Below are 54,552 nucleotides of genomic sequence, written 5' to 3' on the forward strand. Positions count from 1 at the left end.
CGACCGATTGTGCCCTCAGCGTGGCTCACGCTTCCTGCTCACCATTCGCATCGTCGAATCCGAGAAGGTTCCAGCTCTGGCGCATATGCGGCGGCATCGGCGCGGTGACGTCGATGACACCCTTGTCGGGATGCGGAATGCGGAGGCGGCGGGCGTGAAGATGCAGGCGGTTCTGCATGCCGCCCGGGAAATCCCAATTGGTGTCGGCCTCGAAATATTTGGGATCGCCGATGATCGGGCAACCGATATGGGCGGCGTGCACGCGCAATTGGTGCGTGCGGCCGGTATGCGGCTCCATCTCGAGCCAGGCCAGGCTTTGCGCCGCCTGTTCCAGCACGCGGTAATAGGAGACGGCGTGATCGGCACCCCGCTCGCCGTGCTGGGCGACGCGCACGCGGTCACCGTCCGGCGTCGGCTCCTTGATCAGCCAGGTGGAGATCTTGTCCTCGCGCTTTTTCGGAACGCCCTTGACCAGCGCCCAATAGGTCTTCTTGGCGTCACGCCCGCGAAATGCCTCAGCAAGTTTCATTGCCGCAAGCCGCGTGCGCGCGACGACCAGCACGCCGGACGTGTCGCGGTCGAGCCGGTGGACGAGACGCGGCTTCTCGCCCTTGGGACTGCGCCATGCCTCCAGCATGTCATCGACATGCCGTACCACGCCTGAACCACCCTGCACGGCAAGACCGGCCGGCTTGTTGAAGACAAACACTTTCGGGTCTTCATAGAGGAGCATCTGCGACAGCACATCGCCGTCTTCCTGGCTACGCATGGTGCGCGCGGTCAGTATGCCATCGCCCTTCTTGTCGACATCGAGCGGCGGGATGCGGATCATCTGGCCCGGCTCGACGCGCGTATCGGCCTTCGCCCGCCCGCCATCGATACGAACCTGGCCCGAGCGCAACAGTTTCTGAAGGTGCCCGAAGCCAAGCCCGGGGAAATGGTTCTTGAACCAGCGATCGAGCCTCATGCCCGTTTCGCCGTCCTCGACCTTGATCTGCTCTACGCCTGCCATTGTGCCATGTCCGTTTCAATCCGGCGCAATAGCATCAGCCGACGCTTCTTACGAGCCACAATCCCAGAAACAGGGCAAGAATAGCGCCGATAACGCTCACAAGCACGTATGCAAGCGCCGGAAGTGCCGCTCCGCGCTCCCAAAGCACGGCAAAATCGAGCGAAAATGCCGAGAACGTCGTGAAGCCACCGAGAATGCCGGTCGCCACGAACAGCCTGATCTCGTTCGACGCACCGAAGCGCCGCGCCAGAAGCTCCACGAACACCCCCATGGCAAAAGAGCCAGCGATGTTTATGGCCATGGTGCCCCATGGAAACGTCATCCCCACCAGCCTCAGCGCTGCGAGATTGACGAGATGGCGAAGCGACGTGCCGATGGCGCCGCCAATGGCGACGAGGACCAGATGATACATAACAGGTTTGATAGCGGATCGAGTTCGGCGGCGAAAGATACCGCTACTTCACCGGCATCGCCACCTTTGGCTTGCGCGAGCCGATCATCTTCCAGTTCTTGTAGAACATCGCCTTCATGCGATCGACGCTGATCGAGATCACCGACAGCATTGCCGACAGGAAGCCCGGAACCGGAGACGGACGGATGATGTCCATGAACACGCAATAGCGGCGGCCGTCATGCTCGTTGACCGAGCGGTGCAGCAACGTGTCGTCGAAGATGAACAGCGGGTTCTGGTACCAGAGCTGCTTGGCGTTGCCGCATTCGATGAAAATCTGGTCGGTCTTTGCCGGAACCAGATTGTAGAGCACGCGCAAGGTCAGTCGCAGCGGGCCGAAATGGTACGATGTCGATTCACGTCCCGAGAAAACGGACACCGCTATCGTCCTGATATATTTGAATTTCTGGGTAAATTCCGGAACATTGTCGATGTGCTGCTTGCCATACCATTGGTAGACATACATGCCGCGACGGCCGCTCTCGAAATTCGCGTCAATATCGGCAATGATCTCGGCCTGCCGGCTCTTGAAGACGTCCAGAACCTGATCCACCTCGCGGCGATAATCGCCCGGAAACTGCTCCAGCTTCCACACGCCCCAATTCTTGTAGGACAACAGGTCGACGAAGAGATTGAAAGGCGAAAGCAGCCAGGTGAACATGCCGTTGCCGAGGAAATAGAGGCTGAACAGTTTTCGGTTCTTGCGGTCGTTGCGCAGCACGTCGATCAAGCCGCAAAGAAGGAACAGGGCCGTTATGATGGGAATGAAATAGAAGGCCACGGCAAGAATGAGCACGGCTATGCCGATCTTGCGAACGGTCTTGAGAGACTTCTTGTCCATGAGTCTTACCGAAAAAGCAGAATTTGCGGGCAGTACAAAGCACATGTCGATGACAAGTCGTTGAAACGCCTGCCGATCGACCGGCGCAATCGCAGCGCCGAATCTTTGGCAAAATTACGATCAATCGCCGCGACCCGATTTTTCCCGCCGAAGTTTCGCCCAGTAGTCGAGCCGCTTCCTTATATCGCGCTCGAAGCCGCGCTCAGGCGGATCGTAAAACGTCTGACGGCCCATCTTTTCCGGAAAGTAATCCTGGCCGGAAAAGGCCTCGGGCTCGTCGTGATCGTAACGGTAGCCCGCGCCGTAATCCTCGCTCTTCATCAGCTTGGTCGGCGCATTCAGAATGTGCTTGGGCGGCAGGAGCGAACCATGTTCCTTGGCCGCACGCGTTGCCGCCTTGAAGGCCGTATAGACGGCGTTGGATTTCGGCGCGGTGGCGAGATAGACGCAGGCCTGCGCGAAGGCCAGTTCGCCTTCCGGCGAGCCGAGATAATCGTAGGCGTCCTTGGCGGCATTGGCGATGACCAGCGCCTGCGGGTCGGCAAGGCCGATATCCTCGACAGCCATGCGTACCAGGCGCCGACCGAGATAGAGCGGGTCCTCGCCGGCATCGAACATGCGTGCGAGATAATAGAGCGCCGCATCGGGATCGGAACCGCGCACCGATTTGTGCAGGGCGGAGATCAGATTGTAATGGCCGTCCTGGCCCTTGTCGTAGATCGGCGCGCGGCGCTGAACGATGCGCTGCAGGCCCTCGGCGTCGAAAACCTCGCTCGGCCTCGCAGCACGCCAGACTTCCTCGGCAAGCGTAAGTGCCGCACGGCCGTCGCCATCGGCCATGCGCATCAGGACCGCCCTCGCCTCGTCGTCGAGCGGCAACGCCTTGCCTTCGGCTTCCTCTGCCCGCAAAAGCAGCTTTGCTATGCTCTCCTCACTGAGCGACTGGAAGACAAGCACCCGCGCGCGCGACAGGAGAGCCGCATTCAACTCGAAGGACGGATTTTCCGTCGTCGCGCCGACCAGGATAACCGTGCCGTCTTCCATGACGGGAAGAAAAGAATCCTGCTGGGCGCGGTTGAAACGATGGATCTCGTCGACAAAGAGCAAGGTCTGACGGCCATTGGTGCGGCGCAACCTTGCCGTCTCGAACACCTTTTTCAGATCGGCAACGCCCGAAAAAATCGCGGAAATCTGCTCGAAGGCCAGACCGGTTTCGCCGGCAAGCAATCGGGCAACCGTCGTCTTGCCTGTTCCGGGCGGTCCCCAGAAGATCATCGAGCCGAGCGAGCCGGATCGGATCATGCGCGTCAGCGCGCCGTCCTCTCCGGTCAGATGTTCCTGGCCGACGACTTCGCCGAGGCTAGCCGGGCGCAACCGGTCGGCAAGCGGCCGGCCGGGCGGGGCTTTGTCGGGTTCGTCGGCCTTGAACAGGTCGGCCATGGGGTGCTCGTCAGTAACGCAGAATCTGGCGCAGCAACTGTCCGTCGCGTTCAACCGTGAAGCGCCACGCGCGCGTATTCTGGTCCGCAATCTGCTTCAGTTTCTGCGGCGTATCGATCACCTCGCCATTGACCTCGCGAACGATATCGCGTGGCTGCAGGCCGAAACGCGCAGCCGGTGAGTTGCGGTCGATATCGACCACCGACACCCCGGTCGTCTCCGCCGGCAGACCGAGCTGCTGCGCCAGCCGCGGCGACAGCGAAGCGACCTTGGTGCCTGCGAATGGGCTGCGGCCGCCAATGGCGACCTGCGCCGGTGCTGCGTCCGCCGGTGGCCGCACGGGCGTGATGTCCGCCGTCTTTTCGGCACCCTGGCTCAAAACGTTGAGCTTGGCGGGAGCGTCGATGGCGATCGTCGCGAGACGATAGCCCAGCGCATCGACATGCTCGATGGCAACGCCGTTGAGCGACAGAACCACGTCACCCGGCTTCAGGCCGGCCTTGGCGGCAGGCCCATCGGGGATAACCGAAGAGACGAGCGCGCCGGTCGGCTTAGGCATGCCGAGCGACTCGGCAATCGCTGCCGTGACAGGCTCGAAGGCAGCGCCGATGAACGGTCGCTCGAAATAGTCCCTGCCCTGCTTGGCCGATTCGACGACCGCCCGCACCATGTTGGAGGGAATGGCGAAGCCAATGCCGATCGAGCCGCCGCTGCGGCTGTAGATGGCGGTGTTGATGCCGACGAGCTGGCCGGTCATGTTGATGAGGCCGCCGCCGGAATTGCCGGGATTGATCGCGGCATCGGTCTGGATGAAGAAGCCGAAATCCGACACGCCGATATGCGAGCGCGCCAGCGCCGAAACAATGCCGCTGGTCGTGGTCTGGCCCACGCCGAAGGGGTTGCCGATGGCAAGCACCAGATCGCCGATTTCCAGTGCGTCGGAATCACCGATAGCGATGGATGGGAACGGCTTGCTGTCATCGATCTTCAGCACGGCAAGATCGAGCGACTCGTCCTTGAGCAGCACCTTGCTGGTGAATTCGCGGCCGTCGGAAGTCGCGACCTTGACCTCGTCGGCATTGTTGATGACGTGGTTGTTGGTGACGACGATGCCGCTCGGATCGACCAGCACGCCCGAGCCCAGCGACGACTGCATGCGCTGCGGCGCCTGGCCGCCAAACTGACCGCCGAAGAACTGTTCGAAGAACGGGTCGCCTGCGAAGGGCGAGCGCACGCGCACCTGTTGCGAGGCGTAGACGTTGACGACTGCCGGCGCGGTGTCCTTGACCAGCGGCGCGAAGGAAAGCTGGATTTCGGGGCGGCCGAACGGCAGGCGACGTCCTTGCGGCGCAGGCGGCGGTGCCGGCTCCTCGACGCTCTTCAGAAGCTCATTCAGCACTTCCTTCAGGCCCGGCTGATCCGGCTGCTTGGCCTCCGGTGCCTGTGCGGCCGGCGGTTGCGCCGGCGCAGGTGCCGCCTGCGGCGCAGGAGCAGCCTCAGGGGCCGGTGTTTCCTGCGCCATGACAGGTCCGGCTGCAAACGTGGCAGCGACAGATAGCCAGGCGGCAATCAGGACAAACGGCAATCTTTTGGCGACCATACGAATCCTCCAGGGCAAGCGCGCGCCATTGTCACGATGAATGTGCAAAATGAAAGGCTTGACGGGCCCTTGAGAAGCTAAGCTCGAAATAATCTCCATTCTTACCACTGGTTCCCCGGGAAGAATGTCCGGACATTGAGGACTGTGCCCTGGCCATGGAGGTACAAAACCGCGGGTGAAGTACCGCCCTCCTTGGGCGGAAGTCTCACTTCCAGCGAGCGACTGCCATCGTTGTGGACAGAAACATGCAGGCTTCGTTGCCAATCGCCCAAATCGAAATCGGAAAGACCCTTCAGCGAACCGAATTGCCCCAGCATCGACTCCTCGTTTGAAAAAGGCTCGTCCGAAAGCGATTTGAAGGTAGTCCAATCTTTGGCAGCCGTAGCAGCCAGCACTTGCTCAATTCGCTGTAGCTCCTCCTTCGTGGCAAGTTCCGCTCCTCCACGAGTGGCCACGCCGGTAGCGATCTTGACAGCCATCTCCGAGAAACCGCGTTCACGCGCATGGTCCAACGGTGTCTTGCCATCGCGATCGGAAATATTCTTGGCGCCCGCAAACACAAGCAGTTCGACGATTTCCTCGTAAATCTCGCCACCATCGCCAAGGATCACGGCCTCCAGCAGCGCGGTCCAGCCGAGATTGTTGACGTGGTCGATGTCAATGTCGGTTTCGAGCAGAATACGCACCGTATCCGGGTAGCCATGGTGCGATGCCGGAATGAGGGCGACACCGCCATAGCGGTTGGTGTCCTTCAGATTGGCCTTTCCGCTCGCCAGTATCGCCTTCAGGATTTCATTGCGCCCTTCAGCACCCGCATAGAGGAACGGCGTATCCTTGATAACGTCCTTGGCATTGACGTCCGCACCCGCTTCGATGAGCGCCTTGGCAACCTCGACGTGGTTCGCTCGGGTAGCCAACAAAAGAGGCGTTCGCGCCGCGCGATCACGAACGTCGATCTTCACGGCCTCCGCCAGCAGCGTTCGCACTTCGTCAATCCTGCCGGCAGCGGCTGCTTCCAGAAGCATATTGTCCCTCTCCCCCGCAAAACTTCCCGAAGCCATCAGGACCATGACGATGACCGTCATGGTCGCAACGACGGATTTCAGGAGGGCCTGCCACGTTCCAGTTTTCATATCGCGGAAGATAGCGCGTCGGTCGCCAAAAAAGCAAAAGGGGCCGCAAGGCCCCTTCGCAAAATTCGGTGATATGAACAGCCGATTAAGCGGCTTCGGATTCCGAATTGGCTTCTTCAGCCTCGACGCGAACGCGGTCGCCGGCACCCTTGGCCGAAGTGTCGCGATCGACGAACTCGATCACGGCCATCGCGGCGTTGTCGCCGTGACGGAAGCCGGCCTTCATGATGCGCAGATAGCCGCCGTTGCGGGTGGCGTAGCGCGGCGCAAGCGTGTCGAAGAGACGCTTGACGACGGCTTCGTTGCCGATCTGTGCGATAACCTGACGGCGAGCGTGCAGGTCGCCGCGCTTGCCCAAAGTCACCAGCTTCTCGACGATAGGACGCAGGTCCTTCGCCTTGGGAAGCGTCGTTGTAATCTGCTCATGCTCGATCAGCGAAACTGCCAGATTGGCAAACATCGCTTGGCGGTGGCTTGAGCTGCGGCCCAGCCGGCGTCCGGCGAATCCATGGCGCATGGCCCTACTCCTTCAAATCCTGGTTCACGAGGCCTTAGCCTCAATACTGATCTTCGTAACGCTTGGCGAGATCTTCGATGTTTTCCGGCGGCCAGTCGGCCACTTCCATACCGAGATGGAGACCCATCGCGGCCAGAACTTCCTTGATCTCGTTCAGCGACTTGCGGCCGAAGTTCGGGGTGCGCAGCATCTCGGCTTCGGTCTTCTGGATCAGGTCGCCGATATAGACGATGTTGTCGTTCTTCAGGCAGTTGGCCGAACGCACCGAAAGCTCTAGTTCGTCGACCTTCTTGAGCAGAGCCGGGTTGAACGCCAGTTCGGTAACCTGCTCGGCGGCAACTTCCTTCTGCGGCTCGTCGAAGTTGACGAACAGGCCGAGCTGGTCCTGCAGGATGCGCGCAGCGAAAGCCACGGCATCTTCACCGGTAACCGAGCCGTTGGTCTCGATCGTCATGGTCAGCTTGTCGTAATCGAGAACCTGGCCCTCGCGGGTGTTCTCGACCTTGTAGGAGACCTTCTTGACCGGCGAGTAGAGGCTGTCGACCGGGATAAGGCCGATCGGCGCGTCTTCAGCGCGGTTGCGGTCTGCCGGCACGTAGCCCTTGCCGGTGTCGACAGTGAATTCCATGCGGATTTCAGCGCCTTCGTCCAGCGTGCAGATGACGTGGTCGGGATTGAGGATTTCGACGTCGCCCACGGTCTGGATGTCGCCAGCCAGAACAGCGCCCGGGCCCTGCTTGCGCACAACCATGCGCTTGGGGCCGTCGCCTTCCATGCGGATGGCGATTTCCTTGATGTTGAGCACGATGTCGGTCACGTCCTCGCGCACACCGGCGATCGAGGAGAACTCATGCAGGACGCCGTCGATCTGCACTGCGGTGACGGCAGCGCCACGCAGCGACGACAGAAGTACGCGACGCAGCGCGTTGCCGAGCGTCAGGCCAAAGCCCCGCTCGAGCGGCTCTGCGACCAGAGTGGTCAAAGTCTTTTTCTTCGACGAGAACTCGATCTTGTTCGGCTTGATCAGTTCCTGCCAATTTTTCTGGATCATTTTGTCTTCCTTCCGGTTCCCCGCCACCATCCAATCGTGGCGGGCGATCTGGAAAAACCGCACAAGCGCCCAATGCGCTTATGCGGCGATGAAATCACAAACTAGACGCGACGCTTCTTGCGCGGGCGGCAGCCATTGTGCGGGATCGGCGTCACATCACGGATCGAGGTGATGGTGAAGCCGCCGGCCTGCAACGCGCGAAGAGCCGATTCACGACCCGAACCCGGACCGCAGACTTCAACTTCCAGCATGCGCATGCCATGTTCCTGCGCCTTCTTGGCGACGTCTTCAGCAGCCATCTGGGCGGCGAACGGCGTCGACTTGCGCGAGCCCTTGAAGCCCTGAGCACCGGCCGACGACCAGGCAATGGTGTTGCCCTGTGCGTCGGTGATGGTGATCATCGTGTTGTTGAAGGTCGAGTTGACGTGAGCGACACCCGACGAAATATTCTTACGTTCGCGGCGGCGAACTCGTGCGGCTTCCTTGGCCATAGTGGTCCTTTCAGTTGATCTCGTCACCGCCGTAATACCAGCGGCTACACCAGGAGAGAGCGGGAGTAAGGGAATAAGGCAGTAGGGGAATAGCGAAAAACCCAGACCTACTGCCTTACTCCCCTATTCCCTTAATCCCCTAAATTACTTCTTCTTGCCGGCGATTGCCTTGGCGGGACCCTTGCGGGTGCGCGCATTGGTATGCGTGCGCTGGCCACGAACCGGAAGCGAACGGCGATGACGCAGGCCGCGGTAGCAGCCGAGGTCCATCAGGCGCTTGATGTTCATCGAAACTTCGCGGCGCAGATCGCCCTCGACCTGATAGTCGCGGTCGATGGTTTCGCGGATTGCAAGAACTTCAGCGTCGGTAAGCTGATTGACGCGGCGCTCGGCCGGGATGCCGACCTTCTCGACGATCTCGGCGGCAAACTTCTTGCCGATACCGTGGATGTACTGCAGCGCGATGACTACGCGCTTGTTGGTCGGAATATTGACGCCAGCTATACGGGCCATTTTCTTCTCCATGTGAGCCGGTCAAGCCGGCGTTATTGTTGACCCGCGTCCGGTGGAGACCGGCCCTTGCGGGTGTTCCTGGTTCAATGCGAGCGCCTCATCCTAACGGACAAGCCAACCTGACGCCTGAATGGGAGACGGGCCGCTATAGTCCAGAAGCGTCAATCAGTCAACAGGTTGGCTGACTTTATTTCTCTTCACCGTTTCGGAAAGGATAGATTCGATCTGCGAAGTGACGGTTTCGATCTCCGCCATGCCGTCAACCGACTTCAGCATGCCCTTGGCATAGTAGTAGCCAATCAGCGGGGCTGTCTTCTTGTAATACTCCCGCAGGCGTTCCTCGAACACTTCCGGAATGTCGTCCTTGCGCACCGGCCGACCGGCAGCCTTGGCTTCTTCAGCGCGCTTGACGATGCGGCCAACCAAAGCCCTGTCATCGACAACGAGCTCGATAACGGCGTTCAATGCCAGGGAGCGATCTGCCAGCATAGACTGGACCGCGTCTGCCTGAGCCAGAGTGCGCGGATATCCATCGAGGATGAACCCCCGCGCGCAATCGGCCTGATCGATGCGCTCGGCAACGATGGCATTGACTATGGCATCTGAAACCAGCTCGCCGGCGTCCATCACAGCCTTGGCGCGCTTGCCGACCTCGGTTCCGGCATCAACTGCCGCGCGCAGCATGTCGCCGGTGGAAAGCTGCGGTATGCCGTGCTTTTCGACGAGCCTCTGTGCCTGCGTCCCCTTGCCCGCCCCCGGCGGTCCAAGCAATATCAGCCTCATTTAGTTCTCTTCCCTCCCCGAAGCTTGGATTTCTTGATCAGCCCTTCGTACTGATGGGCGATCAGATGACCCTGGATCTGCGCAACCGTGTCGAGCGTGACGCTGACGACGATGAGCAGCGATGTTCCACCAAGATAGAATGGAACGCCAGTGGCCGAAATCAGGAATTCGGGCAATAGGCAGACAAGCACGAGGTAGATGGCGCCGATGACCGTGATGCGGGTCAGCACGTAGTCGATATATTCAGCCGTACGCTCGCCGGGGCGATAGCCCGGAATGAAGCCTGAATGCTTCTTGAGCTGGTCGGCCGTATCCTTCGGATTGAAGACGATCGCGGTGTAGAAAAACGCGAAAAACACAATCATCGCGGCATAGAACGCCATGTAAAGCGGCTGTCCGTGACCAAGAGCGGCCAGGATCGTGCTTGCCCAGGCAGGCATGTTGGTCGTAGCCGAGAAGCCTGCAACGGTCGCCGGTAGGAGCAGCAGCGACGAGGCGAAGATCGGCGGAATGACGCCGGCCGTGTTGAGCTTCAGCGGCAGGTGCGACGTATCGCCCTGGAACATACGATTCCCGACCTGGCGCTTCGGATATTGGATCAGCAGGCGGCGCTGGGCACGCTCGAAGAAGACGATCAGCGCGATGACGACGATCGCCAGAATGATGATCGCGAGAATCAGCGCGGTCGACAGAGCGCCGGTGCGGCCGAGTTCCAGCGTGCCGCTAATGGCATGCGGAAGGCCTGCAACGATGCCGGCGAAGATGATGAGCGAAATGCCGTTGCCGATGCCGCGCGCGGTGATCTGCTCGCCGAGCCACATCAGGAACATGGTGCCGCCGACCAGCGTGATGACGGTCGAGGCGCGGAAGAACAGGCCCGGATCGGCGACGATGCCGTTGCCGCCCTCGAGTCCGACCGAAATACCATAGGCCTGGACGAGAGCGAGAAGCACGGTGCCGTAGCGGGTGTACTGGTTAATGACCTTGCGGCCCTGCTCGCCTTCCTTCTTCAGCGCTTCGAGCGACGGGATGACCGACGTCATGAGCTGCATGATGATGGAGGCGGAAATATACGGCATGATGCCGAGCGCAAAGATCGCCATACGGCTGACCGCGCCACCGGCAAACATGTTGAACATGCCAAGAACGCCGCCGGACTGCGAATTGAAGGCCTGGGCGAATGCGTCGGGATTGATCCCGGGAAGCGGAATGTAGGTGCCGAGACGGTAGACCAGCAACGCCCCAAGGGTAAACCAGATGCGTTTCTTGAGATCCTCGGCCTTGGCGAAGGCTGCGAAATTCAGATTCGATGCAAGTTGTTCAGCAGCCGATGCCATGCAAAAGTCTCCGCTTGGTCACGCTCGAAAGCCCGCGCCGGGCGGCACGTGTCGACGAAGCCACGAGATAGGCTCCGGACGGCAAAGATGCAAGCGGCCACCGATGATGGCAGCCGCTTGATCCCATATTGTTACTCAGCCTCAGCTGCCTTAACAGGCACCTTCACCGAGCCACCGGCCTTTTCGACCTTCTCGATGGCTGCCTTGGAGGCGCCGGCGATGTCGAAGGAGACCTTGCTCTTCAGTTCACCATCGCTGAGCAGACGCACGCCGTCCTTGACGCGGCGGATGACGCCGGCCTTGACCAGCACTTCAGCCGTAATGGTTTCCTTGGCGTCGAGCTTCTTGGCATCGATCGCGGTCTGGATGCGGGCCAGCGACACCGTCGCAAAGCTCTTTGCGAAGATGTTGTTGAAGCCGCGCTTCGGCAGACGCCGGTAAAGCGGCATCTGACCACCCTCGAAGCCGTTGATGGCGACGCCCGAACGAGCCTTCTGGCCCTTGACGCCGCGACCGCCGGTCTTGCCCGAACCCGAGCCGATGCCGCGTCCGAGACGCTTCTTCGAATGGGTTGCGCCGTCCTTGTCACGCAGTTCGTTGAGTTTCATGATCTTTCTCCTGCGCCCGGCTTATTTCTCGTCCACAACGCGGACGAGATGCTGCACTGCGGCGATCATGCCACGCACCGAGGGGGTATCCTCGAGGGTACGCTGGCGATGCATCTTGTTGAGGCCGAGGCCGACCAGCGTTGCGCGCTGTTCCTTCGGGCGGCGGATCGGGCTGCCGATCTGCTCGACCGTGATCGTCTTGGTAGCTTTCTTAGCCATGGTCGTAATCCTTGCCCGTCCGACTATTCTTCGGCGGCGACGGCAGAGCCGCGACGCGCCTGAAGGGTCGAATACTTGATGCCGCGCTGAGCAGCCACATCCTTGGGATGCATCTGGTTCTTCAGCGCATCGAACGTCGCGCGCACCATGTTGTACGGGTTCGACGAACCCATCGACTTGGCGACGACGTCATGCATGCCGAGCGTCTCGAAAACAGCGCGCATCGGACCACCGGCGATGATACCGGTACCAGCCTTGGCGGAGCGCAGCAGGACGCGGCCAGCACCATGGCGGCCTTCGACATCGTGGTGAAGCGTGCGGCCCGAACGCAGCGGCACGAAAATCAGATCGCGCTTTGCCGATTCGGTTGCCTTGCGGATAGCCTCAGGCACTTCGCGCGCCTTGCCGTGACCAAAGCCGACGCGGCCCTTCTGGTCGCCGACGACGACGAGTGCCGCAAAACCGAAGCGCCGGCCGCCCTTGACGACCTTGGCGACGCGGTTGATGTGGACGAGCTTGTCGACAAATTCGCTGTCGCGCTCTTCACGGTCACGACCGCCGCGGTTGCGGTCATCCCTACGTTCTTGTGCCATATCCTGTTCCTTGTTTTTTTCCGGAAGCACGGGGGTTAAAAACTGAAGTCCGGCGTCTATAACAGAGCCGGACTTATTTCAACTGTCGATCATGCGACGAGGCGCCACGCGCCTCGCAACAAATCGGATCAGAAGCTCAGGCCGGCCTCGCGGGCGGCTTCGGCAAGCGCCTTGACGCGGCCGTGATAGATGTACGGGCCACGATCGAAGACGACTTCCGTGACGCCGGCCTTGGAGGCGCGTTCGGCAAGCAGCTTGCCGACAGCGGCAGCAGCCGCGACATCGGCGCCGGTCTTCAGCGAACCCTTGATGTCCTTTTCGAGGGTCGAAGCGGCAGCAACGGTGTGGCCCTTCGAGTCGTCGATGATCTGCGCGTGGATATTCTTCGACGAGCGGTAGACCGACAGACGCAGGCGGTCGCCGGAGACCTTCTTGAGCTGACGGCGAACACGCGCGGCGCGGCGCTGGGTGGTTTCCTTGGAAGCCATAATGTCTGTTCCTTGCCTTCTTGGACGGGTGCGGCCATGTGCGGTAGGCGAATGCGCCTCCCGCGACCGCGCACCGCGGCTTTGTAATTACTTCTTCTTGCCTTCTTTGCGGACGATCTTCTCGCCAGCATACTTTACGCCCTTGCCCTTGTAGGGCTCAGGTTCGCGATACTTGCGGATCTCGGCCGCAACCTGGCCAACCGCCTGCTTGTCGATACCAGTGACGACGATTTCGGTCGGCTTCGGCACGGTGATCGTGATGCCTTCCGGCGTCTGGTAGACCACGTCATGGCTGAAGCCAAGTGCGAGCTGCAGGTTCTTGCCCTGCAGAGCCGCACGATAGCCGACGCCGCTGATCTCAAGCTTCTTCTCGAAGCCATCCTTGACACCGTTGAGGATGTTGACGATCTGCGTGCGCGACATGCCCCACTTGGAGCGTGCGACCTTCGACTGGTCGCGCGGCTGAACGGCGATCTGGCCGTCCTCGAACTTGACCAGCACTTCGTCGTTGACCACGAACTTCAGTTCGCCCTTGGGGCCCTTTGCCGTGACGGTCTGGCCGTCGACGGAAGCGGTCACGCCCTGAGGCAACGGAACGGGTTTCTTGCCAATACGAGACATGTTGTTGTCCTCGTTCTTTCTGTCTTATGCTCGCCCGATCAGAATATCTGGCAGAGGATTTCCCCGCCGACATTCTGTTCGCGCGCTTCATGGTCCGCCATAACGCCCTTCGGCGTCGACAGAATCGAAATGCCGAGGCCGTTGGCCACCTGCGGGATCGACTTGACCGACACGTAAACGCGGCGGCCAGGCTTCGAAACGCGGGCGATCTCGCGGATCACCGGTGCGCCGTCGAAATACTTCAGTTCGATCTCGATTTCCGACTTACCGTTGTCATAGTCGACCTGACTGTAGTCGCGGATGTAGCCTTCCGCCTTCAGAACGTCGAGAACGCGGGCACGCAGACGCGAGGCCGGCGTCGAAACCTTCGACTTCTTGCGGCCATAGGCGTTGCGGATGCGGGTCAGCATATCGCCGAGAGGATCACTTAGTGACATGTCGTGTGCTCCTTACCAGCTCGACTTGACCAGGCCCGGGACAGCGCCCAGCGAGCCAAGTTCGCGCAATGCAATACGCGACATCTTCAGTTTGCGATAATAGGCGCGCGGACGGCCCGTGATCTCGCAACGGTTGCGAATGCGGGTCTTGGACGTATTGCGCGGCATCGCCGCGAGCTTCAGCTGCGCCCGGAAACGCTCTTCGATCGGAAGGCTCTTGTCCATGATCGTCGCCTTGAGAGCCTTACGCTTTGCAGCGCTCTGCTCGACAAGCTTACGACGCCTGTTGTTTTTCTCGACTGAGCTGGTCTTTGCCATTTCAGATTTTTCCTTTTCTCGCTGCCGTTACTGGCGGAAGGGGAAGTTGAAAGCCTTGAGCAGTGCCCGAGCTTCGTCGTCCGTCTTCGCAGTCGTACAAACGATGATGTCCATACCCCAGATCTGGTCGACCTTGTCATAGGCGATCTCTGGGAAAATGATGTGTTCCTTGATGCCCATGGCATAGTTGCCACGGCCATCGAAGCTCTTCGGGTTCAGGCCGCGGAAGTCGCGGACGCGCGGCAGCGCGATCGTGACCAGACGGTCCAGGAACTCGTACATGCGGTCCTTGCGCAGGGTAACCTTGGCGCCGAGCGGCATCTTCTCGCGGACCTTGAAGCCGGCGATCGAATTGCGCGCATAGGTGATGACCGGCTTCTGGCCGGCGATCAGCGCCAGGTCAGCGGCGGCAACCGAAGGCTTCTTCGAGTCCGACGTCGCTTCACCGACACCCATGTTCAGGACGATCTTGTCGAGACGGGGTACTTCCATCTCGTTGTCGTATTTGAATTCTTCGAGCAGCGCCTTGCGGATGGTCTCGTCATAGACCGAGCGCAAGCGGGCCTGATATTCTGCCTTAGCCATTGATCACTTCTCCCGAGCGCTTTGCCACGCGCACCTTGGTCCCGTCCTTCTGGACCTGGAAACCGACACGGGTCGGCTTTCCGTCCTTGGGGTCGACCAGCGCGATGTTCGACAAATGGATCGGCGCTTCCTTGGTAATGATCCCGCCCTCTTGGGACTGGGACTGCTTCTGATGACGGCGGATCATGTTCACGCCGCGAACGACTGCCTTGTCGTCCTTGGGCATGACCCGGACGACTTCACCCGAACGGCCCTTGTCCTTGCCGGCCAGAACGACGACCTTGTCGCCTTTGCGAATCTTTTGCATTTTTCCGGCTCCTTACAGCACTTCAGGCGCGAGCGAGATGATCTTCATGTGGTTCTTGGCGCGGAGTTCGCGCGGAACCGGTCCAAAGATACGCGTGCCGATCGGCTCTTTCTTGTTATCGACGAGAACAGCTGCGTTCTTGTCGAAACGGATCACGCTGCCGTCCGGACGGCGGATGTCCTTGGCCGTGCGAACCACGACCGCCTTCATCACATCGCCCTTCTTGACGCGGCCGCGCGGAATGGCTTCCTTGATCGACACCACGATGATGTCACCAACGGAAGCGTATTTCCGCTTCGAGCCGCCCAGCACCTTGATGCACATGACACGACGAGCGCCGGAATTGTCCGCGACGTCGAGGTTTGTTTGCATCTGAATCATGACTGACCGCCTTCTTCATTCCTGGGTAGAGCCCTCGCCCTACCCGGTCTGTCCAAAAATTTAGTTACTGCGACGCCTGGGCGTCGGTGATGACGACCCAGCGCTTATCCTTGGAGATCGGCGCCGACTCCTGGATGAAGACCTGATCGCCGACCTTGCACGCGTTGTTTTCGTCGTGCGCCTTGTACTTCTTCGACATACGCACGGTCTTCTTCATGACCGGATGCGTGAAGCGCCGTTCGACCTTGACGACGACCGTCTTCTCGTTCTTGTCGCTGACGACGGTGCCCTGCAGAATGCGCTTTGGCATGATTTTCGTCCTTATGCCTTCTTGGCCGAAGATTTTTCGGCGGCGATGGTCTTGATGCGCGCGATGTCCCTGCGGACTTCCTTCACGCGGGCTGTCTTCTCGAGCTGGCCTGTCGCCTTCTGGAAGCGCAGGTTGAACTGCTCCTTCTTCAGCGAGGCCAGATCGTCATTCAACTGGTCGGCGGTCTTGGACCGTGCTTCTGCGGCTTTCATGACTCGTGACCTTTCTATTCAGCTATACGCTGTACGAAACGCGTTCTGACGGAGAGTTTGGCTGCGCCGAGACGCAGCGCTTCACGCGCCACTTCTTCCGACACGCCGTCGATCTCGAACATCACACGGCCCGGCTTGATACGGCACGCCCAGTAGTCGACCGCGCCCTTGCCCTTGCCCATGCGGACTTCGGTAGGCTTCGAGGTCACCGGAACGTCCGGGAAAATACGGATCCACACACGGCCCTGGCGCTTCATTTCACGCGTGATCGCGCGGCGTGCCGCCTCGATCTCGCGTGCGGTGACGCGGTTAGGCTCCAGCGCCTTCAGTCCGAAGCCACCAAAATCCAGGTCGGTGCCGCCCTTGGCGGCGCCGTGGATGCGGCCCTTGAACTGCTTGCGGAACTTTGTGCGCTTTGGCTGCAGCATCGTTCTTACTCCAAATTCCTATGCTTCTCAGGCGTTCTCGCGGCGGCGGCCGCCACGGTCGTTACGCTCGCCTGCATGTGCGTGCTCGCCTTCCGTCGCGCGGCGCTCCGAAGCCATCGGGTCGTGCTCGAGGATCTCGCCCTTGAACACCCAGACCTTGACGCCGCAGATGCCGTAAGCCGTCTTGGCTTCAGCCGTGCCGTAGTCAACATCGGCACGCAACGTGTGCAGCGGCACGCGACCTTCGCGATACCATTCCATACGTGCGATTTCAGCGCCGCCGAGACGGCCCGAGCAGTTGATGCGGATGCCTTCGGCGCCGAGACGCATGGCCGACTGGACAGCGCGCTTCATCGCACGGCGGAACGCGATACGGCGCTCAAGCTGCTGTGCGATCGACTGCGCGACCAGCGTCGCGTCGATCTCGGGCTTGCGAACCTCGACGATGTTGAGGTGCGTTTCCGACTTGGTCATCTCCATCAGCTTCTTACGAAGCTTCTCGATGTCCGCGCCCTTCTTGCCGATGATCAGGCCAGGACGGGCAGCGTGGATCGTGACGCGGCACTTCTTGTGCGGACGCTCGATGACGACTTTCGAGATCGCAGCCTGCTTGAGCTCTTCCTTAAGATACTCGCGGATCTTGATGTCTTCATGCAACAGCTGGCCGTACTCGCCGGTGTTTGCATACCAGCGGGAATCCCAAGTGCGGTTAATGCCGAGGCGGAAACCGATCGGATTGATTTTCTGACCCATCAGGCGGCCTCCCCTTTCTCTTCGACTTCACGAACAACGATCGTGAGGTGCGAAAATGGCTTCTCGATGCGGCTTGCACGGCCGCGGCCACGGGCGTGGAAGCGCTTCATGACGATCGACTTGCCGACATAGGCTTCGGCAACGATCAGCGCATCGACGTCGAGGTCGTGATTGTTTTCCGCGTTGGCGATCGCCGACTCCAGCGTCTTCTTGACGGTGTCGGAGATGCGCTTGCGCGAGAATTCCAGATCCGAAAGCGCGGTCGCGACCTTCTTGCCGCGGATGAGCGCGGCAACCAGGTTCAGCTTCTGCGGGCTGACGCGGATGGTGCGGAGGACCGCACGCGCCTCGTTGTCAGCAAGCCTGCGCGGAGCTTTGGCCTTGCCCATGTTACTTCCTCTTCGCTTTCTTGTCCGCGCCGTGACCGTAATAGGTCCGCGTCGGGGCGAATTCGCCCAACTTGTGGCCAACCATGTCTTCAGACACGGAGACCGGGATATGCTTCTGGCCGTTGTAGACGCCGAAGGTCAGGCCGACGAACTGCGGCAGAACCGTGGAACGACGGCTCCAGGTCTTGATCACTTCGCTACGGCCGCCTTCGCGCACCTTCTCGGCTTTCTTGAGAAGAAAGCCGTCGATGAACGGGCCTTTCCAAACTGAACGGGTCACGTCAGACTACCTCTCTTTAGCTCTTGCGCTGATGGCGCGAGCGCAGGATGAACTTGTCGGTCGCCTTGTTGGACCGCGTCTTCTTGCCCTTGGTCGGCTTGCCCCACGGAGTAACCGGGTTACGACCACCAGAGGTGCGGCCTTCACCACCGCCGTGCGGATGGTCGACCGGGTTCATGGTGACGCCGCGGTTATGCGGGCGCTTACCGCGCCAGACCGTGCGACCTGCCTTGCCATCGTTGATGTTGGAGTGGTCCGGGTTGGAGACCGCTCCGACAGTCGCGATGCACGAGCCGAGCACGACGCGCTGTTCACCCGAGTTCAGGCGAAGGATCGCCATGCCCTGGTCACGGCCGACGAGCTGTGCATAAGCACCTGCCGAACGTGCGATCTGGCCGCCCTTGCCGGGCTTCAGCTCGACATTGTGGACGATCGTGCCGACCGGCATACCACCCAGCGGCATCGCATTGCCCGGCTTCACGTCGACGCTCTCGCCGGCGATGACCTTGTCGCCAACGGCGAGGCGCTGCGGCGCCAGGATGTAGTTCAGCTCGCCGTCTTCATACTTGATCAGCGCGATGAAAGCCGTGCGGTTCGGGTCATACTCGAGCCGCTCGACGGTCGCCGACACGTCGAACTTGCGACGCTTGAAGTCGATGATGCGATACGAACGCTTGTGACCGCCGCCGATGAAGCGAGCCGTGATGCGACCGTAGTTGTTGCGGCCGCCCGACTTGGTCAGGCCTTCGGTCAGACCCTTGACCGGCTTGCCCTTGTACAGCGCCGAGCGATCGACGATGACCAGCTGGCGAAGGCTTGGCGTTACCGGTTTGAATTTCTTGAGTGCCATTGTTCTGTCCTCGCGCCTGTCAGAGACCCGTCGCGACGTCGATCGACTGGCCGTCGGCCAGCGTCACAATCGCCTTCTTCACGTCGCTCTGACGGCCAATCGTGCCGCGGAAACGCTTCACCTTGCCCTTGCGGACCAGCGTGTTGACCGCCGTGACCTTGACGCTGAACAGCGCTTCGATCGCAGCCTTGATTTCCGGCTTCGTCGCCTTCTTGGCGACATTGAAGACGACCTGGTTCTGTTCGGAAGCCATGGTCGACTTTTCGGTGATCGCCGGCGAAACGATCACGTCGTAGTGGCGGAGATCCGTCATTTGAAGCGCTCCTCGAGAGCCTCGACGGCGGCCTTCGAAAGGACCAGCGTGCCGCGGCGCAGAATGTCGTAGACGTTGATGCCCTGAATGGGCAGCACGTCGATGTTCGGGATGTTCGACGCAGCGCGCTTGAAGTTCACGTCAAGCTCGGCACCGCCGATCACCAGTGCGTTGGTCAGGCCGAGCTTGGCGAAGTTCGTCACCAGGGCCTTCGTCTTGGCTTCGGTCATCGCCAGATCATCAACGATGATCAGGCTGGACGCCTTCAGCTTGGCCGAAAGAGCATGCTTCAGGCCGAGAGCGCGAACCTTCTTGGGAAGGTCGTGCTCGTGGCTGCGGACAACCGGGCCGTGAGCCTTGCCGCCGCCGCGGAACTGCGGAGCGCGAGCCGAATGGTGACGAGCGCGGCCCGTACCCTTCTGCTTGTACATCTTGGCACCGGTACGCGCGATTTCGGCGCGGCCCTTGGCCTTGTGCGTGCCCTGCTGCTTCTTGGCAAGCTGCCAGCGCACGACGCGCTGCAGAATGTCCTCGCGCGGATCAAGGCCGAAAATCTCCTCGGAGAGTTTCACCTTGCCGGCATCTTCGCCGCCAAGCGTTGAAATCTTGAGATCCATTATTCAGCTCCTTCTTTGGCGGAAGCTTCAGTCTTCTGCCCGGCACGAATGCCAGCCGGCTTCGGAGCGTTTTCCGGCAGTGCTTCCTTGGCGGCGTCGCGGACCAGGATCCAGGCGCCCTTGGTGCCGGGAACGGCGCCGCGGATCAGGATCAGGCCGCGATCCGTGTCGGTCGAAACGACCTCGACGTTCTGCGTGGTCACGCGGGTAGCACCCATGTGGCCGGCCATCTTCTTGCCCTTGAACACCTTGCCCGGGTCCTGACGCTGACCGGTCGAACCGTGTGCACGGTGCGAAACCGAGTTACCGTGGGTCGCGCGGCCACCACCGAAGTTGTGGCGCTTCATGACACCCTGGAAACCCTTACCCGTCGAGGTGCCCGTCACGTCGACCTTCTGGCCGGGGACGTAATGCTCAACGGTGATTTCGACGCCGACGTCGAGCATGTTGTCGTCCGACACGCGGAATTCGGCAACCTTCGACTTCGGCTCGACGGAGGCGGCAGCGAAATGACCGCGCATCGCCTTCGACGTGTTCTTGACCTTGGCCAGGCCAACGCCGAGCTGAACGGCCGTGTAGCCATTCTTCTCTTTCGTGCGCTGAGCCACGACCTGGCAGTTCTCCATGCGGAGAACCGTAACGGGCACATGCTCGCCAGCATCATTATAGATGCGGGTCATGCCCAACTTCTGTGCGATAACACCTGAACGCATCGGTTCGTTTTCCTTCAGAGGAGCCGTTTGGGTCTTCTCGCCCGGCTCATGTTAGCTCTTAGAGCTTGATTTCGACGTCGACACCTGCGGCGAGGTCGAGCTTCATCAGAGCATCGACGGTCTGCGGGGTCGGATCGACGATGTCCAGCAGACGCTTGTGCGTGCGCATCTCGAACTGCTCGCGGCTCTTCTTGTCGACGTGGGGCGAGCGGTTCACAGTGAACTTCTCGATCCGGGTCGGCAGCGGAATGGGCCCGCGAACATTGGCGCCGGTGCGCTTTGCCGTCGACACGATTTCGCGTGTGGAGGCGTCGAGCACCCGATGATCAAACGCCTTCAGGCGGATGCGGATATTCTGTCCGTTCATGCGTCACTTCCTTGTTCTGGCGCGGCGCGGGCTTTTACCGCGCCCGCGACAGATCGGTTAATTACTTATTCGACGATGGTGACGACGACGCCGGCACCGACGGTGCGGCCGCCTTCACGGATGGCGAAGCGCAGCTTCTCTTCCATCGCGATCGGCACGATCAGTTCGACATCGACCGTCACATTGTCGCCCGGCATCACCATTTCGGTGCCTTCGGCCAACTGCACGATGCCCGTCACGTCCGTCGTGCGGAAATAGAACTGCGGACGGTAGTTGGTGAAGAACGGCGTATGACGGCCACCCTCTTCCTTGGTCAGGATGTAGGCTTCAGCCTTGAACTTCTTGTGCGGCTTGACCGAACCCGGCTTGGCCAGAACCTGGCCGCGCTCCACACCTTCACGGTCGACGCCACGCAGCAGCGCGCCGATGTTGTCGCCGGCCTGACCCTGGTCGAGCAGCTTGCGGAACATCTCGACGCCCGTGCAGGTCGTCTTCGACGTCGCGCGAATGCCGACGATCTCGAGTTCTTCGCCAACCTTGACGATGCCGCGCTCGACGCGGCCGGTCACGACCGTGCCACGGCCCGAGATCGAGAACACGTCTTCGATCGGCATCAGGAACGGCTGGTCGATCGGACGCTCAGGCGTCGGGATGTAGGCGTCAACCGCTGCCATCAGCTCACGGATCGCGTCTTCACCGATCTTCTTGTCCGAATCTTCCAGAGCAGCCAGAGCCGAACCCTTGACGATCGGAATGTCGTCGCCCGGGAATTCGTTCTTCGACAGAAGCTCGCGAACTTCCAGCTCGACCAGTTCGAGCAACTCGGCGTCATCGACCTGGTCGACCTTGTTCAGGAACACCACGATCGAAGGCACGCCGACCTGACGGGCGAGCAGGATGTGCTCGCGGGTCTGCGGCATCGGGCCGTCAGCTGCCGAAACAACCAGGATCGCGCCGTCCATCTGGGCAGCACCGGTGATCATGTTCTTCACATAGTCGGCGTGGCCGGGGCAGTCGACGTGAGCATAGTGACGGTTCGGCGTCTCGTACTCAACGTGCGCCGTCGAGATCGTGATGCCGCGCGCCTTCTCCTCGGGAGCAGCGTCGATCTGGTCATACGCCTTGTATTCGCCAAAATACTTCGTGATCGCAGCCGTCAATGACGTCTTGCCATGGTCAACGTGACCAATCGTGCCAATGTTCACATGCGGCTTGTTGCGCTCAAATTTACTCTTAGCCATGTGAAGTCTCCATTCCTTGCAGCCCGTTAGGGCGTTGAATTAACTTAACGACGTAATTCCTCAGAATTACGCGTATTTCTTCTGAACTTCCTGGGCCACTGCAGTCGGAACCGCTTCGTAGTGGTCGAAGGTCATCGAGTACTGGGCGCGGCCCTGCGACATCGAGCGCAGGCTGTCCACATATTTGAACATGTTGGCCAGCGGGACCATCGCATTGACGACCACGGCAACACCGCGGCTTTCCTGACCCTGGATCTGGCCACGACGGCTGTTCAGATCGCCGATGACGCTGCCGACATAGTCTTCCGGCGTCACGACCTCGACCTTCATGACCGGCTCGAGCAGCTGAACACCAAGCTTCGGTGCAGCTTCGCGAAGACAGGCGCGGCCGGCGATTTCGAAGGCCAGAACCGAGGAGTCGACATCGTGGAAGGCACCGTCGATGAGGGTCGCCTTGACGGCGATCATCGGGAAGCCTGCGAAAGGACCGGACGACAGAACGCTGCGAATGCCCTTTTCGACACCCGGTACGTATTCCTTGGGAACCGCACCGCCGACGATCTTGGACTCGAACACGAAATCTTCGCCTTCGGGGTTAGGCTCGAACACGATCTTGACGCGGGCAAACTGACCCGTACCACCCGACTGCTTCTTGTGGGTGTAGTCCTGCTCGTGAGTACGCGTGATGGTTTCGCGATACGCAACCTGCGGGGCGCCGACATTGGCCTCGACCTTGTATTCGCGCTTCATGCGATCGACGATGATGTCGAGGTGAAGCTCGCCCATGCCGGCGATGATGGTCTGGCCCGACTCTTCGTCGGTCTTGACGCGGAAGGACGGATCCTCAGCAGCCAGGCGATGCAGCGCGAGGCCCATCTTTTCCTGGTCGCCCTTGGTCTTCGGCTCGATCGCGATCTGGATGACCGGCTCGGGGAATTCCATGCGCTCAAGGATAACCGGCTTCAGCGGATCGCAAAGCGTATCGCCAGTGGTCGTTTCCTTGAGGCCGGCCAGAGCGACGATGTCGCCGGCGTAGGCCTCTTCGATGTCGGAGCGCGAGTTGGAGTGCATCTGCAGCATGCGGCCGATGCGCTCTTTCTTGCCCTTGACGGTGTTCTCGAGCGAAGCGCCCTTGGCGACCTTTCCGGAATAGATGCGGCAGAACGTGAGCGAACCGACGAACGGATCATTCATGACCTTGAAGGCCAGCATCGACATAGGCTCTTCATCATTCGGCAGGCGAATGAGGTCGGCTTCGGTCTTGGGGTCGATACCCTTGATTGCCGGAACGTCGATCGGCGAAGGCAGGAACTCGACAACGGCGTCGAGCAGTGGCTGAACGCCCTTGTTCTTGAAGGCCGAGCCGCAGAACATCGGGAAGAACTTGACGGCAATCGTGCCCTTGCGGATCAGAGCGCGCAGTTCATCGTTCGTCGGCATCTTGCCTTCGAGGTAGTTCTCAAGCGCGGTCTCGTCCATTTCGACGGCCGTCTCGATCATACGCTCACGGTACTCTTCAGCCCGATCCTTGAGATCGGCCGGAATTTCCACGACATCCCAGGCAGCGCCGAGGCTCTCGTCGCGCCAAACCAGCGCGTTCATCTCGATCAGATCGACGACGCCCTTGAATTCGGTCTCGGCACCGATCGGCAGCTGCATGACAACGGCGGTGGCACCAAGGCGGCTCTTGATCATCTCGGCCGAGCGATAGAAATCGGCACCGATCTTGTCCATCTTGTTGCAGAAAATCATGCGCGGGACATGGTACTTGTCGGCCTGGCGCCAGACGGTCTCGGTCTGCGGCTCAACACCGGCGTTCGCGTCAAGAAGAGCGATCGCGCCGTCGAGAACGCGCAGCGAACGCTCGACTTCAATGGTGAAGTCGACGTGGCCGGGCGTGTCGATGATGTTGAAGCGGCGCATCTTGCCATCGCGACCCTTCCAGTAAGTCGTCGTCGCAGCCGACGTGATGGTGATGCCGCGTTCCTGCTCCTGCTCCATCCAGTCCATGGTAGCAGCGCCGTCATGGACTTCGCCGATCTTGTGCGACTTGCCCGTGTAATAGAGGACGCGCTCGGTCGTCGTCGTCTTGCCGGCGTCGATATGCGCCATGATGCCGAAATTGCGGTAGTCTTCGATTTTATATTCGCGGGCCATGATGGATGCCTTCCTGTCCGTTCGCGCCGTTACCAGCGGTAGTGCGCGAAGGCGCGGTTGGCTTCCGCCATCTTGTGGGTGTCTTCACGCTTCTTGACGGCGGTGCCACGGTTGTTGGCAGCGTCCATCAATTCGCCCGACAGACGGTCGACCATGGTCGTCTCGTTACGGTTGCGTGCAGCAGTGATAAGCCAGCGAATGGCCAGGGCCTGACGGCGCTCCGGACGGACGTCGACGGGAACCTGGTAGGTTGCACCACCGACGCGGCGCGAACGAACCTCAACATGCGGCGCGACATTGTCGAGCGCCTGATGGAAAACCGTCACCGGCTCCTGCTTGGTCTTGGCCTGAACCTGATCAAGGGCACCGTAGACGATCGTCTCGGCGATCGACTTCTTGCCATCATACATGACGGCGTTCATGAATTTCGTAACGATCAGATCGCCGAACTTGGGGTCCGGGTTGATCTCACGCTTTTCTGCACTATGGCGTCGGGACATGGTTCTCGTCTCTCAACTTCAAGGCCGGCGATCAAACGCTCAAGCCGGTAAACCTTACTTCGGACGCTTGGCGCCGTACTTCGAGCGGCGCTGCTTGCGGTTCTTCACGCCCTGCGTGTCGAGCACGCCGCGGATGATGTGGTAACGCACACCCGGAAGATCCTTCACGCGGCCGCCGCGGATCATGACCACGGAGTGCTCCTGAAGGTTGTGACCTTCGCCGGGGATGTAGCCAATCACTTCGAAGCCATTGGTCAGGCGGATTTTCGCGACCTTACGGAGCGCGGAGTTCGGCTTCTTCGGCGTCGTCGTATAGACGCGCGTGCAGACGCCCCGCTTCTGCGGATTGGCCTGCATGGCCGGAACCTTATTGCGCTTTACCGGCGCAATGCGCGGCTTGCGGATCAGCTGGTTGACGGTAGGCATTAAACCCTCTTGTCTCTCAAATTCCGTGTCTCGGGCCCATTCACGGGCGGCTTCAAGCGGTATTTCCATACGCAAATTCGGGCCACAAACCGCGAATTCGCGGTGCGCCCGAACAAAAGCAGAGGAAGCGGAACCCGCCTCATGCACGCCGGAAATGTGTAGTCGCTCGTAAAACGAACCTTGTTTGAGGCAAACTCCAGAGCGTGTCGCGCCGGAAAGCCAGACCTCACATGGGTTCAGACGAGGCGGCTAATACGCGCTACCCCGCCCATCGTCAAGCCCGACCGCCCAAATATCTTAACAAAACCGCGACTTGAACGGCTCTGGCGCGGTCGGCGACATTTTCTTTCGCGATTTCGCAATTGCGAAAAAGAAAGTGACACGCTTTTGTCTGTCCCCTGCCCGATCTTCATGCGAAAAACCGCTCAAGGACGACAATAGCTGACTGATTAATGGAATCACCTATGAATGACAACGAAGAACGCCCCGTAACCATCATCACAGGCCGAGTCTGGCGCAGAAAAGGCGGAAAATCAGAGGGAGTCCACGTGATGCTGGTCGCGCCGGACGATGATTCGGCGGTTCGCCGCGCTTTGGAGGCACTGGCGAAGGAAGGTTATGCCGAAGCCGAGCTCGACCAGATCGGCGATATGGAGGGCGAGCCCGACGACGAGCCGCATCTGTCGGCATTTCAGGGCGCGCTGGAAGGTGACGTGTCCATCGTTACCTTCAACGAAGCGACCTGAGCGCCAATTGATTCGAGAATCAAAAAGGCCGTCCGGATGGGGCACAGCCGGACGGCCAAAGCGCGGAGATGGAGGTCAGACCTCCAATCGAAACCGCGTAGACTGAAACTGATACGTCAACCGTTCCCCTTCGAGCTTGCGCGCCAAAACCATGTAGCGCAAGAAACCGCCATAAGCAGAACGCCTGCCATCTCTTCTGTTGTCGGCTATGCCCCCTGGACAGAGATCGGCGGTGTCGCGAGGCAGGTGATTAAACCGCCTCTGTTGCATCGATATCCCGCGAACGGAACCAAGATCATCTAGGTCGCAGGATCCCCGCCCGAATCTGACACCGTAGGCAATCGTCCGGGCTAGTATCGGCTTCTGGCAGATGCGCTGTCACCCCCCATATGGGAGTGTCGGGCAATTCGCCGGCATTCGGGCTCAAACAAATAATGCCGCCGGGTCGCCCCGACGGCATTTTTCATTTCAAAAGCCCAAAGCTCACTGAGCTGCGTTGACCATGTCGGTCAGCATCGGCTCGGCGACTTCCACGCCGGACGTCTTGCGACGCTCGTCGAGGATGAGTTCGTCGCGATGCGTCGCGATGCGACGGATCTGGCTCATCTGGCCACCTGTGCCGGCCGGGATGAGACGGCCGACGATGACGTTTTCCTTCAGGCCCTGCAGCATGTCGGTCTTGCCGGCAACGGCTGCTTCGGTGAGCACGCGGGTCGTCTCCTGGAAGGAGGCGGCCGAGATGAAGGACGGCGTCTGCAGCGAAGCCTTGGTGATGCCGAGCAGCACCGGCTGGCCTTCTGCAGGCTTCTTGCCTTCCTCGATCAGGCGGTCGTTGACCTCGTCGAACTCGATCACGTCGACATGGTCGCCCGGGATGTAGATCGAGTCGCCCTGTGCCGTGATCTCGACCTTCTGCAGCATCTGGCGAACGATCACCTCGATGTGCTTGTCGTTGATCAACACGCCCTGCAACCGGTAGACTTCCTGGATCTCGTTGACGAGATACGAGGCCAGAGCCTCCACGCCCTTGATCGCCAGGATGTCGTGCGGCGCCGGATTGCCGTCGAGGATGTAGTCGCCCTTCTCGATCGCGTCGCCGTCCTGAAGATGGAACGGCTTGCCCTTCGGAATCAGGTATTCGACCGGCTCCAGCGTCGAGTCATGCGGCTCGATGATGATGCGGCGCTTGTTCTTGTAGTCGCGCCCGAAGCGGATCGTACCGTCGATCTCGGCGATGATGGCGTGATCCTTCGGACGGCGAGCCTCGAAGAGTTCGGCAACACGCGGCAGACCGCCGGTGATGTCCTTGGTCTTCGCGCTTTCCATCGGAATACGCGCAATCACGTCGCCCGGACGAACCATAGAACCCGGTTCGACCGAAAGGATCGCCTCGACCGAGAGCAGGAAGCGTGCATCACCGCCCTTGGCGAGCTTGCCGACCTTGCCCTTCGCATCATGGATCGCGAGCGCCGGCTTGAGGTCCGAGCCACGCGGGGTCGAACGCCAGTCGATGACTTCACGCTTGGTGATGCCGGTCGATTCGTCGGCCGTTTCCTGAACGGAGATGCCGTCGACCAGATCCTCGAACACTACCCTGCCCTCGATTTCGGTGAGGATCGGGCGGGTGTACGGGTCCCACTCGGCGATACGCTGGCCGCGCTTCACCTTGTCGCCATCGTCCACGAAGATACGCGAACCATAGGTGACGCGGTGCGTGGCGCGTTCCTTGCCGGCTTCGTCCAGGATCAGAACCGCCATGTTGCGGCCCATGACCATGAGCTGGCCGTCGGAGTTGCGAACCACGTTGCGGTTGCGGATTTCGACCTTGCCCTCATACGAGGCTTCAAGGAACGAGCTGTCCACCACCTGCGCCGTACCGCCCATGTGGAAGGTACGCATGGTGAGCTGGGTGCCCGGCTCACCGATCGACTGCGCGGCGATGACGCCGACCGCTTCACCCTGGTTGACCGGGGTACCGCGGGCAAGGTCACGTCCGTAGCAGACGGCGCAGACGCCGGTCTTGACTTCGCAGGTCAGCGCCGAGCGGATGCGGATCGACTGGATCGCAGCCTTTTCGATCTGCTCTACGTCGCGCTCGTCCATCAGCGTGCCGGCCTTGACGATCAGGTCACCCGTAAGCGGGTGATTGATGTCGTCGAGCGCCGTGCGTCCGAGAACGCGCTGTCCAAGCGAGGCAACGACCTGGCCGGCATCGACGATCGGCTGCATGGTGAGGCCCTTGTCGGTGCCGCAGTCGACGGAGTTGACGATGCAATCCTGCGCCACGTCGACGAGACGACGGGTCAGGTAGCCGGAGTTTGCCGTCTTCAACGCGGTGTCGGCCAGACCCTTGCGGGCGCCGTGGGTCGAGTTGAAGTATTCAAGAACGGTCAGACCTTCCTTGAAGTTCGAGATGATCGGTGTTTCGATGATCTCGCCCGAAGGCTTGGCCATCAGGCCGCGCATGCCGGCGAGCTGACGCATCTGGGTGGGCGAACCACGCGCACCCGAATGCGACATCATGTAGATCGAGTTCATCGGCTTCTGACGGCCATTGTCCTCGAACTCGACGGCCTTGATGCGGGCCATCATCTCGTCGGCGACCTTTTCCGAGCACTTGGCCCAGGCGTCGACGACCTTGTTGTACTTTTCGCCCTGAGTGATCAGGCCGTCATTGTACTGCTGCTCGTATTCCTTCGCGAGCGCCTCGGTGTCGGCAACCAGCTTCTCCTTGGCATCCGGGATCAGCATGTCGTCCTTGCCGAACGAAATGCCGGCGCGGCAGGCATGGGCAAAGCCGAGAGCCATGATGCGATCGCAGAAAATGACCGTCTCCTTCTGACCGCAGTGGCGGTAGACGGTGTCGATCATCTTGGAGATGTTCTTCTTGGTCATCTCCTGGTTTGCGGTCTCGTATGGCACGTTGACGTTCTTCGGCAGAAGCTCGCCGATGATCATGCGGCCCGGCGTCGTGTCATGGATCTTCGACACGACGTTGCCTTCCGCATCGACCGTGCGGAAACGGCCACGGATCTTGGCGTGCAGCGTCACAGCCTTGGTTTCGAGCGCGTGCTGGAGTTCGCCCATATCGGCAAACACCATGCCCTCGCCCGGCTCGTTCTGGTTGACGATCGACAGGTAGTACAGGCCCAGCACCATGTCCTGCGACGGCACGATGATCGGTGCGCCGGAGGCCGGGTGCAGGATGTTGTTGGTCGACATCATCAGGACGCGGGCTTCAAGCTGAGCTTCAAGCGACAGCGGCACGTGAACGGCCATCTGGTCACCGTCGAAGTCGGCGTTGAAGGCCGTGCAGACCAGCGGGTGAAGCTGGATCGCCTTGCCTTCGATCAGGATCGGCTCGAACGCCTGGATGCCAAGACGGTGCAGCGTCGGAGCACGGTTGAGCAGAACCGGATGTTCGCGGATGACCTCGTCGAGGATATCCCAGACTTCCGGCTTTTCCTTTTCGACCAGCTTCTTGGCCTGCTTGACGGTCGAGGAGTAACCCTTGGCGTCGAGGCGGGCGTAGATGAACGGCTTGAACAGCTCGAGCGCCATCTTCTTCGGCAGGCCGCACTGGTGCAGCTTGAGCTCCGGACCGGTCACGATGACCGAACGGCCGGAATAGTCGACGCGCTTGCCGAGCAGGTTCTGGCGGAACCGGCCCTGCTTGCCCTTGAGCATGTCGGACAGCGACTTCAGCGGACGCTTGTTGGCGCCTGTGATGACGCGGCCGCGGCGGCCGTTGTCGAACAGTGCATCGACCGCTTCCTGAAGCATGCGCTTCTCGTTGCGGATGATGATGCCCGGCGCACGAAGCTCGATCAGGCGCTTCAGGCGGTTGTTACGGTTGATGACGCGGCGATAGAGATCGTTCAGATCGGACGTCGCAAAGCGGCCGCCATCCAGCGGCACCAGCGGACGCAGGTCCGGCGGGATCACCGGCACGACCTTCATGATCATCCATTCCGGACGGTTGCCGGATTCCATGAAGTTCTCGACCACCTTGAGGCGCTTGAGATACTTCTTCTGCTTCAGTTCCGACGTGGTCGAGGCAAGCTCGGAGCGCAGGTCGCCCGCGATCTTCTCCAGGTCCATACCGGCCAGAAGGTCATGGATGGCCTCAGCGCCGATCATGGCGGTGAACTGGTCCTCGCCATACTCGTCGACGGCGATCATGTATTCTTCTTCGGAAAGAAGCTGGTTTTCCTTAAGCGCCGTCAGGCCCGGCTCGGTGACGATGTAGTTCTCGAAATAGAGAACGCGCTCGATATCCTTGAGCGTCATGTCGAGCAGCGTGCCGATACGCGAAGGCAGCGACTTCAGGAACCAGATGTGGGCGACGGGTGCTGCGAGCTCGATATGGCCCATGCGCTCGCGGCGAACGCGCGACAGCGTGACTTCAACGCCGCACTTTTCGCAGATGACGCCCTTGTACTTCATGCGCTTGTACTTGCCGCACAGGCACTCATAGTCCTTGATCGGCCCGAAAATGCGCGCGCAGAACAGACCGTCGCGTTCCGGCTTGAACGTGCGGTAGTTGATCGTCTCCGGCTTCTTGATCTCGCCGAACGACCAGGACAGGATCTTTTCCGGGCTGGCGAGCGAAATCCGGATGGAATCGAACACCTGCGCCGGGGCGTTGTTGTTGAAGAGATTCATGACCTCTTGGTTCATGCCGTTCTCCTTCTCGGGACCGAAGGCCCCTATTCGAATATTACCGGGCGATTTAGCCCCTTGGGTGATCCGCTCGATCGCCGCCGCTTCGCTGGCGTCACCGGATCCGTACGAGCGGCCGATCTTGCGGCCGCATGAATTTGTCGGCGAACCGCAGAGCGCATTCGCGCTCCGCGATTCGCCTTATTCGCCTATTCGGCAGCGTCAGGCAGACGCGTCGGCTGCTCGTCGATCCTGGTGTTTTCCAGTTCGACGTTGAGACCCAGCGAGCGCATTTCCTTGACGAGAACGTTGAAGCTCTCCGGAATGCCTGCCTCGAAGGAGTCGTCGCCACGCACGATCGCCTCGTAGACCTTGGTACGGCCTGCCACGTCGTCCGACTTCACGGTCAGCATTTCCTGCAGCGTGTAGGCGGCGCCGTAAGCTTCGAGCGCCCAGACCTCCATTTCGCCGAAGCGCTGGCCACCGAACTGCGCCTTGCCGCCCAGCGGCTGCTGGGTAACGAGCGAGTACGGTCCGATCGAACGCGCGTGAATCTTGTCGTCCACGAGATGGTGAAGCTTGAGCATATAGATATAGCCCATCGTCACCTTGCGATCGAACGGCTCGCCGGTACGCCCGTCATAGAGCTGCGACTGACCGCTTGAATGAAGGCCCGCAGTTTCCAGCATCTCGTTGATGTGGACTTCATGCGCGCCATCGAACACCGGGGTCGCAATGGAGACGCCGCGCCTCATCTGCTCGCCGAGGCGAACGATGGACTCGTCGTCGAACTGGCGAACCGGCTCGTTGCGGTCGTTGTCCGGGATCAGGTGCTCGATCTCGTCCCGCAGAGGCTTGATGTTGGCGTTACCACCAGCCTTGTAGGCCTCGATCAGATCGCCGATCTTCCTGCCCATGCCGGCGCAAGCCCAGCCGAGATGCGTTTCCAGAATCTGGCCGACATTCATACGGCTCGGCACACCCAGCGGGTTGAGCACGATATCCGCATGCGTGCCGTCCTCGAGGAACGGCATGTCCTCGACCGGAACGATCCGCGACACGACACCCTTGTTGCCGTGACGGCCGGCCATCTTGTCGCCGGGCTGCATCTTGCGCTTCACGGCCACGAAGACCTTGACCATCTTCATGACGCCGGGCGGCATCTCGTCGCCGCGCTGCACCTTCTCGACCTTGTCCATGAAGCGCTGTTCGAGCGCCTTCTTGGAATCGTCGTACTGGCCGCGCAGAGCTTCGAGTTCGCTCTGCTGCTTCTCGTCCTCGACGGCAAACTGCCACCACTGCGAACGCGGATACTCTTCCAGCGTGTCCTTGCCGACGCTCGAGCCCTTCTTGAAGCCCTTCGGTCCGGCAATCGCGTCCTTGCCGATGAGCACGTCGCTCAGGCGGCTATAGACGTTGCGGTCGAGGATCGCCTGCTCGTCGTCACGGTCCTTGGCCAGACGTTCGATTTCCTCGCGCTCGATCGCCATTGCACGTTCGTCTTTTTCGACGCCGTGGCGGTTGAACACGCGGACTTCGACGACCGTGCCGTAGGTTCCGGGCGGCATGCGCATAGAGGTGTCACGTACGTCCGAAGCCTTCTCGCCAAAGATGGCGCGCAGAAGCTTTTCTTCCGGCGTCATCGGGCTTTCGCCCTTCGGCGTGATCTTGCCGACCAGGATGTCGCCCGGCAGCACTTCTGCGCCGATATAGACGATGCCGGCTTCGTCGAGGTTCTTCAGCGCTTCTTCCGAAACGTTCGGAATGTCGCGCGTGATTTCCTCCGGCCCAAGCTTGGTATCGCGGGCCATGACCTCGAACTCCTCGATGTGGATCGAGGTGAAGACGTCGTCGGCCACGATACGCTCGGAGAGCAGGATCGAGTCCTCGTAGTTGTAGCCATTCCACGGCATGAACGCGACGAGCACGTTGCGGCCGAGCGCCAGATCGCCGAGATCGGTCGAAGGACCGTCGGCAATGATGTCGCCCTTGTTGACGTGATCGCCCATGCGAACCAGCGGACGCTGGTTGATGCAGGTGTTCTGGTTCGAACGCTGGAACTTCATCAGCCGGTAGATATCGACACCGGATTTGCCCGGATCGAGATCTTCCGTTGCGCGGATGACGATACGCGTCGCATCGACCTGGTCGACGATGCCGCCGCGACGGGCGCCGATGGCAGCGCCTGAGTCACGGGCGACGATCGGCTCCATGCCGGTGCCGACGAACGGCGCTTCGGCGCGCACCAGAGGCACGGCCTGACGCTGCATGTTCGAGCCCATCAGAGCGCGGTTGGCGTCGTCGTTTTCAAGGAACGGGATGAGCGCCGCGGCTACCGAAACAAGCTGCTTCGGCGAAACGTCCATGAGATCGACGTTTTCGCGCGGCGCCATCATCACTTCGCCGGCATGACGGCAAATGACGAATTCGTCGACGAAACCGCCGTTCTTGTCGAGCAAGGCGTTGGCCTGCGCGACATAGTGCTTCGACTCTTCCATCGCCGAGAGGTAGCTGACGTCCAGCGTCACCTTGCCGTCCACGATCTTGCGGTAAGGCGTCTCGATGAAGCCGTACTTGTTGACGCGCGCAAACGTCGCCAGCGAGTTGATCAGGCCGATATTCGGGCCTTCCGGCGTTTCAATCGGGCAGATGCGGCCGTAATGCGTCGGGTGCACGTCGCGCACTTCGAAGCCGGCGCGCTCGCGGGTCAGACCACCGGGTCCAAGCGCCGAAAGACGACGCTTGTGGGTGATCTCCGACAGCGGGTTGGTCTGATCCATGAACTGCGACAGCTGCGAGGAACCGAAGAACTCGCGCACGGCGGCAGCCGCCGGCTTGGCGTTGATCAGGTCCTGCGGCATGACCGTGTCGATCTCGATCGAGGACATACGCTCCTTGATCGCACGCTCCATGCGGAGCAGGCCGACGCGGTACTGGTTTTCCATCAGCTCGCCGACCGAACGCACGCGGCGGTTGCCGAGATTGTCGATGTCGTCGATCTCGCCCTTGCCGTCGCGCAGTTCGACCAGCGTCTTGACCACGGCGAGGATGTCTTCCTTGCGCAGCACGCGCACGGTGTCCTCGGCCTTCAGGTCGAGACGCATGTTCATCTTGACGCGGCCGACGGCCGAAAGGTCGTAGCGGTCGGAGTCGAAGAACAGCGAATTGAACATCGCTTCGGCAGTGTCGATGGTGGGCGGCTCGCCCGGACGCATGACGCGGTAGATGTCGAATAGCGCGTCCTGGCGGCTCTCGTTCTTGTCGACGGTGAGCGTGTTGCGGATATAGCCGCCGACATTGATGTGATCGATGTCGAGAACGGTGAATTCTTCCGCGCCCGTCGAGAGAAGAACCTTGAGGGTCTTCTCGTCGATCTCGTCGCCGGCTTCGAGGAAGATCTCGCCGGTAGCAAAATCCACCACGTCTTCAGCCAGATAGCTGCCGTAGAGATCATCCTGCGTCGCCTTGATGGCCTTGAGACCCTTGTCAGCAAGCTGCTTGGCCTGACGCGCAGTGATCTTCTTGCCGGCTTCGACGACGATTTCGCCGGTGTCGGCATCGACCAGGTCATCGACAGCCTTCAGGCCGCGGAAACGATCCACGGTGAAGGGAATGCGCCAATGATCGCCCGACTGCTTGTATTCGATCTTGTTGTAGAAGGTGGAGAGGATCTCTTCACCGTCCATGCCAAGCGCCATCAGCAGCGACGTCACCGGAATCTTGCGGCGGCGGTCGATACGAGCGTGAACGACGTCCTTCGAGTCGAACTCGATGTCGAGCCACGAACCGCGATAGGGAATGACGCGCGCGGCAAACAGAAGCTTGCCCGACGAGTGCGACTTGCCCTTGTCGTGGTCGAAGAAGACGCCCGGCGAACGGTGCATCTGCGAAACGATGACGCGCTCGGTGCCGTTGATGATGAAGGTGCCGTTGAGCGTCATGAGCGGCATGTCGCCCATGTAGACGTCCTGCTCCTTGATGTCCTTGATGGACTTGGAGCCGGTATCCTCGTCGATATCGAACACGATAAGGCGCAGCGTCACCTTCAGCGGCGCTGCATAGGTCAGGTCGCGCTGACGGCATTCGTCAACGTCGAATTTCGGTGCCTCGAACTCGTATTTGACGAATTCCAGCATCGATGCGCCGGAAAAGTCCGAGATCGGGAAGACCGACTTGAAAACGGCCTGCAGTCCTTCGTCAGGACGGCCGCCCTTGGGCTCGTCCACCATCAGGAACTGGTCATAAGATGCCTTCTGAACCTCGATCAGGTTCGGCATCTCCGCAACTTCCGGAATATTCCCGAAGAATTTGCGTACGCGTCTGCGGCCATTGAAAGTCTGGGTCTGGGCCATCGTCGCTCCTTGCTGCCTCTCTTGGGGCGCGCTGCATCTCGCGCCTTGCAATACATGACCGCCTTCCGCCGGCGGTCCATCTGAAACGGGTGAAAACCCGTTTCCTGAAAGCCGTTTCCGGCCTTCAGGAAAGAGGTTCTCCAAACGCTTTCACGTCACGCGGGATCGGCGGACGGCAAAACCGTCCGCCGAAAGCCGTAACGCTTACTTCAGTTCGACCTTGGCGCCAGCTGCTTCGAGCTGAGCCTTGATCTTGTCGGCGTCCGCCTTGTTGACGGCTTCCTTGACCGGCTTCGGAGCGGCTTCCACCAGGTCCTTGGCTTCCTTGAGGCCGAGACCGGTGATCGCACGCACTTCCTTGATCACGTTGATCTTCTGAGCGCCGGCGTCGACGAGAACGACGTCGAATTCGGTCTTCTCTTCAACCGGAGCAGCAGCAGCGGCACCGCCGCCAGCAGCAGCAACAGCCACGGGAGCCGCAGCCGAAACGCCCCACTTTTCTTCCAGAAGCTTCGACAGCTCGGCCGCCTCGAGGACGGTCAGCTTCGAAAGGTCGTCTACGATCTTGGTGAGATCAGTCATTTTTAGTTTCCTTCAAAGTTCGAACAAATGTTGATGACAGCGAGGAACAACCTCATGCCGCCTCGTCCTTCCGGGCATAGGCGCCAAACACGCGGGCAAGCTGAGCTGCCGGTGCGTTGACGACCTGGGCGATCCTGGTAGCCGGGGTGGCGATCATGCCAACCAGACGTGCGCGCAGCTCATCGAGCGACGGGAGTGTGGCAAGAGCCTTCACACCGTCGGCGTTGAGTGCGGTCGTGCCCATCGAGCCGCCGAGAATGACAAGCTTGTCATTGCCCTTGGCGAAATCGGACGCGACCTTCGGCGCGGCAATTGGATCTTCCGAATAGGCAATCAGCGTCTGTCCGGTGAACAGGTCGATGATGCTTTCGGATTCCGTGCCCTGAAGAGCGATTTTGGCGAGGCGGTTCTTCGCGACTTTGACGGTGCCACCGGCTGCGCGCATTTTCGAACGAAGATCGTTCATCTGCGCAACGGTAATACCGGCATAGTGGGCCACGACGACTGAACCGGCGTTCGAGAACGCTTCATTCAGGCCCGTGACGAGTTCGCGTTTTTCCGCTCTGTCCACTGCCTATCTCCAGTTGACAGCCATCTCACTGTGAAATGACTGCCGGGGTTGCCTTTTGCCGGGCGGGCTATCCAGAAATTCCAGATCTCCCGAACGGCGTTCGAGGATCCTGCCCCCCTTATCGCCACACCAGCACGCCGGTGTGCAGACAAAAGGCAAACACGGTTCGAACCTTTCATTGGAGCGTTCGCTCCGTTGTCGGGTCTTCACCCGTCTCATGCAGGCCCATATGAATTAAGGCGAGCCGCCTGCAATCTCGGACAGGATTTCCGAAAGCGGTTTCCCGCCTTCGGATCCGGGTCGGTTAAGACCCGGAATTCTTCAGGGAATCAGGCCATTACAGCCTGACCCCAATTCAATCGATCAAGCCGTGGCGAGGGTCGAGAGATCGACCTTCAGGCCGGGGCCCATCGTCGAGGTGACGGACACCTTCTTGACGTAGACGCCCTTGGCGCCAGCCGGCTTGGCCTTGTTGACCGCATCGGCGAAGGCACGGATGTTTTCTTCCAGCGCCTTGACGTCGAAGGAAACCTTGCCGACGCCGCCATGAATGATGCCGGCCTTTTCCACGCGGAACTCGACCGCACCGCCCTTGGACGCCTTGACGGCGGCGGCGATGTCCATGGTCACAGTGCCGACCTTCGGGTTCGGCATCATGCCGCGGGGTCCGAGGACCTTACCGAGACGACCAACCAGCGGCATCATGTCCGGCGTGGCAATGCAGCGATCGAAATCGATCGTGCCCTTCTGGACGATCTCGACGAGATCTTCCGCACCGACGATGTCAGCGCCGGCGGCGCGGGCTTCATCAGCCTTCGCATCCTTGGCGAACACCGCGACGCGAACCGTGCGACCCGTGCCGTTCGGCAGGTTGACGACGCCGCGGACCATCTGGTCGGCATGACGCGGATCGACGCCGAGATTCATCGAGATTTCGATGGTCTCGTCGAACTTGACGGTGGAACGGTCCTTGAGAAGCTGGATCGCCTCACCCAGGCCGTAAGCCTTGTTGACGTCGATGCCCTCGCGGGACTTGGCTACGCGCTTTGCAATCTTTGCCATGATCTCAGCCCACCACTTCCAGGCCCATCGAGCGGGCGGAACCTTCGACCATGCGCATCGCCGCTTCCACGTCGTTCGCGTTCAGGTCCTTCATCTTGGCTTCGGCGATCTCGCGCACCTTGTCGCGGCTGATCTTGCCTGCACCGACCTTGCCCGGCTCCTTGGAACCCGACTTCAGGCCAGCGGCCTTCTTCAGGAAGTAGGACACCGGCGGCGTCTTCATGACGAAGGTGAACGACTTGTCCTGATAGTACGTAATGACGACCGGAACGGGCGAACCCTTTTCCATTTCCTGCGTCTGCGCGTTGAACGCCTTGCAGAATTCCATGATGTTAATGCCACGCTGACCAAGCGCAGGGCCGATCGGGGGCGACGGCGTTGCCGATCCCGCGGAGACCTGAAGCTTGAGCTGGCCTGCAATTTTCTTAGCCATTCTCTCTGCCTTGTTTCAAAGCCGGAATATTCCGGCGGTTGCAGTTTGGTGGTTCGGAAGACCACGGCCGGCTAAAGCCACCTCTTCCTCCCACCGCCTCGACAACAGACTTGCGTCCGCCGCCTGCCCGTTACCGAAACCGGCAACGAGCGCCCGGATCAGCCTTTTTCGACCTGTCCGAATTCGAGATCGACAGGCACAGCGCGCCCGAAGATCGAAACTTCCACCTTGAGCCGCGCCCGCTCCTCGTCCACTTCCTGGACGAAACCGTTGAACGAGGCGAAAGGCCCGTCCGAGACGCGAATGGCTTCGCCGATCTCGAAGGTAACCGACGGCTTCGGCCGCTCGACGCCTTCCTGAACCTGGTTCAGGATGCGCTGAGCTTCAGCTTCCGTAATCGGCACCGGCTTCGAGTCACCGAGAAAACCCGTGACCTTCGGCGTATTCTTCACGAGCGAGAACACGGCATCCGTGAGATGCGCCTTGAGCAGCACATAGCCCGGAAAGAACTTGCGCTCGGCATCGACCTTGCGGCCGCGACGCACTTCCACGACCTTTTCGGTCGGCACGACGATCTGCTCGATCTGGTCGCTCAGGCCCTTCTGCTTGGCCTTGTTGACAATATCCTCGGCGACCTTCTTCTCGAAATTCGAGTAAGCGTGGACGATGTACCACCGCGCAGTCATCTCAAAACTTCTCCGTATTCGCCGGTATTCAGCGGCCGATGCCGAGGATCAACTCGACACCGAGAGCCATTAACTGATCGGCAGCGAAGAAAAAGATCATCGCAATCACCGCGAACACGAGAACCATGATCGTCGAGATCACCGTTTCGCGACGCGACGGCCAAGTCACCTTTGCCGTCTCCGACCTTACCTGCTGCAGGAAGGTGAAAGGATTGGTGGTTTTTGACGCCATTTGCCGCTCTGCTTTCGAAGACCCGGAAAGACCCGAGCCTCTTGGATGTTCCCGTTGGCCGGGAGCTGCCTTTGCCTGGTACCGAAATCCGTCGCGAATCAGCGCCGATATTCCGCCCATGCATTTCGGGCGCGTAAAGCCGATCGTTCAGCTCCACGCGCCGCGTGTCCGTTGTGTCTACATAAAACCGATTCCCGACACATGCAAGTGCCTAAAATCCGTCTTACCTGCCAAACGCCCTTTGCCGGAACCATCCAATCGTCCCGTCAACGGCTATGTCGACAATTCGCGACCGTAAGGTCTGCGTTGCTGGCAGGGGCAGCAGGGCTCGAACCTGCGACCTGCGGTTTTGGAGACCGCCGCTCTACCAACTGAGCTATACCCCTATCGCGGCTGCTTCATTTCACAAAGATGCCTGCGTTTCAAGAGCCGAGAATGGTTTTCGAACGTCTCAATTCGCGGAAGGTGGTTGATAAGGCCCACCGGGAACGCCCCAGCCCCATTTCGGCATAGGCTCGTTGAGCTCGGGCGATGCGCCATCCTGCGAATTTAATTTGGCCAGCCGCGTGCCCCATTCGAGATAGGCGACCAGTGCCGAGCGGAACTCGGGATCGTCGGGCAATCCAACCTCGTCCGCCGAATCGAGAATCAGCGCGATCCATCGCCGGCGCTGCTCTTCCGTCAGATGGCGGCCAAGGTGATGCTTTATCATCGCCGCGTGACCACCGAGCTTCTCGCTATAGACGGACGGCCCGCCAAACACCTCGCCGATGAAGGCTGCGACGTGGGCGGGATGATCGCCCGACATATGCCGAAAGACAGGCTCCAGAAGCGGGTCGGCCAGAACCTTACCGTAGAAGGTGTCGGTCAGACGATTGAGCACTTCGGCTCCGCCTGCCCATTCGTAAAGCGTCGGCACGTCCTTCGTCATCGCAATCTCCTCGCTCGCGGAAGCAGCATATGGGAATGACGATGGCGCTTTAAAAGAGAAAGGGCGGCCGAAGCCGCCCTTTCCTGACAAACGGATGTTTGCGGTATTATTCGACGATGGTGACGACGACGCCGGCACCGACGGTGCGGCCGCCTTCACGGATGGCGAAGCGCAGCTTCTCTTCCATCGCGATCGGCACGATCAGTTCGACATCGACCGTCACATTGTCGCCCGGCATCACCATTTCGGTGCCTTCGGCCAACTGCACGATGCCCGTCACGTCCGTCGTGCGGAAATAGAACTGCGGACGGTAGTTGGTGAAGAACGGCGTATGACGGCCACCCTCTTCCTTGGTCAGGATGTAGGCTTCAGCCTTGAACTTCTTGTGCGGCTTGACCGAACCCGGCTTGGCCAGAACCTGGCCGCGCTCCACACCTTCACGGTCGACGCCACGCAGCAGCGCGCCGATGTTGTCGCCGGCCTGACCCTGGTCGAGCAGCTTGCGGAACATCTCGACGCCCGTGCAGGTCGTCTTCGACGTCGCGCGAATGCCGACGATCTCGAGTTCTTCGCCAACCTTGACGATGCCGCGCTCGACGCGGCCGGTCACGACCGTGCCACGGCCCGAGATCGAGAACACGTCTTCGATCGGCATCAGGAACGGCTGGTCGATCGGACGCTCAGGCGTCGGGATGTAGGCGTCAACCGCTGCCATCAGCTCACGGATCGCGTCTTCACCGATCTTCTTGTCCGAATCTTCCAGAGCAGCCAGAGCCGAACCCTTGACGATCGGAATGTCGTCGCCCGGGAATTCGTTCTTCGACAGAAGCTCGCGAACTTCCAGCTCGACCAGTTCGAGCAACTCGGCGTCATCGACCTGGTCGACCTTGTTCAGGAACACCACGATCGAAGGCACGCCGACCTGACGGGCGAGCAGGATGTGCTCGCGGGTCTGCGGCATCGGGCCGTCAGCTGCCGAAACAACCAGGATCGCGCCGTCCATCTGGGCAGCACCGGTGATCATGTTCTTCACATAGTCGGCGTGGCCGGGGCAGTCGACGTGAGCATAGTGACGGTTCGGCGTCTCGTACTCAACGTGCGCCGTCGAGATCGTGATGCCGCGCGCCTTCTCCTCGGGAGCAGCGTCGATCTGGTCATACGCCTTGTATTCGCCAAAATACTTCGTGATCGCAGCCGTCAATGACGTCTTGCCATGGTCAACGTGACCAATCGTGCCAATGTTCACATGCGGCTTGTTGCGCTCAAATTTACTCTTAGCCATTGATATTTTCCTTGGCGGCTGTGCTTCGGTTTGGGTTCGAATTCGGGGCGATTAGCGACAAAGGCCAAAAAACACAAGAGTCTTTTGACCTTTCGATGCCGACCCAGAGCATCGGACCGAAAAGTGGAAGCCGGTTTTCGGAATATTCCGATGCTCATTCAAAGTGCTGGATCGTCCTTTGTGCGTCCGAATGGACGCACGGCGATCTAGTCGGGACGGCCGCTCCGATTTCAGTGTTGAAGCCGATATAGGTATGCCCCGCCACAATTCAAAGGGGCACCACACGAGGGCGTACGCTACACTCACGCCGTCGCCTGACCTGCTCGATCAGGCCGCTGAAAAGCGGCCTCTAGAACCTAGCGACCGTGATAGTCCGGCCGCAGCACTGCAGGCATCGGCTGGCCACTCGGCACCGGGCTTGGCCGGATGTCAGGTCTGCCGCCCCCCGGATTGGGTCTCGGTGGACGCGACCCGACATCGGGCCGCCCGCCGCTCCCGCCACCGACGATCGTTGGACGCCCGCCACCCACCATAGGCGGGCGCGGCCTGCCGGGATTGCCGTAGTGTGGACGATGCCTGCGATGATCGCGACGATAATAGCCGCCGTCCTCGTAGATCACACCACCGCCATAGTACCCGCCGCCGCCATAATAGCCGCCGCCGTCATACGGGCCTCTGTCGTAATAGCCATCGTCATAATAGGCCCCGGTCTCGACACAGCCGCTCAGGGCCAGGCCGGAAATGCCGATCGCGGCGGCAACGAACAAAGTCTTCGCAGACATGGCAGCATCTCCTGCGTTTCTATCTCCAGGAGATATGGGGCGCAGATTACACGTGGCAAGATAGGAACGTCACGGCAAGGCAAGGCCAACCAGCGGGCGGCGGAAACGCGTGCTGGCGTGGGAAGCTCGCCGGGGTAAGAGCCCCCGCCCCTGCCCGGCGAGCCTTCACATCCCTGATCAGTATGAGACACGATCAGGGCCGGCTATTGCCGGCAAGCAATACCATGCAGGACTGATGCCAGGATTTTCTTCCCGAAATGGCACAGCCGATGACAGGCTGGCGCGCCAGAGCGGCGGCGCTAGAGCCGGCACGGCCGGAAATTCGGCTCGAAATCGCCAGAGGCGAATTCATGCAGATTATTCGTTGGTCGCAGGTCTTGGGTGGGTCATTCTGGAGCGGGTAGCGGGAATCGAACCCGCGTATTCAGCTTGGAAGGCTGCTGCTCTACCATTGAGCTATACCCGCGTCTTATATTCAAGGCTTCCGGGCCGGCAGTGGTGGAGAGGGTTGGATTCGAACCAACGTAGACTAAGTCAACGGATTTACAGTCCGTCCCCTTTAACCACTCGGGCACCTCTCCAAACTGCTGCCAGGAGCCTTGCAACGAGGCATTCTGCGGATTGTCAGCCAGGTAACTTCCCTGCCCGCCAACCTGCGAAGCGCCTTATGGCGGCAAGGCAAAACACTGTCAACCGCACTGTCCGAGATTTCAGAACGAAATTCGCAATGCCCTCACGCCGCCGCCATATCCAAAAGGAAAACGCACCGTTATAGAACGCTTATGACCGACGATAAAAAATCAAAAACACCGAAAGACACCCATTACGCCAATCTCAGGCGCGCCTATCGCGACCAGAAGAGTGGCGGCCAACCGACTTTCCGGCCCAAACCGAACGTCCCACCGGGCGAAGCAGCACCTGACGGCGCCTTGCGGCTCTACGGGCTGCATACGGTGCGTGCCGCGATCGACAATCCGCGCCGCAAGATCAGCCACATGCTGGTGACGCGCAATGCTCTGGAACGGCTGGAGATCGCGGATGCCAACGCCTTGCCCTTTCCTGTGGAAATCGTCGAGCCGCGCGATATCGACAAGATCACTGGAAGCGACGCCGTCCATCAGGGCGTGCTGATCGAGACCGCACCACTGAAGCCCAAGGCGCTCAACGCGCTGGGCGACACGCCGCTGGTGCTGGTGCTCGACCAGGTCACCGACCCGCACAATGTCGGCGCGATCATCCGCTCGGCCGTGGCCTTTGGCGCCGGCGCGCTGATCACGACACAGCGCCACAGCCCGCACGAATCGGGCGTGCTGGCAAAGTCTGCCTCCGGCGCGCTGGAACACATCGACATGATCGAAGTGAAAAATCTCGCCGACGCCTTGGGCCAGTTGCACGAAGCCGGCTTCCAGACCATCGGCCTCGATTCGGAAGGACCGGCGGAACTGGAAAAATCCTTTGACGCGCAAAAAATCGCGCTTGTCCTAGGAGCCGAAGGCAAGGGCCTGCGCCAGAAGACGCGCGAAACGGTCACGACGCTTGCCCGCCTCGACATGCCGGGCGCCATCCGCTCGCTCAACGTGTCGAACGCAGCGGCGGTGAGCCTTTATGCGGCGCGGAAGTTTTTGAAGGGCTGATTGCGCTCTTAGGTGCTCGACGTTGCGTACTCTTCCTGCCGGCTCTGGTTCCATTTGCCAATTCGTGAAATATTTTTTTATTCTGCCTCCAGAAATTCGTTACGTGGAGCGAACCGATGGAAACAGCCGAAAAGCGCCAGCGCGGGCGTCCGCGCTCCTTCAATGCGCCCGCCGACAGCGGACCGGTGCAGGCACTCGACCGGGCGCTGCGCATTCTCGCCCTCGTTGCAGAGGGTAACGGCCTGTCGCTGAGCGAAGTCGCGGCAAGTTCCGGCCTCGCGCCTTCGACGGCCTATCGCATGCTGACCACGCTCGAAAGCCACGGCATGGTCGAGTTCGAGAAGACCGAGCAGCTCTGGTCGATCGGCGTCGAGACCTACCGCATGGGTTCGGCCTTTCTGCGCCGGCGCAAGCTGGTGGATCGCGCCCGCGTCGTCATGCAGGATCTCATGGAAAGAACCGGCGAGACGGCGAATCTCGGCGTCGCCGAGGATGATTGCGTGGTGTTCGTCAGCCAGGTCGAGACGCATCAGGCGATCCGTGCCTTCTTCCGGCCGGGTACGCGCAGCTCGTTTCACGCCTCGGGCATCGGCAAGGCGATCCTGGCGCATCTGGCGCCGGAACGGGTGGCAGTGATCATCCGCAAGGCCGGGCTCGAGGCCTATACGCCGAAAACGCTGGCCAATGCCCCTGCCCTTACGCGCGACCTAGATGAAATCAGGACCCGCGGCTGGTCTGTCGACGACGAGGAACGCCATCCCGGCATGCGCTGCATTGCAGCGGCGATCTTCAACGAGTTCGGCGAACCGGTCGGCGGTGTGTCGGTGTCCGGGCCGACTGTTCGTGTCACGCCCGAGCGGCTGGCGCAGATCGGACCACTCGTTCAGGAAGCGGCCCTGGAGATCACGAAGATGATCGGTGGGGAAAACCCGGCGGCAAACAAACGGGACTGACCGGTCAGCCCATACCCGTCACATGCCGCAGGTAAAATGCCAGCACCACGAAGGCCACCGCAGCCGTCAGTCCGGTCCAGTCTACGCTGGCTCCCTTGAGATGCCTGACCAGCGTCACCAGCAGGAACCAGATCAAAAGTGCCACCAGGGCAATGACGACAAAACGGATCATCCCTCACCTCCAGAAAGACCCATACAGCAACAGGAATATGGGAAGCTTTGGGGGTGGATTGAAGGCCGGCGCCACACTGGACCGGAATCATCCAGCTCCCCGAAAAGCCGCTCGTTAAATTTTACTTAAATCTTAACGACTAACAGACTCGCTGAAAGCGAGGTTTCATGCGGCGCGCCCTGTTCATCGTAGCGCTCCTGATGCTTGGGAGTTGTGCAACCGCGCCGACGCGCATCAACGACGTCTGTGCGGTGTTCGACCAGCGGGATGGCTGGTTCAACAGCTGGCATGGTGCGGCCAAAAGCACCGAACGCGAATTCGGCGTTCCCGTCCCCATCCTGATGGCGACCGTCTACACGGAGTCCGGCTTCAACGCGCGGGCCAAACCGCCGCGCACCAAATTGCTCGGCTTCATCCCATGGAAACGCGCCTCGACCGCCTTTGGCTATTCGCAAGCGCTGGACGGCACCTGGACCCGCTACCAGTCCGAAACAGGGCGCTGGTATGCGCGCAGAAACGACTTCGCCGACGCCATCCATTTCATCGGCTGGTATCATGCCAAGAGCAACAAGGTGAACGGCATCGCGCTGAACGACACCTACAATCTCTATCTCGCCTATTATCTCGGCCACGCCGGTTATTCGAAAGGCCTTGGACGCACCAACGCCCAAGCCCAGCAGGCCGCGCGCCGCGCCGCCAACATGGCTATGAAATATGCAGCCCAGATGCAGGCTTGCGGACGTTAAGCTGATCGTGAATTCAGGCTGGTGCCCCCGGACGGACTCGAACCGCCGACCCCCTGATTACAAATCAGGTGCTCTACCAACTGAGCTACAAGGGCACGCGCGCTCCGGTTATCACATTTGTTGCGTCAGTAAAGTCAAAACTCTCCTGACCGGTTCCGGCCAGCAGTTTCCAGTATGATGCCTCTGCGGCAAAACAGGAACGAACGTGTCATACTGGCGTTCAGGCTGCCAAGGGCGAATGCCCCGGCAGGCAAGGAGGGACGCAAATGGATCTTTCCCATCCCGACAAGCTGCTCTGGCCCGAAGCCGGGGTGACCAAGCAAGGGCTACTCGACCACTACGGGGCGGTTTGGTCGCGCATGGAACGGTTCGTCGTCAATCGTCCTCTCGCCTTGGTGCGCGCACCCGATGGCGTCGCTGGCAAGCAGCGCTTTTTCCAGAAACACGCCTCGCCGGGCATGCATGAAGCCATAGCGAAAATGGCCGATCCGGAAGACGGCGAGGAACTTCTTTACATCAAGGATTTCAACGGTGTGGCAGCACTCGTTCAACTTGGTGTCGTGGAAATCCATATCTGGGGATGCATGATCGACGCGATCGATATGCCCGACCAGATCGTATTCGACCTCGATCCTGACGAAGGGCTGGACATCAATGACGTTCAAGCCGCAACGCTCGACGTCAGACGCCGCCTCGATGAACTCGGCCTGCCCAATGTCGTCAAGACCTCAGGCGGCAAGGGTTTTCATGTCATCGTGCCGCTGAAGCCGAAAGCTGACTGGAAGACGGTAAAAACCTTCGCCCATGACTTTGCTGAGGCGATGGAACAGAGCGCCCCCGACAAATACACAGCGACATTGTCCAAGAAAGCGCGCACGGGCCGCATCTTCATCGACTATCTGCGCAATGCCCGCGGCTCCACAACCGTGGCGCCCTATTCAAGCCGGGTAAAACCGAACGCAACCGTTTCCGTGCCTGTAACCTGGCCGGCTGTCGAAAACGGGGTTGGTCCGGCCGATTTTTCGATTGGCGGAAAAGCGCTGGAGAAAGCCTTGAAAGCCGCCGACCCCTGGACTGACTTCGACAAGCTTCGCAAGGCGCTCCGCGGTTAAGGCTCAGACACTTCCTCACGCAATACGCCATGTCCCGCCTTTGCAGCGGCAAAGCGGCATGCTACCTCGGCACGGCCATCGAGCCGAGGACAAGACACTGGCACCAGCACACAAAGCCCGCGAGACCTTTGCGTTCATATCTTCGGACGCGCCCGACGCCGAAAAGGCGGCGGCACGCCTGTCCCAGCGCTACGGCAACACGCCCCTCGCCGACGCGGATGTGATCGTCGCGCTCGGAGGCGATGGCTTCCTGCTGCAGACGCTGCGCGAGACGATGAGCACCGGCAAGCAGGTCTATGGCATGAACCGGGGCACAATCGGCTTCCTGATGAACGAGTACAGGGAAGATGCCCTGCCCGAGCGCCTGGCTGCCGCCGTCTCCGAAACCATCCGCCCGCTGGAGATGCAGGCCATCACCTCCGAGGGAGAAATGATCTCGGCGCTGGCGATCAATGAAGTCGCGCTGTGGCGTCAATCCTACCAGACGGCCAAGATCCGCATTACGATCGACGATCATGTACGCCTGGAAGAGTTGAGCTGCGACGGCGTGATGATCGCGACGCCCGCAGGCTCCACCGCATACAACCTGTCGGCCCACGGCCCTATCCTGCCGCTGGACGCGCCGCTGCTTGCCCTGACGCCGGTGAGCCCGTTTCGCCCGCGCCGCTGGCGCGGTGCGCTTCTGTCCAACAAATCGGTGGTGCGGCTCGACATCATGGAGGCCGGAAAAAGGCCGGTGAACGCCGCCGCCGACCATACCGAGGTCAAGGCGGTGACGTCGGTTACGATCCAGGAGTCGCGAAACGCGACGGCAACATTGCTGTTCGACCCGAACCATTCCTGGAACGAAAGAATTCTTGCCGAACAATTCCGCTACTGACGCCATTGCGGAAAATCGCCTGGACCATTAAGTAAAGGCAGTCAACAAACTGGCATTCGTGCCTGTTTGTGTTGACAAATCGTGTCACTAACCGTAACGCGATGACATATTGTGCAAGCGCGAGGCGTTTGCCGCGTCCCTTGGGGGCGCGCCCTTCAAGCAGCCAAAGACAGCCAAGACACTTGTCCTCAGACATCCAGACCGCTCAAGAAGCGTTGACATTCGCAGACCTCGGCCTTTCGCCGAAGGTTCTTTCAGCCGTTACCGACGCCGGCTACACAGTGCCGACGCCGATCCAGGCGGGCGCGATCCCGCACGCCTTGCAAGGCAAGGACATTCTCGGCATCGCCCAGACGGGCACCGGCAAGACGGCATCCTTCGTGCTGCCGATGCTGACACGCCTTGAAAAGGGCCGTGCCCGGGCGCGCATGCCGCGCACGCTGATCCTCGAACCGACGCGCGAACTCGCAGCCCAGGTCGAAGAGAATTTCGTCAGGTACGGCAAAAATCACAAACTGAACATCGCCTTGCTGATCGGCGGTGTCTCGTTTGACGAACAGGAAAAGAAGCTCGAGCGTGGTGCTGATGTTCTAATTGCCACGCCCGGCCGCCTGCTCGACCATCGCGAGCGCGGCAAGCTGCTTTTGAATGGTGTCGAAATCCTCGTCATCGACGAGGCCGATCGCATGCTCGACATGGGTTTCATTCCTGACATCGAGCGCATCTGCGAAATGATCCCCTTCACGCGTCAGACGCTGTTTTTCTCGGCCACCATGCCGCCCGAAATCACCAAGCTGACCGAGCAGTTCCTGCATTCACCTGTTCGCGTCGAAGTCGCCAAGGCAGCGTCCACGGCAATCAACATCACGCAGCGGCTAGTCAAGTCCGGCAAGAAGCCGTGGGACAAGCGCGAAGTTCTCCGCAACCTGATCAAGGCTGAGGAAGAAGGGCTGAAGAACGCCATCATCTTCTGCAACCGCAAGATTGAAGTCTCGGAGCTTTTCCGCTCGCTCATAAAATATGATTTTGACGCCGGCGCCTTGCATGGCGACATGGATCAGCGTGCGCGCATGCAGATGCTGGCCAATTTCCGCGAAGGCAAGCTCAAGCTTCTCGTCGCCTCCGATGTCGCAGCACGCGGCCTCGACATTCCGGATGTCAGCCACGTCTTCAATTTCGACGTTCCGATCCATGCTGAGGACTATGTCCACCGCATCGGCCGCACCGGCCGCGCCGGGCGTTCGGGAAAATCCTTCACCATCGCCACCAGATCCGACACAAAATACATCGACGCTATCGAGCGCCTGATCGGCCAGCCGATCGAGTGGCATGACGGCGATCTTTCGACCGTCGTGGAAAGCGAAGGCGAAGAAGCGCCGCGTCGCGGCAGAGCCAGTCAGCAGCGTGGCCGTGGCCGCAAGGACGAAGGTGAGCGCAAGCCTCGCGGCGAGCGCCACGCCAAGGCCCCGGCTGAAAAGCCGGCGAATGACCCGCAGCCGGAAGTCGAGGCCCCAGTCGTTGTCGCTGACAATGACGATCGCCACAGCCGCAAGGAAACAATCAAGTCGGAGAATGCCGATCGCAAGGTCCGCGGCGACCATGCCGAGCGCCCTCGCCGTGATGATCGCAATGACAGGCCGCGGCGCGACGACCGCAATGCCCGCCAGCGCAATGAAGACAATGACGGCACCATAGGCTTCGGCGACGACATGCCGGCCTTCATGAAGATTGCCGTAAAGATCTGATCGCTTCGCTGCCGTCAGGCAGCGTGATCCCTCTCAATGAAAAAGCCCGCCGCAATTTTGCGGCGGGCTTTTTCATTTTTACGCGGGTTGCGTTCGCCTACCTGGTGAGCGGCGAAAGCTGGATTTCGACGCGGCGGTTCTGCGCACGGCCGTCAGCCGTATCGTTGGACGCGATCGGGCGCGTCTTGCCGAAACCGGTAACAGCGAAGCGGCGCGAATCGACACCCTGCGCGTTGAGATAGTTCGCGACTGACAGCGCGCGGCGCTGCGACAGGTCGAAATTGTGCTGGTCGCCGCCAGTCGAATCGGTATGGCCAAAGACATCCACCAGCGTCTGGTTGTACTTCTTGAGCACCAGCGCCACGGAATTCAGTGTCTGATAGAAGCCAGGCTTGATGTCGGACTGATCGATGCCGAAGGTGATATCGGACGGCATGTTGAGGATGATCTGATCGCCGGCGCGGGTGACGCTGACGCCAGTGCCCTGAAGCTGAGCGCGCAGTTCCGATTCGTTGCGGTCCATAGTCGCGCCGACGGCGCCACCGGCCAGAGCACCGACGCCTGCGCCGATCAGCACGGCATTGCGCTGCGCATTCTTGCTGCCGCCGACGGCAAGGCCGGCCAGAGCGCCGAGGCCTGCACCAAGTGCCGCGCCGCCTGCCGTGTTCGAAACCTTCTGCTCACCCGTATAGGGGTCGGTCGTGCACGCACCGAGAAATGCCGTAGCCGCGAGCACGGCGATAATCTTTTTCGTCATTCAGGTCGTCCCTCTCCAAACTTCGTCCCGCGCACCCGCGCATCAGCCCTTCAGCGTCGTTGTAACATGAAATACGGCAAAAAACGGAGCGGCAAAATGGCTTTTACCGCTTTGTTGCAGTCTGTTTGGACAGACTATTGGAAGAACCAATCACCAGAGGTTCTTGCCGTCGATGACCACGACCTCGACCGCGCCGAGATCGAAATCGTCGAACAGGCGCGCATTGACGCTTATCTTCGGATTGTCGAAATCCGGCGAGCCCGTACTCCAGTCCGGCGTTTCGGTGAATGTGCCGCAGCCACAGGTGGCGCAGAACCCGTGCTTTACCGTCTTGGAGCCCCATTGATAAACGGCAACATTCTCGGGCGGCGTCTTCAGTTTGAACTGCGACGGCAGATAGTAGGCCCACAACGACCCGCGCTTGGAGCAGAAGGAACAGGTACAGCTTGTCAGCGTGTCAGGTGCTTCGCTGACTTCGAACACGGTCGCCTTGCAGTGACAACTGCCGATAATCGTCATGACTGATCCCTTCTCCAGCGCCAATCCCCCGACCCTAGACAAGCCATCCTGACATCATTCCGTCAGGATGCGGAATCCTGAAATGAACGGACCCTGCCAATAAGGCAAGGTCCGGAAACGCGACGTTACTCGGTGATCGTATACTCACCAAGTTCACAAAGATCCGCTTTGTCGGTCGTCGTGTCGAGGTCGGACTCCTCGGTAAATTCGAATCGCATATCGTATTCGCAGACACTTCTTCCATCAGCGATGGTGATGCTGATGCTTTCGCCGGGGCTCAGGACATCGCTGCCAAAGACATCCTCTTCCCACTCCCCGACGCCCACGGGCGAGGTGTAGAATTCCGACAGCACAGAATTCGTGCCGTTCTTGAGGGTAAAGACAAGGTCCTCGGCCTGCGCAGAAAATGTCGAAACAAGACAAAGGGTTGCGGCGGCAGCCACAACCGTATGAATTCTGAAAAACATGATTTACTCCCCGCCCGAAATTGGACGGTGTTGAGTACCAAATATCCCGCCAAAGAGGAATTACCTCTTTCTCTAAATTAGCGCCTGCTGTCGGCTCCGTGAGCCTTCAATCCAAGTTTCGGCAATGGCTCCCGAACGGTTCCGTCAATAGGACCGTGACGGCACGAACAGGCAGATCGTCTTCGAATCGTTCGCGCCGGCCACCGAGCACCAGTGGAACTCACCATCAGGCGAGTTTTTGACGCGTGCGTCGTGATAGGTCACCACCTCGCCGGTGTTGTTGATGACATAGCCTTCCGGGCGCTCGCTGATGGCCTTGTCGGACACCTCACGGCAATCGTAGCCGGAGCAGCAGGCGAAGGGATAGCTCCAGCCGGATTTGGCGTCGTGCGCAGAAGCGGGGTTTGCGACGGTGACGACAAACAACAGCGCTGCTAGCCCGGCGCCGTGTCGAAGCATGCGCAAAAGGCCGTGGCGCGATCGGTTAAGTGGTATCGCATGAGAGAGTTGAGTGAACATTGGCATGGCAAAAGTCCTGCTGAACGAGTGACCAAGCTTGCACTTGCCCCGCCCCTGGAACGTTTCTTCCCATGCCGCCGGATCATAAGTCGCAGATATGCCCGTCCGGCGATAAATGCTTTTAGTCCCACCAGCCCGTGAGCATGGTGGGGTGATTCCTACGCCGGCGCAAGAAACCGCTGGGTAATGCCGAAGCCCAGGCACCGACATCTGCGCAATAATGTTGCGCTCACATGGTTAACGAGAGGTTAAGGCTTCTGGTTCCGGAACCACTCGACGATGCTCGGCATCTTGCTCTCGAAATCGCCGGGTATGAAAACGTTGAGCAGTCCGGCGCGGGCGGCGGTCCGGTTCTCGAAGTCGTGCGTTATCCCCGCAGGCACCATCACGAACGATCCTGCCGGAGAGTCATACCAAGTCTCGCCGATCAGGATGCTGGGCTGTCCCTGGATGACGAAGAACAACTCGTCGTTCTCCGCATGAGAATGCGCGCCCGGCCCTTTCGACTGCGGTTCCAGCCACCACTCGGATACCGAATATCGGTCGCCAACTTCCGAACGATCGACCTTGAACACCGCACTCATCACGCCGCAATCATAGCCGCGCCCCTGGCCGAGACCGAGAATGACCGGTTTCCGCTGGATGATGTCTGACATGCCGACCTCCTGCTTGGTGGAAGATCGACGATAACGCGCCAGCGCGGTTTTTGTTTGAAGGTTTGTTACCTCAGGCATCAGACCGGAAAAGTGGAATCCGGTTTTCGGAATATTCCGATGCTCTTCGAGATATCTCGAAAACAGCGAAGGCCTGTCCGGCCTACGCTGTTGTCCTATCAATCGATGTCGGCCACCGGCTGGCCAGCGCCGCCCTCGATGCGATGCGAGAGCGAGGCTTCCATGAACTCGTCAAGATCGCCGTCGAGAACGTCGGACGGGCTGGTGCTTTCCATGCCCGTGCGAAGATCCTTGACCAGCTGATACGGCTGCAGGACGTAGGAGCGGATCTGGTGGCCCCAGCCGATTTCGGTCTTGGAGGCTTCGGTCGCGTTGGCGGCGGCCTCACGCTTCTTCAGTTCCTCTTCGTAAAGCCGCGAGCGCAGCATTTCCCAGGCTTTCGCCCTGTTCTGGTGCTGCGAGCGGCCGGCCTGGCAGGCAACCGCGATGCCGGTCGCGATATGCGTGATGCGCACCGCCGAGTCTGTCGTGTTGACGTGCTGGCCACCGGCGCCCGACGAACGATAGGTGTCGATGCGCACGTCAGATTCGTTGACGTCGATCTGTATGTTGTCGTCGATCACCGGATAGACCCAGATCGACGAAAACGAGGTGTGGCGGCGCGCATTGCTGTCGTATGGCGAAATGCGCACAAGGCGGTGCACGCCCGATTCCGTCTTCAGCCAGCCATAGGCGTTATGGCCCTTGATCAGGATCGTCGCCGACTTGATGCCGGCTTCTTCGCCGTCGTGGACTTCCAGCACCTCGACCTTGAAACGACGGCGCTCGGCCCAGCGCGTATACATGCGCAGAAGCATGTTCGCCCAGTCCTGGCTTTCGGTGCCGCCGGCGCCGGCATGCACTTCCAGATAGGTGTCGTTGCTGTCGGCTTCGCCGGAAAGCATCGTTTCGATCTGGCGCGCCTTGGTCTCGCCGGCAAGCGAGCGGATTGCGGTTTCGGCTTCCGACACGACGTCGGCGTCGCCTTCTTCCTCACCGAGTTCGATCAGGCCGATATTGTCCTCGAGCGAGCGGGACAGGCTGGTGATTGAGTTGATTCCGTCTTCCAGGCTTTGACGTTCGCGCATCAGCTTCTGCGCTTCCTGGGGGTCGTTCCAGAGGGTCGCATCCTCCGAACGCATGTTCAGGTATTCAAGCCGCTTTAGAGCCTGATCCCAGTCAAAGATGCCTCCTCAGCAGGCTTATGGCCTGCTTGATTTCGTCGACGAGTTTTTCCGTTTCTGCACGCATGGCAGGCTTATTTCCTTTTGAAGTCTTGGCCGTTCCGGATTGGCGCGGAACATAGGCAGGCGACCTGCGCCTGTAAAGCGAATAGGGCCGGCAAAAGACCGGCCCTTCGCAAATATCCCAGATCAGTAGAGGCCGCCGCCGCCCTGTGTGATGGCCTGGCTGGCGCGCGGCGAAAGGGCAGCCCCGCTGCCATTGCCGCCGTCCTCGCCCATACCGATAATCCAGTAGCTGTCGGCAGGACCGGTTCCCGGCTTGAACGCCTCGACGATCGTGCCGCCATCGCCCTTCGACGCTCTCATGCCGGTCTTGCGGTTGATGGCGATGAGCTTCATGCCTTCCGGCACCTTGAAGTCGACGATCGGCATGCCCTTCATGGCATCACCCATGAATTCCTTGAAGATCGGCGCGGCAAGACCACCACCGGTCGAGCCCTTGCCGAGGCCCTGCGGCTTGTCGAAGCCCATATAGAGGCCCATGACGAGGTTCGGCGTGTACCCGACGAACCAGGCGTCCTTTTCATCATTGGTCGTGCCGGTCTTGCCGGCGATCGGGCGGCCGAGTTCGGCCAGCGTCATGGCGGTACCGCGAATGACCACGCCTTCCATCATGGAAGTGATCTGATATGCGGTCATCGGATCGAGCACCTGCTCGGAATTGTCCGTCAGTTCAGGCTCGGGCTGATCCGACCATTCGGTCGCCACGCAGGCTTCGCAGCCGCGATCGTCATGCTTGAAGACGGTCTTGCCGTAGCGGTCCTGAATGCGATCGATCAGCGACGGCTTGATCTGGCGTCCGCCATTGGCCATCACCGAATAGGCCGAAACCATGCGCATGACGGTGGTTTCACCGGAACCGAGCGCCATCGGCAGATAAGGCGCCAGATGATCGTAAAGACCGAAGCGCTCGGCATATTCCGCCACCAGCTTCATGCCCATGTCGTTGGCCAGGCGAACCGTCATCAGGTTGCGCGAGCGCTCGATGCCCGAGCGCAGCGTCGCCGGCCCCGCCGACTTGCCGTCATAGTTCTTTGGCGTCCATGTGGTGTTTCCGACCTTGATGGTGATCGGGCCGTCCATGATCACGGAGGCAGGCGTGTAGCCGTTGTCGAGCGCCGCCGCATAGACGAACGGCTTGAACGACGAGCCGGGCTGGCGCATCGCCTGCGTGGCGCGATTGAACTCCGATTCCGAATAGGAGAAGCCGCCGACCATCGCCAGGACACGGCCCGTATGCGGGTCCATCGCGACAAGACCGCCCGAAACCTCCGGCGGCTGGCGAAGCATATAGGCTCCTTCCGCGCCCTGCTTCGGCTCAACGAAAATCACATCGCCGGGCTTCAGCACGTCGGCAGGCGAGTTCGCCTTAACGCGCTGCCCGTTGACGAGATGGCGCATGGCGAAGCTCATATCGTCCTTGGCAACCGTGCCCTGCTCGCGCTCCTTGACGATATCGCCAGAGGCCTGTCGCTTGGGCTGCAATCC

Annotated in this window: 62 protein-coding genes, 4 tRNA genes and 1 pseudogene (1 of these 67 only partly in view); 7 read left to right on the forward strand and 60 right to left on the reverse strand. The window is 60.4% G+C overall.

The features are described 5' to 3' along the window. Nucleotides 1-25 precede the first annotated feature (25 nt). The 37 genes from WBQ96_RS15160 to rpsL form a co-directional block, all read right to left on the reverse strand. Complete coding sequence (locus WBQ96_RS15160) at nt 26-1,012, reverse strand: RluA family pseudouridine synthase (protein ID WP_336551159.1); 987 nt, start codon at nt 1,010-1,012, stop codon at nt 26-28. Between the two features lie 34 nt (nt 1,013-1,046). Further along, nucleotides 1,047-1,424: a fluoride efflux transporter CrcB gene (gene crcB, locus WBQ96_RS15165; protein WP_336551160.1), complete on the reverse strand. Its 378-nt coding sequence runs from the start codon at nt 1,422-1,424 to the stop codon at nt 1,047-1,049. Between the two features lie 43 nt (nt 1,425-1,467). Beyond that, nucleotides 1,468-2,304 carry an aspartyl/asparaginyl beta-hydroxylase domain-containing protein gene (locus WBQ96_RS15170; RefSeq protein WP_336551161.1) on the reverse strand — a complete coding sequence of 279 codons (837 nt, stop codon included), beginning with the start codon at nt 2,302-2,304 and terminating at the stop codon, nt 1,468-1,470. 120 nt (nt 2,305-2,424) lie between these two features. Next, on the reverse strand, nt 2,425-3,744 hold the full coding sequence (locus WBQ96_RS15175) for a replication-associated recombination protein A (RefSeq protein ID WP_336551162.1): 1,320 nt from the start codon (nt 3,742-3,744) through the stop codon (nt 2,425-2,427). 10 nt (nt 3,745-3,754) lie between these two features. Continuing rightward, entirely contained in the window at nt 3,755-5,344 is a 1,590-nt protein-coding gene (locus WBQ96_RS15180; protein ID WP_336551163.1) for a DegQ family serine endoprotease, read from the reverse strand. Nucleotides 5,345-5,445: 101 nt separating this feature from the next. After that, complete coding sequence (locus tag WBQ96_RS15185) at nt 5,446-6,429, reverse strand: ankyrin repeat domain-containing protein (protein ID WP_337035902.1); 984 nt, start codon at nt 6,427-6,429, stop codon at nt 5,446-5,448. Nucleotides 6,430-6,562: 133 nt separating this feature from the next. After that, a complete protein-coding gene (gene rplQ, locus WBQ96_RS15190; RefSeq protein WP_336551165.1) occupies nt 6,563-6,994 on the reverse strand; it encodes a 50S ribosomal protein L17 in 432 nt (143 codons plus the stop codon). Between the two features lie 40 nt (nt 6,995-7,034). After that, nucleotides 7,035-8,045 carry a DNA-directed RNA polymerase subunit alpha gene (locus WBQ96_RS15195; protein ID WP_091913584.1) on the reverse strand — a complete coding sequence of 337 codons (1,011 nt, stop codon included), beginning with the start codon at nt 8,043-8,045 and terminating at the stop codon, nt 7,035-7,037. A gap of 101 nt (nt 8,046-8,146) precedes the next feature. Continuing rightward, nucleotides 8,147-8,536 carry a 30S ribosomal protein S11 gene (gene rpsK, locus WBQ96_RS15200; protein ID WP_091913583.1) on the reverse strand — a complete coding sequence of 130 codons (390 nt, stop codon included), beginning with the start codon at nt 8,534-8,536 and terminating at the stop codon, nt 8,147-8,149. A gap of 144 nt (nt 8,537-8,680) precedes the next feature. Then, nucleotides 8,681-9,049 (reverse strand): 30S ribosomal protein S13, encoded by a 369-nt coding sequence (gene rpsM / locus WBQ96_RS15205; protein ID WP_165113678.1) that lies wholly within the window; start codon nt 9,047-9,049, stop codon nt 8,681-8,683. A gap of 165 nt (nt 9,050-9,214) precedes the next feature. Continuing rightward, entirely contained in the window at nt 9,215-9,832 is a 618-nt protein-coding gene (locus tag WBQ96_RS15210) for an adenylate kinase (protein WP_165113676.1), read from the reverse strand. Beyond that, nucleotides 9,829-11,169 carry a preprotein translocase subunit SecY gene (gene secY / locus WBQ96_RS15215; protein ID WP_336551166.1) on the reverse strand — a complete coding sequence of 447 codons (1,341 nt, stop codon included), beginning with the start codon at nt 11,167-11,169 and terminating at the stop codon, nt 9,829-9,831. The genes WBQ96_RS15210 and secY overlap by 4 nt, the downstream gene beginning before the upstream one ends. Before the next feature lie 131 nt (nt 11,170-11,300). Further along, nucleotides 11,301-11,777 carry a 50S ribosomal protein L15 gene (gene rplO, locus WBQ96_RS15220; protein WP_336551167.1) on the reverse strand — a complete coding sequence of 159 codons (477 nt, stop codon included), beginning with the start codon at nt 11,775-11,777 and terminating at the stop codon, nt 11,301-11,303. Between the two features lie 21 nt (nt 11,778-11,798). Then, nucleotides 11,799-11,996, reverse strand: a complete 198-nt coding sequence (gene rpmD, locus WBQ96_RS15225; RefSeq protein ID WP_091913578.1) for a 50S ribosomal protein L30 — start codon at nt 11,994-11,996, stop codon at nt 11,799-11,801. Between the two features lie 23 nt (nt 11,997-12,019). After that, on the reverse strand, nt 12,020-12,589 hold the full coding sequence (rpsE, locus tag WBQ96_RS15230; protein WP_091913577.1) for a 30S ribosomal protein S5: 570 nt from the start codon (nt 12,587-12,589) through the stop codon (nt 12,020-12,022). Between the two features lie 128 nt (nt 12,590-12,717). Further along, nucleotides 12,718-13,077, reverse strand: coding sequence for a 50S ribosomal protein L18 (rplR, locus tag WBQ96_RS15235; protein WP_165113669.1), 360 nt, complete (start codon nt 13,075-13,077; stop codon nt 12,718-12,720). Nucleotides 13,078-13,164: 87 nt separating this feature from the next. Then, nucleotides 13,165-13,698, reverse strand: a complete 534-nt coding sequence (rplF, locus tag WBQ96_RS15240; RefSeq protein WP_091913575.1) for a 50S ribosomal protein L6 — start codon at nt 13,696-13,698, stop codon at nt 13,165-13,167. Nucleotides 13,699-13,736: 38 nt separating this feature from the next. Then, nucleotides 13,737-14,135, reverse strand: a complete 399-nt coding sequence (gene rpsH / locus WBQ96_RS15245; RefSeq protein WP_091913574.1) for a 30S ribosomal protein S8 — start codon at nt 14,133-14,135, stop codon at nt 13,737-13,739. 12 nt (nt 14,136-14,147) lie between these two features. Then, a complete protein-coding gene (gene rpsN, locus WBQ96_RS15250; RefSeq protein WP_336551168.1) occupies nt 14,148-14,453 on the reverse strand; it encodes a 30S ribosomal protein S14 in 306 nt (101 codons plus the stop codon). 27 nt (nt 14,454-14,480) lie between these two features. Further along, entirely contained in the window at nt 14,481-15,038 is a 558-nt protein-coding gene (gene rplE / locus WBQ96_RS15255; RefSeq protein WP_091913572.1) for a 50S ribosomal protein L5, read from the reverse strand. Continuing rightward, on the reverse strand, nt 15,031-15,345 hold the full coding sequence (gene rplX, locus WBQ96_RS15260; protein ID WP_091913571.1) for a 50S ribosomal protein L24: 315 nt from the start codon (nt 15,343-15,345) through the stop codon (nt 15,031-15,033). Before rplX ends, rplE begins: the two co-directional genes overlap by 8 nt. 12 nt (nt 15,346-15,357) lie before the next feature. After that, nucleotides 15,358-15,726, reverse strand: a complete 369-nt coding sequence (rplN, locus tag WBQ96_RS15265; protein ID WP_006205457.1) for a 50S ribosomal protein L14 — start codon at nt 15,724-15,726, stop codon at nt 15,358-15,360. 64 nt (nt 15,727-15,790) lie between these two features. Further along, a complete protein-coding gene (gene rpsQ, locus WBQ96_RS15270) occupies nt 15,791-16,036 on the reverse strand; it encodes a 30S ribosomal protein S17 (RefSeq protein ID WP_091913570.1) in 246 nt (81 codons plus the stop codon). Between the two features lie 11 nt (nt 16,037-16,047). Beyond that, the gene (gene rpmC, locus WBQ96_RS15275) at nt 16,048-16,248 is read right to left on the reverse strand and encodes a 50S ribosomal protein L29 (RefSeq protein ID WP_091913569.1); all 201 of its coding nucleotides are present in this window, start codon (nt 16,246-16,248) and stop codon (nt 16,048-16,050) included. 14 nt (nt 16,249-16,262) lie between these two features. After that, nucleotides 16,263-16,676: a 50S ribosomal protein L16 gene (rplP, locus tag WBQ96_RS15280; protein WP_091913568.1), complete on the reverse strand. Its 414-nt coding sequence runs from the start codon at nt 16,674-16,676 to the stop codon at nt 16,263-16,265. Between the two features lie 27 nt (nt 16,677-16,703). After that, nucleotides 16,704-17,429, reverse strand: coding sequence for a 30S ribosomal protein S3 (gene rpsC / locus WBQ96_RS15285; protein WP_091913567.1), 726 nt, complete (start codon nt 17,427-17,429; stop codon nt 16,704-16,706). Beyond that, nucleotides 17,429-17,818: a 50S ribosomal protein L22 gene (rplV, locus tag WBQ96_RS15290; protein ID WP_091913566.1), complete on the reverse strand. Its 390-nt coding sequence runs from the start codon at nt 17,816-17,818 to the stop codon at nt 17,429-17,431. Before rplV ends, rpsC begins: the two co-directional genes overlap by 1 nt. Before the next feature lies 1 nt (nt 17,819). After that, nucleotides 17,820-18,098: a 30S ribosomal protein S19 gene (gene rpsS / locus WBQ96_RS15295; protein WP_091913565.1), complete on the reverse strand. Its 279-nt coding sequence runs from the start codon at nt 18,096-18,098 to the stop codon at nt 17,820-17,822. A gap of 16 nt (nt 18,099-18,114) precedes the next feature. Next, nucleotides 18,115-18,948, reverse strand: coding sequence for a 50S ribosomal protein L2 (gene rplB / locus WBQ96_RS15300; protein WP_336551361.1), 834 nt, complete (start codon nt 18,946-18,948; stop codon nt 18,115-18,117). Nucleotides 18,949-18,967: 19 nt separating this feature from the next. Beyond that, nucleotides 18,968-19,261, reverse strand: a complete 294-nt coding sequence (locus tag WBQ96_RS15305) for a 50S ribosomal protein L23 (RefSeq protein ID WP_091913563.1) — start codon at nt 19,259-19,261, stop codon at nt 18,968-18,970. Next, on the reverse strand, nt 19,258-19,878 hold the full coding sequence (rplD, locus tag WBQ96_RS15310) for a 50S ribosomal protein L4 (RefSeq protein ID WP_336551363.1): 621 nt from the start codon (nt 19,876-19,878) through the stop codon (nt 19,258-19,260). Before rplD ends, WBQ96_RS15305 begins: the two co-directional genes overlap by 4 nt. Next, on the reverse strand, nt 19,878-20,591 hold the full coding sequence (gene rplC / locus WBQ96_RS15315) for a 50S ribosomal protein L3 (protein WP_091913561.1): 714 nt from the start codon (nt 20,589-20,591) through the stop codon (nt 19,878-19,880). The genes rplD and rplC overlap by 1 nt, the downstream gene beginning before the upstream one ends. 58 nt (nt 20,592-20,649) lie before the next feature. Next, on the reverse strand, nt 20,650-20,958 hold the full coding sequence (gene rpsJ, locus WBQ96_RS15320; RefSeq protein WP_006205468.1) for a 30S ribosomal protein S10: 309 nt from the start codon (nt 20,956-20,958) through the stop codon (nt 20,650-20,652). Between the two features lie 65 nt (nt 20,959-21,023). Continuing rightward, nucleotides 21,024-22,199 carry an elongation factor Tu gene (gene tuf / locus WBQ96_RS15325; RefSeq protein ID WP_165113639.1) on the reverse strand — a complete coding sequence of 392 codons (1,176 nt, stop codon included), beginning with the start codon at nt 22,197-22,199 and terminating at the stop codon, nt 21,024-21,026. Nucleotides 22,200-22,265: 66 nt separating this feature from the next. Continuing rightward, nucleotides 22,266-24,356 (reverse strand): elongation factor G, encoded by a 2,091-nt coding sequence (gene fusA / locus WBQ96_RS15330; protein WP_336551387.1) that lies wholly within the window; start codon nt 24,354-24,356, stop codon nt 22,266-22,268. A 29-nt stretch (nt 24,357-24,385) separates the two neighbouring features. Further along, complete coding sequence (gene rpsG, locus WBQ96_RS15335; RefSeq protein WP_165113660.1) at nt 24,386-24,856, reverse strand: 30S ribosomal protein S7; 471 nt, start codon at nt 24,854-24,856, stop codon at nt 24,386-24,388. Between the two features lie 54 nt (nt 24,857-24,910). Then, a complete protein-coding gene (rpsL, locus tag WBQ96_RS15340) occupies nt 24,911-25,282 on the reverse strand; it encodes a 30S ribosomal protein S12 (RefSeq protein WP_008837709.1) in 372 nt (123 codons plus the stop codon). Between the two features lie 464 nt (nt 25,283-25,746). On the opposite strand from rpsL, the gene WBQ96_RS15345 reads away from it, so the two are divergent. Next, entirely contained in the window at nt 25,747-26,028 is a 282-nt protein-coding gene (locus WBQ96_RS15345) for a transcriptional regulator (protein WP_165113657.1), read from the forward strand. A 483-nt stretch (nt 26,029-26,511) separates the two neighbouring features. Here the strand turns inward: WBQ96_RS15345 and rpoC are convergent, their stop codons facing one another. The 14 genes from rpoC to WBQ96_RS15415 form a co-directional block, all read right to left on the reverse strand. Next, complete coding sequence (rpoC, locus tag WBQ96_RS15350) at nt 26,512-30,708, reverse strand: DNA-directed RNA polymerase subunit beta' (RefSeq protein ID WP_336551394.1); 4,197 nt, start codon at nt 30,706-30,708, stop codon at nt 26,512-26,514. 191 nt (nt 30,709-30,899) lie between these two features. Further along, on the reverse strand, nt 30,900-35,042 hold the full coding sequence (gene rpoB / locus WBQ96_RS15355; protein ID WP_336551396.1) for a DNA-directed RNA polymerase subunit beta: 4,143 nt from the start codon (nt 35,040-35,042) through the stop codon (nt 30,900-30,902). Nucleotides 35,043-35,246: 204 nt separating this feature from the next. Next, a complete protein-coding gene (gene rplL / locus WBQ96_RS15360) occupies nt 35,247-35,624 on the reverse strand; it encodes a 50S ribosomal protein L7/L12 (RefSeq protein WP_165113649.1) in 378 nt (125 codons plus the stop codon). Between the two features lie 52 nt (nt 35,625-35,676). Beyond that, nucleotides 35,677-36,195: a 50S ribosomal protein L10 gene (rplJ, locus tag WBQ96_RS15365; RefSeq protein WP_165113647.1), complete on the reverse strand. Its 519-nt coding sequence runs from the start codon at nt 36,193-36,195 to the stop codon at nt 35,677-35,679. 363 nt (nt 36,196-36,558) lie between these two features. Further along, a complete protein-coding gene (gene rplA, locus WBQ96_RS15370; protein WP_091918814.1) occupies nt 36,559-37,257 on the reverse strand; it encodes a 50S ribosomal protein L1 in 699 nt (232 codons plus the stop codon). 4 nt (nt 37,258-37,261) lie between these two features. Beyond that, a complete protein-coding gene (gene rplK / locus WBQ96_RS15375) occupies nt 37,262-37,690 on the reverse strand; it encodes a 50S ribosomal protein L11 (protein ID WP_165113643.1) in 429 nt (142 codons plus the stop codon). 158 nt (nt 37,691-37,848) lie between these two features. Further along, on the reverse strand, nt 37,849-38,376 hold the full coding sequence (gene nusG / locus WBQ96_RS15380) for a transcription termination/antitermination protein NusG (protein WP_091918812.1): 528 nt from the start codon (nt 38,374-38,376) through the stop codon (nt 37,849-37,851). A 28-nt stretch (nt 38,377-38,404) separates the two neighbouring features. Beyond that, nucleotides 38,405-38,608 carry a preprotein translocase subunit SecE gene (gene secE, locus WBQ96_RS15385; protein WP_091918811.1) on the reverse strand — a complete coding sequence of 68 codons (204 nt, stop codon included), beginning with the start codon at nt 38,606-38,608 and terminating at the stop codon, nt 38,405-38,407. Nucleotides 38,609-38,918: 310 nt separating this feature from the next. Then, nucleotides 38,919-38,994, reverse strand: a tRNA-Trp gene (locus WBQ96_RS15390). Nucleotides 38,995-39,059: 65 nt separating this feature from the next. Beyond that, entirely contained in the window at nt 39,060-39,539 is a 480-nt protein-coding gene (locus WBQ96_RS15395; RefSeq protein ID WP_336551409.1) for a group II truncated hemoglobin, read from the reverse strand. Between the two features lie 106 nt (nt 39,540-39,645). Continuing rightward, nucleotides 39,646-40,821, reverse strand: coding sequence for an elongation factor Tu (tuf, locus tag WBQ96_RS15400; RefSeq protein ID WP_165113639.1), 1,176 nt, complete (start codon nt 40,819-40,821; stop codon nt 39,646-39,648). Nucleotides 40,822-41,177: 356 nt separating this feature from the next. Beyond that, on the reverse strand, nt 41,178-41,603 hold the full coding sequence (locus WBQ96_RS15405; protein ID WP_336551411.1) for a hypothetical protein: 426 nt from the start codon (nt 41,601-41,603) through the stop codon (nt 41,178-41,180). Nucleotides 41,604-41,995: 392 nt separating this feature from the next. Then, nucleotides 41,996-42,069, reverse strand: a tRNA-Gly gene (locus WBQ96_RS15410). Nucleotides 42,070-42,099: 30 nt separating this feature from the next. Then, a tRNA-Tyr gene (locus WBQ96_RS15415) sits at nt 42,100-42,184 on the reverse strand. Between the two features lie 201 nt (nt 42,185-42,385). Between WBQ96_RS15415 and rlmB the strand changes: the two genes are divergently transcribed. Both rlmB and bhcR read left to right on the forward strand, forming a co-directional pair. Next, nucleotides 42,386-43,237, forward strand: a complete 852-nt coding sequence (rlmB, locus tag WBQ96_RS15420) for a 23S rRNA (guanosine(2251)-2'-O)-methyltransferase RlmB (protein WP_336551412.1) — start codon at nt 42,386-42,388, stop codon at nt 43,235-43,237. A 116-nt stretch (nt 43,238-43,353) separates the two neighbouring features. After that, on the forward strand, nt 43,354-44,190 hold the full coding sequence (gene bhcR / locus WBQ96_RS15425) for an HTH-type transcriptional regulator BhcR (RefSeq protein ID WP_336551414.1): 837 nt from the start codon (nt 43,354-43,356) through the stop codon (nt 44,188-44,190). Nucleotides 44,191-44,194: 4 nt separating this feature from the next. On the opposite strand, the gene WBQ96_RS15430 is transcribed toward bhcR, so the two are convergent. Then, a complete protein-coding gene (locus WBQ96_RS15430) occupies nt 44,195-44,362 on the reverse strand; it encodes a hypothetical protein (protein WP_336551416.1) in 168 nt (55 codons plus the stop codon). Nucleotides 44,363-44,529: 167 nt separating this feature from the next. Here WBQ96_RS15430 and WBQ96_RS15435 point away from each other — a divergent pair, with 167 nt between their 5' ends. Then, a complete protein-coding gene (locus WBQ96_RS15435) occupies nt 44,530-45,108 on the forward strand; it encodes a transglycosylase SLT domain-containing protein (RefSeq protein ID WP_336551418.1) in 579 nt (192 codons plus the stop codon). Between the two features lie 19 nt (nt 45,109-45,127). On the opposite strand, the gene WBQ96_RS15440 is transcribed toward WBQ96_RS15435, so the two are convergent. Then, nucleotides 45,128-45,203: transfer RNA gene (locus WBQ96_RS15440), tRNA-Thr, on the reverse strand. A 165-nt stretch (nt 45,204-45,368) separates the two neighbouring features. Between WBQ96_RS15440 and ligD the strand changes: the two are divergent. The 3 genes and pseudogenes from ligD to WBQ96_RS15455 all read left to right on the forward strand — a co-directional run. Next, a pseudogene (gene ligD, locus WBQ96_RS15445) lies at nt 45,369-46,220 on the forward strand (non-homologous end-joining DNA ligase); the annotation flags it as partial. A gap of 58 nt (nt 46,221-46,278) precedes the next feature. Continuing rightward, a complete protein-coding gene (locus tag WBQ96_RS15450; RefSeq protein ID WP_336551420.1) occupies nt 46,279-47,100 on the forward strand; it encodes an NAD kinase in 822 nt (273 codons plus the stop codon). A 182-nt stretch (nt 47,101-47,282) separates the two neighbouring features. After that, nucleotides 47,283-48,845 carry a DEAD/DEAH box helicase gene (locus WBQ96_RS15455; protein WP_336551422.1) on the forward strand — a complete coding sequence of 521 codons (1,563 nt, stop codon included), beginning with the start codon at nt 47,283-47,285 and terminating at the stop codon, nt 48,843-48,845. Between the two features lie 97 nt (nt 48,846-48,942). On the opposite strand, the gene WBQ96_RS15460 is transcribed toward WBQ96_RS15455, so the two are convergent. The 7 genes from WBQ96_RS15460 to WBQ96_RS15490 form a co-directional block, all read right to left on the reverse strand. Next, a complete protein-coding gene (locus tag WBQ96_RS15460) occupies nt 48,943-49,602 on the reverse strand; it encodes an OmpA family protein (RefSeq protein ID WP_336551424.1) in 660 nt (219 codons plus the stop codon). A 150-nt stretch (nt 49,603-49,752) separates the two neighbouring features. Beyond that, nucleotides 49,753-50,121 (reverse strand): GFA family protein, encoded by a 369-nt coding sequence (locus tag WBQ96_RS15465; protein WP_165113619.1) that lies wholly within the window; start codon nt 50,119-50,121, stop codon nt 49,753-49,755. Nucleotides 50,122-50,246: 125 nt separating this feature from the next. Continuing rightward, nucleotides 50,247-50,588, reverse strand: coding sequence for a hypothetical protein (locus WBQ96_RS15470; RefSeq protein WP_336551426.1), 342 nt, complete (start codon nt 50,586-50,588; stop codon nt 50,247-50,249). A 144-nt stretch (nt 50,589-50,732) separates the two neighbouring features. Further along, nucleotides 50,733-51,047 carry a hypothetical protein gene (locus WBQ96_RS15475; protein WP_336551427.1) on the reverse strand — a complete coding sequence of 105 codons (315 nt, stop codon included), beginning with the start codon at nt 51,045-51,047 and terminating at the stop codon, nt 50,733-50,735. Between the two features lie 308 nt (nt 51,048-51,355). After that, complete coding sequence (locus tag WBQ96_RS15480; RefSeq protein ID WP_336551428.1) at nt 51,356-51,763, reverse strand: cupin domain-containing protein; 408 nt, start codon at nt 51,761-51,763, stop codon at nt 51,356-51,358. 176 nt (nt 51,764-51,939) lie between these two features. Further along, a protein-coding gene (gene prfB, locus WBQ96_RS15485) for a peptide chain release factor 2 (protein ID WP_336551430.1) occupies nt 51,940-53,071 on the reverse strand; the annotation gives its coding sequence in 2 pieces (ribosomal slippage) (nt 51,940-53,004 and nt 53,006-53,071; 1,131 coding nt in all). A gap of 122 nt (nt 53,072-53,193) precedes the next feature. Then, on the reverse strand, nt 53,194-54,552 hold the 3' portion of the coding sequence (locus tag WBQ96_RS15490; protein WP_336551432.1) for a penicillin-binding protein 1A. The gene runs 1,098 nt beyond the window's last position; the window shows 1,359 of its 2,457 coding nt (coding positions 1,099-2,457); its start codon lies beyond the right edge, outside the window; its stop codon occupies nt 53,194-53,196.

The organism is Mesorhizobium sp. CCNWLY176 (assembly GCF_037153935.1).
GTDB classification, from domain to species: Bacteria; Pseudomonadota; Alphaproteobacteria; order Rhizobiales; family Rhizobiaceae; genus Mesorhizobium_M; species Mesorhizobium_M zhangyense.

What these genes read in the sequence shown, in the direction of transcription:
- crcB (WP_336551160.1), bottom strand. Translation starts at nt 1,424, where the DNA reads ATGTATCATCTGGTCCTCGTCGCCATTGGCGGCGCCATCGGCACGTCG.
- rpsE (WP_091913577.1), bottom strand. Translation starts at nt 12,589, where the DNA reads ATGGCACAAGAACGTAGGGATGACCGCAACCGCGGCGGTCGTGACCGT.
- WBQ96_RS15430 (WP_336551416.1), bottom strand. Translation starts at nt 44,362, where the DNA reads ATGATCCGTTTTGTCGTCATTGCCCTGGTGGCACTTTTGATCTGGTTC.
- rpmD (WP_091913578.1), bottom strand. Translation starts at nt 11,996, where the DNA reads ATGGCTAAGAAAGCTACCAAGACGATCACGGTCGAGCAGATCGGCAGC.
- rplV (WP_091913566.1), bottom strand. Translation starts at nt 17,818, where the DNA reads ATGGGCAAGGCCAAAGCTCCGCGCAGGCTTGCTGACAACGAGGCGCGT.
- tuf (WP_165113639.1), bottom strand. Translation starts at nt 22,199, where the DNA reads ATGGCTAAGAGTAAATTTGAGCGCAACAAGCCGCATGTGAACATTGGC.
- rpsG (WP_165113660.1), bottom strand. Translation starts at nt 24,856, where the DNA reads ATGTCCCGACGCCATAGTGCAGAAAAGCGTGAGATCAACCCGGACCCC.
- rplE (WP_091913572.1), bottom strand. Translation starts at nt 15,038, where the DNA reads ATGGCTAAGGCAGAATATCAGGCCCGCTTGCGCTCGGTCTATGACGAG.
- WBQ96_RS15170 (WP_336551161.1), bottom strand. Translation starts at nt 2,304, where the DNA reads ATGGACAAGAAGTCTCTCAAGACCGTTCGCAAGATCGGCATAGCCGTG.
- nusG (WP_091918812.1), bottom strand. Translation starts at nt 38,376, where the DNA reads ATGACTGCGCGGTGGTACATCGTCCACGCTTACTCGAATTTCGAGAAG.
- rlmB (WP_336551412.1), top strand. Translation starts at nt 42,386, where the DNA reads ATGACCGACGATAAAAAATCAAAAACACCGAAAGACACCCATTACGCC.
- rpmC (WP_091913569.1), bottom strand. Translation starts at nt 16,248, where the DNA reads ATGAAAGCCGCAGAAGCACGGTCCAAGACCGCCGACCAGTTGAATGAC.
- rplQ (WP_336551165.1), bottom strand. Translation starts at nt 6,994, where the DNA reads ATGCGCCATGGATTCGCCGGACGCCGGCTGGGCCGCAGCTCAAGCCAC.
- WBQ96_RS15460 (WP_336551424.1), bottom strand. Translation starts at nt 49,602, where the DNA reads ATGACGAAAAAGATTATCGCCGTGCTCGCGGCTACGGCATTTCTCGGT.
- rpoB (WP_336551396.1), bottom strand. Translation starts at nt 35,042, where the DNA reads ATGGCCCAGACCCAGACTTTCAATGGCCGCAGACGCGTACGCAAATTC.
- rpsH (WP_091913574.1), bottom strand. Translation starts at nt 14,135, where the DNA reads ATGTCACTAAGTGATCCTCTCGGCGATATGCTGACCCGCATCCGCAAC.
- WBQ96_RS15160 (WP_336551159.1), bottom strand. Translation starts at nt 1,012, where the DNA reads ATGGCAGGCGTAGAGCAGATCAAGGTCGAGGACGGCGAAACGGGCATG.
- bhcR (WP_336551414.1), top strand. Translation starts at nt 43,354, where the DNA reads ATGGAAACAGCCGAAAAGCGCCAGCGCGGGCGTCCGCGCTCCTTCAAT.
- rpoC (WP_336551394.1), bottom strand. Translation starts at nt 30,708, where the DNA reads ATGAACCAAGAGGTCATGAATCTCTTCAACAACAACGCCCCGGCGCAG.
- rpsK (WP_091913583.1), bottom strand. Translation starts at nt 8,536, where the DNA reads ATGGCCAAGGAAGCCGCACGAGTTCGCCGCCGCGAACGTAAGAATATT.
- rplL (WP_165113649.1), bottom strand. Translation starts at nt 35,624, where the DNA reads ATGACTGATCTCACCAAGATCGTAGACGACCTTTCGAAGCTGACCGTC.
- WBQ96_RS15395 (WP_336551409.1), bottom strand. Translation starts at nt 39,539, where the DNA reads ATGACGAAGGACGTGCCGACGCTTTACGAATGGGCAGGCGGAGCCGAA.
- WBQ96_RS15475 (WP_336551427.1), bottom strand. Translation starts at nt 51,047, where the DNA reads ATGCTTCGACACGGCGCCGGGCTAGCAGCGCTGTTGTTTGTCGTCACC.
- rpsJ (WP_006205468.1), bottom strand. Translation starts at nt 20,958, where the DNA reads ATGAACGGACAGAATATCCGCATCCGCCTGAAGGCGTTTGATCATCGG.
- rpsL (WP_008837709.1), bottom strand. Translation starts at nt 25,282, where the DNA reads ATGCCTACCGTCAACCAGCTGATCCGCAAGCCGCGCATTGCGCCGGTA.
- WBQ96_RS15180 (WP_336551163.1), bottom strand. Translation starts at nt 5,344, where the DNA reads ATGGTCGCCAAAAGATTGCCGTTTGTCCTGATTGCCGCCTGGCTATCT.
- WBQ96_RS15305 (WP_091913563.1), bottom strand. Translation starts at nt 19,261, where the DNA reads ATGACGGATCTCCGCCACTACGACGTGATCGTTTCGCCGGCGATCACC.
- rpsN (WP_336551168.1), bottom strand. Translation starts at nt 14,453, where the DNA reads ATGGCAAAGACCAGCTCAGTCGAGAAAAACAACAGGCGTCGTAAGCTT.
- rplC (WP_091913561.1), bottom strand. Translation starts at nt 20,591, where the DNA reads ATGCGTTCAGGTGTTATCGCACAGAAGTTGGGCATGACCCGCATCTAT.
- rplX (WP_091913571.1), bottom strand. Translation starts at nt 15,345, where the DNA reads ATGCAAAAGATTCGCAAAGGCGACAAGGTCGTCGTTCTGGCCGGCAAG.
- secE (WP_091918811.1), bottom strand. Translation starts at nt 38,608, where the DNA reads ATGGCGTCAAAAACCACCAATCCTTTCACCTTCCTGCAGCAGGTAAGG.
- rpsC (WP_091913567.1), bottom strand. Translation starts at nt 17,429, where the DNA reads ATGGGTCAGAAAATCAATCCGATCGGTTTCCGCCTCGGCATTAACCGC.
- rpsQ (WP_091913570.1), bottom strand. Translation starts at nt 16,036, where the DNA reads ATGCCAAAGCGCATTCTGCAGGGCACCGTCGTCAGCGACAAGAACGAG.
- rplN (WP_006205457.1), bottom strand. Translation starts at nt 15,726, where the DNA reads ATGATTCAGATGCAAACAAACCTCGACGTCGCGGACAATTCCGGCGCT.
- WBQ96_RS15450 (WP_336551420.1), top strand. Translation starts at nt 46,279, where the DNA reads ATGCTACCTCGGCACGGCCATCGAGCCGAGGACAAGACACTGGCACCA.
- secY (WP_336551166.1), bottom strand. Translation starts at nt 11,169, where the DNA reads ATGGCATCGGCTGCTGAACAACTTGCATCGAATCTGAATTTCGCAGCC.
- fusA (WP_336551387.1), bottom strand. Translation starts at nt 24,356, where the DNA reads ATGGCCCGCGAATATAAAATCGAAGACTACCGCAATTTCGGCATCATG.
- WBQ96_RS15470 (WP_336551426.1), bottom strand. Translation starts at nt 50,588, where the DNA reads ATGTTTTTCAGAATTCATACGGTTGTGGCTGCCGCCGCAACCCTTTGT.
- rplD (WP_336551363.1), bottom strand. Translation starts at nt 19,878, where the DNA reads ATGGATCTCAAGATTTCAACGCTTGGCGGCGAAGATGCCGGCAAGGTG.
- WBQ96_RS15345 (WP_165113657.1), top strand. Translation starts at nt 25,747, where the DNA reads ATGAATGACAACGAAGAACGCCCCGTAACCATCATCACAGGCCGAGTC.
- rplO (WP_336551167.1), bottom strand. Translation starts at nt 11,777, where the DNA reads ATGAAACTCAACGAACTGCGTGACAAGGACGGCGCAACCCATTCGAAG.
- rplK (WP_165113643.1), bottom strand. Translation starts at nt 37,690, where the DNA reads ATGGCTAAGAAAATTGCAGGCCAGCTCAAGCTTCAGGTCTCCGCGGGA.
- WBQ96_RS15405 (WP_336551411.1), bottom strand. Translation starts at nt 41,603, where the DNA reads ATGTCTGCGAAGACTTTGTTCGTTGCCGCCGCGATCGGCATTTCCGGC.
- WBQ96_RS15195 (WP_091913584.1), bottom strand. Translation starts at nt 8,045, where the DNA reads ATGATCCAGAAAAATTGGCAGGAACTGATCAAGCCGAACAAGATCGAG.
- WBQ96_RS15480 (WP_336551428.1), bottom strand. Translation starts at nt 51,763, where the DNA reads ATGTCAGACATCATCCAGCGGAAACCGGTCATTCTCGGTCTCGGCCAG.
- WBQ96_RS15435 (WP_336551418.1), top strand. Translation starts at nt 44,530, where the DNA reads ATGCGGCGCGCCCTGTTCATCGTAGCGCTCCTGATGCTTGGGAGTTGT.
- rplR (WP_165113669.1), bottom strand. Translation starts at nt 13,077, where the DNA reads ATGGCTTCCAAGGAAACCACCCAGCGCCGCGCCGCGCGTGTTCGCCGT.
- WBQ96_RS15465 (WP_165113619.1), bottom strand. Translation starts at nt 50,121, where the DNA reads ATGACGATTATCGGCAGTTGTCACTGCAAGGCGACCGTGTTCGAAGTC.
- WBQ96_RS15210 (WP_165113676.1), bottom strand. Translation starts at nt 9,832, where the DNA reads ATGAGGCTGATATTGCTTGGACCGCCGGGGGCGGGCAAGGGGACGCAG.
- rpsM (WP_165113678.1), bottom strand. Translation starts at nt 9,049, where the DNA reads ATGGCCCGTATAGCTGGCGTCAATATTCCGACCAACAAGCGCGTAGTC.
- rplB (WP_336551361.1), bottom strand. Translation starts at nt 18,948, where the DNA reads ATGGCACTCAAGAAATTCAAACCGGTAACGCCAAGCCTTCGCCAGCTG.
- rplA (WP_091918814.1), bottom strand. Translation starts at nt 37,257, where the DNA reads ATGGCAAAGATTGCAAAGCGCGTAGCCAAGTCCCGCGAGGGCATCGAC.
- rplF (WP_091913575.1), bottom strand. Translation starts at nt 13,698, where the DNA reads ATGTCTCGTATTGGCAAGAAACCCGTTCCGTTGCCTCAGGGCGTGACC.
- tuf (WP_165113639.1), bottom strand. Translation starts at nt 40,821, where the DNA reads ATGGCTAAGAGTAAATTTGAGCGCAACAAGCCGCATGTGAACATTGGC.
- rplP (WP_091913568.1), bottom strand. Translation starts at nt 16,676, where the DNA reads ATGCTGCAGCCAAAGCGCACAAAGTTCCGCAAGCAGTTCAAGGGCCGC.
- WBQ96_RS15175 (WP_336551162.1), bottom strand. Translation starts at nt 3,744, where the DNA reads ATGGCCGACCTGTTCAAGGCCGACGAACCCGACAAAGCCCCGCCCGGC.
- WBQ96_RS15185 (WP_337035902.1), bottom strand. Translation starts at nt 6,429, where the DNA reads ATGACGGTCATCGTCATGGTCCTGATGGCTTCGGGAAGTTTTGCGGGG.